This is a genomic window from Kitasatospora sp. NPDC127035, assembly GCF_042726075.1.
GTDB lineage: Bacteria > Actinomycetota > Actinomycetes > Streptomycetales > Streptomycetaceae > Kitasatospora.
The window spans coordinates 57,672-113,502 of the sequence record NZ_JBHXDN010000025.1; the positions used below are offsets into that span (position 1 = coordinate 57,672).

At 71.6% G+C, this 55,831-nt stretch carries 52 protein-coding genes and 8 pseudogenes (2 of these 60 only partly in view); 30 read left to right on the forward strand and 30 right to left on the reverse strand.

Annotation, left to right across the window (positions count from 1 at the left end):
- The 4 genes and pseudogenes from ACFWIC_RS18965 to ACFWIC_RS18980 form a co-directional block, all read left to right on the forward strand.
- Positions 1–608, forward strand: partial view of a hypothetical protein gene (locus ACFWIC_RS18965; RefSeq protein WP_380519491.1) — the end only. Its footprint begins 1,105 nt before the window's first position; 608 of the gene's 1,713 nt are visible here — the last part of the coding sequence; its start codon lies off the left edge, out of view; it ends in the stop codon at positions 606–608.
- A gap of 368 nt (positions 609–976) precedes the next feature.
- Positions 977–1,213, forward strand: a pseudogene (locus tag ACFWIC_RS18970) (DUF6192 family protein); the annotation flags it as partial.
- Between the two features lie 58 nt (positions 1,214–1,271).
- Positions 1,272–1,739: pseudogene (locus ACFWIC_RS18975) on the forward strand (transposase); the annotation flags it as partial.
- A gap of 830 nt (positions 1,740–2,569) precedes the next feature.
- On the forward strand, positions 2,570–2,863 hold the full coding sequence (locus ACFWIC_RS18980; RefSeq protein WP_380519493.1) for a hypothetical protein: 294 nt from the start codon (positions 2,570–2,572) through the stop codon (positions 2,861–2,863).
- A gap of 130 nt (positions 2,864–2,993) precedes the next feature.
- On the opposite strand, the gene ACFWIC_RS18985 is transcribed toward ACFWIC_RS18980, so the two are convergent.
- From ACFWIC_RS18985 to ACFWIC_RS19000, 4 genes and pseudogenes are all read right to left on the reverse strand, one after another.
- A complete protein-coding gene (locus ACFWIC_RS18985) occupies positions 2,994–3,197 on the reverse strand; it encodes a hypothetical protein (RefSeq protein WP_380519495.1) in 204 nt (67 codons plus the stop codon).
- 566 nt (positions 3,198–3,763) lie between these two features.
- A complete protein-coding gene (locus ACFWIC_RS18990; protein WP_380519497.1) occupies positions 3,764–4,819 on the reverse strand; it encodes a TerC family protein in 1,056 nt (351 codons plus the stop codon).
- Positions 4,820–5,050: 231 nt separating this feature from the next.
- Positions 5,051–5,203 (reverse strand): annotated as a pseudogene (locus ACFWIC_RS18995) (NAD(P)-dependent dehydrogenase); the annotation flags it as partial.
- A 79-nt stretch (positions 5,204–5,282) separates the two neighbouring features.
- Positions 5,283–6,314, reverse strand: a complete 1,032-nt coding sequence (locus tag ACFWIC_RS19000) for a helix-turn-helix domain-containing protein (protein WP_380519499.1) — start codon at positions 6,312–6,314, stop codon at positions 5,283–5,285.
- A gap of 710 nt (positions 6,315–7,024) precedes the next feature.
- Here ACFWIC_RS19000 and ACFWIC_RS19005 point away from each other — a divergent pair.
- Positions 7,025–7,777: pseudogene (locus ACFWIC_RS19005) on the forward strand (transposase); the annotation flags it as partial.
- Here the strand turns inward: ACFWIC_RS19005 and ACFWIC_RS19010 are convergent.
- Together ACFWIC_RS19010 and ACFWIC_RS19015 are read right to left on the reverse strand one after the other, a co-directional pair.
- The gene (locus ACFWIC_RS19010) at positions 7,749–8,453 is read right to left on the reverse strand and encodes a response regulator (RefSeq protein ID WP_380519501.1); all 705 of its coding nucleotides are present in this window, start codon (positions 8,451–8,453) and stop codon (positions 7,749–7,751) included. The pseudogene ACFWIC_RS19005 and the gene ACFWIC_RS19010 overlap by 29 nt on opposite strands.
- Entirely contained in the window at positions 8,450–9,589 is a 1,140-nt protein-coding gene (locus tag ACFWIC_RS19015) for a sensor histidine kinase (protein ID WP_380356205.1), read from the reverse strand. The genes ACFWIC_RS19010 and ACFWIC_RS19015 overlap by 4 nt, the downstream gene beginning before the upstream one ends.
- Positions 9,590–9,751: 162 nt before the next feature.
- Here ACFWIC_RS19015 and ACFWIC_RS19020 point away from each other — a divergent pair, with 162 nt between their 5' ends.
- Both ACFWIC_RS19020 and ACFWIC_RS19025 read left to right on the forward strand, forming a co-directional pair.
- A complete protein-coding gene (locus ACFWIC_RS19020; protein ID WP_380356202.1) occupies positions 9,752–10,243 on the forward strand; it encodes a DUF6326 family protein in 492 nt (163 codons plus the stop codon).
- Between the two features lie 139 nt (positions 10,244–10,382).
- Complete coding sequence (locus ACFWIC_RS19025; protein ID WP_380519503.1) at positions 10,383–10,511, forward strand: hypothetical protein; 129 nt, start codon at positions 10,383–10,385, stop codon at positions 10,509–10,511.
- Between the two features lie 306 nt (positions 10,512–10,817).
- Here ACFWIC_RS19025 and ACFWIC_RS19030 read toward each other — a convergent pair whose 3' ends face one another.
- From ACFWIC_RS19030 to ACFWIC_RS19075, 10 genes are all read right to left on the reverse strand, one after another.
- Positions 10,818–11,165: a beta/gamma crystallin domain-containing protein gene (locus ACFWIC_RS19030; protein ID WP_380519505.1), complete on the reverse strand. Its 348-nt coding sequence runs from the start codon at positions 11,163–11,165 to the stop codon at positions 10,818–10,820.
- 711 nt (positions 11,166–11,876) lie between these two features.
- Positions 11,877–13,427 carry an FAD-dependent oxidoreductase gene (locus tag ACFWIC_RS19035; protein WP_380519507.1) on the reverse strand — a complete coding sequence of 517 codons (1,551 nt, stop codon included), beginning with the start codon at positions 13,425–13,427 and terminating at the stop codon, positions 11,877–11,879.
- Complete coding sequence (locus tag ACFWIC_RS19040; RefSeq protein ID WP_380519509.1) at positions 13,424–14,143, reverse strand: class I SAM-dependent methyltransferase; 720 nt, start codon at positions 14,141–14,143, stop codon at positions 13,424–13,426. The genes ACFWIC_RS19035 and ACFWIC_RS19040 overlap by 4 nt, the downstream gene beginning before the upstream one ends.
- A complete protein-coding gene (locus tag ACFWIC_RS19045; RefSeq protein ID WP_380519511.1) occupies positions 14,140–15,357 on the reverse strand; it encodes a lycopene cyclase family protein in 1,218 nt (405 codons plus the stop codon). The genes ACFWIC_RS19040 and ACFWIC_RS19045 overlap by 4 nt, the downstream gene beginning before the upstream one ends.
- Positions 15,354–16,373, reverse strand: coding sequence for a DUF5914 domain-containing protein (locus tag ACFWIC_RS19050; RefSeq protein WP_380519513.1), 1,020 nt, complete (start codon positions 16,371–16,373; stop codon positions 15,354–15,356). The genes ACFWIC_RS19045 and ACFWIC_RS19050 overlap by 4 nt, the downstream gene beginning before the upstream one ends.
- Positions 16,374–16,474: 101 nt before the next feature.
- Positions 16,475–17,434, reverse strand: coding sequence for a phytoene/squalene synthase family protein (locus ACFWIC_RS19055; RefSeq protein ID WP_380519515.1), 960 nt, complete (start codon positions 17,432–17,434; stop codon positions 16,475–16,477).
- Complete coding sequence (gene crtI / locus ACFWIC_RS19060; RefSeq protein WP_380519517.1) at positions 17,431–18,966, reverse strand: phytoene desaturase family protein; 1,536 nt, start codon at positions 18,964–18,966, stop codon at positions 17,431–17,433. Before crtI ends, ACFWIC_RS19055 begins: the two co-directional genes overlap by 4 nt.
- Positions 18,963–19,202 (reverse strand): hypothetical protein, encoded by a 240-nt coding sequence (locus ACFWIC_RS19065; RefSeq protein ID WP_380356181.1) that lies wholly within the window; start codon positions 19,200–19,202, stop codon positions 18,963–18,965. The genes crtI and ACFWIC_RS19065 overlap by 4 nt, the downstream gene beginning before the upstream one ends.
- A gap of 409 nt (positions 19,203–19,611) precedes the next feature.
- Positions 19,612–19,977, reverse strand: coding sequence for a hypothetical protein (locus ACFWIC_RS19070; RefSeq protein ID WP_380519519.1), 366 nt, complete (start codon positions 19,975–19,977; stop codon positions 19,612–19,614).
- A gap of 256 nt (positions 19,978–20,233) precedes the next feature.
- Entirely contained in the window at positions 20,234–21,781 is a 1,548-nt protein-coding gene (locus tag ACFWIC_RS19075) for an FAD-dependent oxidoreductase (protein WP_380519520.1), read from the reverse strand.
- Between the two features lie 214 nt (positions 21,782–21,995).
- Here ACFWIC_RS19075 and ACFWIC_RS19080 point away from each other — a divergent pair, with 214 nt between their 5' ends.
- Positions 21,996–22,442 carry an STAS domain-containing protein gene (locus ACFWIC_RS19080; protein WP_380519521.1) on the forward strand — a complete coding sequence of 149 codons (447 nt, stop codon included), beginning with the start codon at positions 21,996–21,998 and terminating at the stop codon, positions 22,440–22,442.
- 121 nt (positions 22,443–22,563) lie between these two features.
- On the opposite strand, the gene ACFWIC_RS19085 is transcribed toward ACFWIC_RS19080, so the two are convergent.
- Positions 22,564–22,971, reverse strand: coding sequence for a helix-turn-helix transcriptional regulator (locus ACFWIC_RS19085; RefSeq protein ID WP_380519522.1), 408 nt, complete (start codon positions 22,969–22,971; stop codon positions 22,564–22,566).
- Between the two features lie 281 nt (positions 22,972–23,252).
- On the opposite strand from ACFWIC_RS19085, the gene ACFWIC_RS19090 reads away from it, so the two are divergent.
- From ACFWIC_RS19090 to ACFWIC_RS19110, 5 genes are all read left to right on the forward strand, one after another.
- Positions 23,253–23,543: an STAS domain-containing protein gene (locus ACFWIC_RS19090; protein WP_380519541.1), complete on the forward strand. Its 291-nt coding sequence runs from the start codon at positions 23,253–23,255 to the stop codon at positions 23,541–23,543.
- 82 nt (positions 23,544–23,625) lie between these two features.
- Positions 23,626–23,862, forward strand: coding sequence for a DUF6296 family protein (locus ACFWIC_RS19095; RefSeq protein ID WP_380519523.1), 237 nt, complete (start codon positions 23,626–23,628; stop codon positions 23,860–23,862).
- 318 nt (positions 23,863–24,180) lie between these two features.
- Entirely contained in the window at positions 24,181–24,630 is a 450-nt protein-coding gene (locus ACFWIC_RS19100) for an SRPBCC family protein (protein WP_380363664.1), read from the forward strand.
- 72 nt (positions 24,631–24,702) lie between these two features.
- Positions 24,703–25,176 (forward strand): hemerythrin domain-containing protein, encoded by a 474-nt coding sequence (locus ACFWIC_RS19105; RefSeq protein WP_380363662.1) that lies wholly within the window; start codon positions 24,703–24,705, stop codon positions 25,174–25,176.
- A gap of 183 nt (positions 25,177–25,359) precedes the next feature.
- A complete protein-coding gene (locus ACFWIC_RS19110) occupies positions 25,360–25,545 on the forward strand; it encodes a hypothetical protein (protein ID WP_355400157.1) in 186 nt (61 codons plus the stop codon).
- A 90-nt stretch (positions 25,546–25,635) separates the two neighbouring features.
- On the opposite strand, the pseudogene ACFWIC_RS19115 reads toward ACFWIC_RS19110, so the two are convergent.
- Positions 25,636–26,190: pseudogene (locus ACFWIC_RS19115) on the reverse strand (alkaline phosphatase family protein); the annotation flags it as partial.
- Between the two features lie 128 nt (positions 26,191–26,318).
- Here ACFWIC_RS19115 and ACFWIC_RS19120 point away from each other — a divergent pair.
- From ACFWIC_RS19120 to ACFWIC_RS19130, 3 genes are all read left to right on the forward strand, one after another.
- Entirely contained in the window at positions 26,319–27,353 is a 1,035-nt protein-coding gene (locus ACFWIC_RS19120) for an SAM-dependent methyltransferase (RefSeq protein WP_380519524.1), read from the forward strand.
- 217 nt (positions 27,354–27,570) lie between these two features.
- Positions 27,571–28,692 (forward strand): TIGR03364 family FAD-dependent oxidoreductase, encoded by a 1,122-nt coding sequence (locus tag ACFWIC_RS19125; RefSeq protein WP_380519525.1) that lies wholly within the window; start codon positions 27,571–27,573, stop codon positions 28,690–28,692.
- Positions 28,693–29,155: 463 nt separating this feature from the next.
- Positions 29,156–29,455 carry a DUF4193 domain-containing protein gene (locus ACFWIC_RS19130; RefSeq protein WP_380363654.1) on the forward strand — a complete coding sequence of 100 codons (300 nt, stop codon included), beginning with the start codon at positions 29,156–29,158 and terminating at the stop codon, positions 29,453–29,455.
- A gap of 416 nt (positions 29,456–29,871) precedes the next feature.
- Here the strand turns inward: ACFWIC_RS19130 and ACFWIC_RS19135 are convergent, their stop codons facing one another.
- Entirely contained in the window at positions 29,872–30,282 is a 411-nt protein-coding gene (locus ACFWIC_RS19135; RefSeq protein ID WP_380363652.1) for a VOC family protein, read from the reverse strand.
- A 93-nt stretch (positions 30,283–30,375) separates the two neighbouring features.
- On the opposite strand from ACFWIC_RS19135, the pseudogene ACFWIC_RS19140 reads away from it, so the two are divergent.
- Positions 30,376–30,644: pseudogene (locus ACFWIC_RS19140) on the forward strand (SPASM domain-containing protein); the annotation flags it as partial.
- A gap of 303 nt (positions 30,645–30,947) precedes the next feature.
- Here the strand turns inward: ACFWIC_RS19140 and ACFWIC_RS19145 are convergent.
- Positions 30,948–32,015, reverse strand: a pseudogene (locus ACFWIC_RS19145) (PLP-dependent aminotransferase family protein); the annotation flags it as partial.
- Between the two features lie 246 nt (positions 32,016–32,261).
- On the opposite strand from ACFWIC_RS19145, the gene ACFWIC_RS19150 reads away from it, so the two are divergent.
- Entirely contained in the window at positions 32,262–32,501 is a 240-nt protein-coding gene (locus tag ACFWIC_RS19150) for a hypothetical protein (protein WP_380363650.1), read from the forward strand.
- A 63-nt stretch (positions 32,502–32,564) separates the two neighbouring features.
- Here the strand turns inward: ACFWIC_RS19150 and ACFWIC_RS19155 are convergent, their stop codons facing one another.
- Positions 32,565–33,518: a class I SAM-dependent methyltransferase gene (locus ACFWIC_RS19155; protein ID WP_380519526.1), complete on the reverse strand. Its 954-nt coding sequence runs from the start codon at positions 33,516–33,518 to the stop codon at positions 32,565–32,567.
- An 86-nt stretch (positions 33,519–33,604) separates the two neighbouring features.
- Entirely contained in the window at positions 33,605–33,871 is a 267-nt protein-coding gene (locus ACFWIC_RS19160) for an FAD-dependent oxidoreductase (protein ID WP_380519527.1), read from the reverse strand.
- Positions 33,872–34,184: 313 nt separating this feature from the next.
- Here ACFWIC_RS19160 and ACFWIC_RS19165 point away from each other — a divergent pair, with 313 nt between their 5' ends.
- Both ACFWIC_RS19165 and ACFWIC_RS19170 read left to right on the forward strand, forming a co-directional pair.
- A complete protein-coding gene (locus tag ACFWIC_RS19165; RefSeq protein WP_329950838.1) occupies positions 34,185–34,574 on the forward strand; it encodes an ATP-binding protein in 390 nt (129 codons plus the stop codon).
- 1,289 nt (positions 34,575–35,863) lie between these two features.
- Positions 35,864–36,142 carry a MerR family transcriptional regulator gene (locus ACFWIC_RS19170; RefSeq protein ID WP_380361183.1) on the forward strand — a complete coding sequence of 93 codons (279 nt, stop codon included), beginning with the start codon at positions 35,864–35,866 and terminating at the stop codon, positions 36,140–36,142.
- A 544-nt stretch (positions 36,143–36,686) separates the two neighbouring features.
- Here the strand turns inward: ACFWIC_RS19170 and ACFWIC_RS19175 are convergent.
- Complete coding sequence (locus tag ACFWIC_RS19175; protein ID WP_380519528.1) at positions 36,687–37,937, reverse strand: PrsW family intramembrane metalloprotease; 1,251 nt, start codon at positions 37,935–37,937, stop codon at positions 36,687–36,689.
- Positions 37,934–38,530: a hypothetical protein gene (locus ACFWIC_RS19180; RefSeq protein WP_380361167.1), complete on the reverse strand. Its 597-nt coding sequence runs from the start codon at positions 38,528–38,530 to the stop codon at positions 37,934–37,936. The genes ACFWIC_RS19175 and ACFWIC_RS19180 overlap by 4 nt, the downstream gene beginning before the upstream one ends.
- A gap of 381 nt (positions 38,531–38,911) precedes the next feature.
- Between ACFWIC_RS19180 and ACFWIC_RS19185 the strand changes: the two genes are divergently transcribed.
- Positions 38,912–39,364 carry a cupin domain-containing protein gene (locus tag ACFWIC_RS19185; protein WP_380519529.1) on the forward strand — a complete coding sequence of 151 codons (453 nt, stop codon included), beginning with the start codon at positions 38,912–38,914 and terminating at the stop codon, positions 39,362–39,364.
- 251 nt (positions 39,365–39,615) lie between these two features.
- Here ACFWIC_RS19185 and ACFWIC_RS19190 read toward each other — a convergent pair whose 3' ends face one another.
- On the reverse strand, positions 39,616–40,488 hold the full coding sequence (locus tag ACFWIC_RS19190; protein WP_380361169.1) for a DUF1206 domain-containing protein: 873 nt from the start codon (positions 40,486–40,488) through the stop codon (positions 39,616–39,618).
- A 339-nt stretch (positions 40,489–40,827) separates the two neighbouring features.
- Positions 40,828–41,049 (reverse strand): hypothetical protein, encoded by a 222-nt coding sequence (locus ACFWIC_RS19195; protein ID WP_380361170.1) that lies wholly within the window; start codon positions 41,047–41,049, stop codon positions 40,828–40,830.
- 703 nt (positions 41,050–41,752) lie between these two features.
- Between ACFWIC_RS19195 and ACFWIC_RS19200 the strand changes: the two genes are divergently transcribed.
- The 4 genes from ACFWIC_RS19200 (at position 41,753) to ACFWIC_RS19215 (ending at position 46,699) form a co-directional block, all read left to right on the forward strand.
- A complete protein-coding gene (locus tag ACFWIC_RS19200; protein WP_380519530.1) occupies positions 41,753–42,193 on the forward strand; it encodes an SRPBCC family protein in 441 nt (146 codons plus the stop codon).
- Positions 42,194–42,318: 125 nt separating this feature from the next.
- Positions 42,319–42,942 carry an ABC transporter permease gene (locus ACFWIC_RS19205; RefSeq protein ID WP_380519531.1) on the forward strand — a complete coding sequence of 208 codons (624 nt, stop codon included), beginning with the start codon at positions 42,319–42,321 and terminating at the stop codon, positions 42,940–42,942.
- Positions 42,943–43,384: 442 nt separating this feature from the next.
- Positions 43,385–46,249, forward strand: coding sequence for an ATP-binding protein (locus tag ACFWIC_RS19210; RefSeq protein WP_380519532.1), 2,865 nt, complete (start codon positions 43,385–43,387; stop codon positions 46,247–46,249).
- 249 nt (positions 46,250–46,498) lie between these two features.
- Complete coding sequence (locus ACFWIC_RS19215; protein WP_380519533.1) at positions 46,499–46,699, forward strand: hypothetical protein; 201 nt, start codon at positions 46,499–46,501, stop codon at positions 46,697–46,699.
- A gap of 33 nt (positions 46,700–46,732) precedes the next feature.
- Here the strand turns inward: ACFWIC_RS19215 and ACFWIC_RS19220 are convergent.
- A pseudogene (locus ACFWIC_RS19220) lies at positions 46,733–47,168 on the reverse strand (transposase); the annotation flags it as partial.
- 133 nt (positions 47,169–47,301) lie between these two features.
- Here ACFWIC_RS19220 and ACFWIC_RS19225 point away from each other — a divergent pair.
- The gene (locus ACFWIC_RS19225) at positions 47,302–47,808 is read left to right on the forward strand and encodes a hypothetical protein (RefSeq protein ID WP_380519534.1); all 507 of its coding nucleotides are present in this window, start codon (positions 47,302–47,304) and stop codon (positions 47,806–47,808) included.
- Between the two features lie 658 nt (positions 47,809–48,466).
- On the opposite strand, the gene ACFWIC_RS19230 is transcribed toward ACFWIC_RS19225, so the two are convergent.
- The 3 genes from ACFWIC_RS19230 to ispG form a co-directional block, all read right to left on the reverse strand.
- The gene (locus ACFWIC_RS19230; RefSeq protein WP_380519535.1) at positions 48,467–49,564 is read right to left on the reverse strand and encodes a hypothetical protein; all 1,098 of its coding nucleotides are present in this window, start codon (positions 49,562–49,564) and stop codon (positions 48,467–48,469) included.
- A 136-nt stretch (positions 49,565–49,700) separates the two neighbouring features.
- Positions 49,701–50,777, reverse strand: a complete 1,077-nt coding sequence (locus ACFWIC_RS19235) for a polyprenyl synthetase family protein (protein WP_380361177.1) — start codon at positions 50,775–50,777, stop codon at positions 49,701–49,703.
- On the reverse strand, positions 50,774–51,913 hold the full coding sequence (ispG, locus tag ACFWIC_RS19240) for a flavodoxin-dependent (E)-4-hydroxy-3-methylbut-2-enyl-diphosphate synthase (RefSeq protein WP_380519536.1): 1,140 nt from the start codon (positions 51,911–51,913) through the stop codon (positions 50,774–50,776). Before ispG ends, ACFWIC_RS19235 begins: the two co-directional genes overlap by 4 nt.
- 412 nt (positions 51,914–52,325) lie before the next feature.
- Between ispG and ACFWIC_RS19245 the strand changes: the two genes are divergently transcribed.
- The 4 genes from ACFWIC_RS19245 to ACFWIC_RS19260 form a co-directional block, all read left to right on the forward strand.
- Positions 52,326–52,658: a hypothetical protein gene (locus ACFWIC_RS19245; protein ID WP_380519537.1), complete on the forward strand. Its 333-nt coding sequence runs from the start codon at positions 52,326–52,328 to the stop codon at positions 52,656–52,658.
- A gap of 2 nt (positions 52,659–52,660) precedes the next feature.
- A complete protein-coding gene (locus ACFWIC_RS19250; RefSeq protein WP_380361184.1) occupies positions 52,661–52,975 on the forward strand; it encodes a polyhydroxyalkanoate synthesis regulator DNA-binding domain-containing protein in 315 nt (104 codons plus the stop codon).
- Positions 52,976–53,102: 127 nt separating this feature from the next.
- Complete coding sequence (locus tag ACFWIC_RS19255) at positions 53,103–54,605, forward strand: ABC1 kinase family protein (RefSeq protein ID WP_380519538.1); 1,503 nt, start codon at positions 53,103–53,105, stop codon at positions 54,603–54,605.
- A gap of 299 nt (positions 54,606–54,904) precedes the next feature.
- On the forward strand, positions 54,905–55,831 hold the 5' portion of the coding sequence (locus tag ACFWIC_RS19260; protein WP_380519539.1) for an SGNH/GDSL hydrolase family protein. It continues 111 nt past the right edge of the window; the window shows 927 of its 1,038 coding nt (coding positions 1–927); the start codon lies at positions 54,905–54,907; the stop codon falls past the right edge of the window.

Below are 55,831 nucleotides of genomic sequence, written 5' to 3' on the forward strand. Positions count from 1 at the left end.
GTACGATCAGCATCGCGGCCAGCCAGATCAACGGACGCGGGGCCGGCGTGCTCGGCCTCAACGGCAGTGTCACGGTCAACGGTACCCTCGCTGCTACCGGTGACGTCACCGCCGGCGGCAATGTCACGCTCGACCCCGGGGCGACCGGGTATCTCTGGCTCAAGACGGGCCGCTTCGACACCGCGGCGCAGGCCACGGTGAACCTCCACGGCGGCCTCAACGCCAACGGGGGCCTGAACATGGGCGCAGGCAAGAACATCACCGTCCCCCAGGGCGGTGGCTCGCTTGTGGTGGCCGACGCGTTCGTCGCGAAGTCCCATCATCCGGGCTACACGTATCCCAAGGTGGAGGTGGGGCCGACGGGCGTTGCCACCTCCTTCACCCACAAGGGGAGGCGCGTCCTGCGAACCGGTGACCTGGTCTACCTCAAGTCTCACTGGCAGAACAGCTATCTCAAGGCCGACCCCAACGACAAGGAACAGAAGGTCACCCGGACACCGTCCCCCGACATGAGCAACGGTCGCTTCATGTGGTATTTGGACATCTCCGGATATTCGCCTGCCGCCGTGGTCGACGAGGAGGCCGAGGACGCCGAGGCCCTGGAATAGCAGGGGCGTTGCAAAGGTCCGGTGACCACGTGAGCCTGGCGCTGATCGCCCGGCCCTGCTATTCCAAGGCATCGGCCGATCCCGCCTCCGGCGAAACAGTTCCGTCAGGAGCCGACCCAATCTGGTGATCCGTCAGCGAGGTCATCAGCGTCCTCCTTGATCAGGGTGTCCACCGAATTCATGGCACTCCCTCCGAAGGATCGTGTGAGCCAGTGATGTGACAGGCCGGCCGAGGCTCGGACTCGGGTCTCGGCCGGCCGGGCCGCGACTGGCGGGTGGCGGCCGAGGGGGCCGTGCTGCGGAAGCTGGTCGAGGAGGCCAGCCGCGCGCAGTTCACGATCGGCGACTACGCGCTGGAGGTGGAGCCGATGCGCGAGCCGGGCGGGTCGGCGCCGGCGGAGGAGCTGTTCACGGTCAAGGACTCGCTGTTCCGCCTGGCCGAGGACATCGGCCTGAACTACTCCGCGATCAAGGACTCCCGCTGGACGTCCTCGAAGTGGCCGAAGGAGCGCCGGGCGGACGGGGTGTCGTTCACGGTCCACCGGATCCTGGCGTCGATACCGGACGAGGCCGAGCGGTTCGCGGCGGTCCCCACCCCGCCGGAGGGCAAGGCCCGGTGGACGGCGGAGGCGGCCAAGCGGCGGACCGGCCGGCAGGTCGACGCAGTCGGTGAAGGCCGCCGACACTGTCGGCCGCGACTCGCGCGGCTACGACGGCGCGAAGAAGATCAACGGCCGCAAGCGCCACCTGGTGGTCGACACCCACGGCCTGCCGCTGTTCGTCATGGTCACCCCGGCCGACATGACCGACCGTGACGCCGCGAAGGAGGTGCTGTTCCGGCTCCGTCTGATGCGCCCGGAGATCACGATCGTCTGGGCCGACTCCGGTTACGCGGCCCCCAAGCTCGGCGGCTGGGCGAAGAAGTACTTGAACCTGACCCTGAGCACGGTCGGCCGGCCGAAGGGCGCGAAGGGCTTCGTGGTGATCAAGCGGCGTCGGGTGGTGGAGGGGTCGATCGCCTGGATCGTGAACGCCCGCCGTCACGCCCGCGACCACGAACGCCTCGTCCAGCACTCCGAGTCGCTGATCACCTGGGCGGCGATCACTCTCATGAGCAGGCGCACCACCCGACGGCAGTCCCGCCGGGCCGGCCAGGCCGAGCCCCGGCCCCCGATCGGGCACTGATCGTTCTCGCGGCGGTTCGGACCAGGGAGGCCCTGACCAGCGGGAAACTGATCCGGGGTCACCTCCGACTCTCCCACGGTCCCGAGCCGCATGTCAGGCGATTCGCGCCCGCAGCACCATGCGGCTGGCCGAAGATGTTGTTCGCCCGGCGGTGGAGTGGTCCGATCCGGACCGGGGGAAGGGGCCGTTCATGGAGATCATCAGCGGCCCCGGCCTGCACGGCCGGCCCTGGCCCGAGCTGATGCCCGACCACCGCCCGGCCCTGGTCCGCGCCGCCCTTGATCCGGTGCAGGCCGGGGATCACCGCGCGCCCCCGCCGAGCTGGGCCGGGAGGCGGCTGGCGCGTAGTTCTTGCAGGTCGGGGATGTGGTTGTCGAGGGTGCCGGGGCTGACACCGAGGAGCTCGGCGATCGAGGTGATCGAGTGCTCGTGGTTAGGGAGCCCGGTCGGTCGCGGCCGGACCTATCAAGCCAGATGAGGGCGACTTTCACACGACACCCGCCGGGGTGTTCTACATTTTCCGCACCGTCTCTTGAGGCCCTGACTCAGCCTTAAACCTGACGGGCCACCATAGGACGCCCAATTCAAAAGATGAAGATGGAGGATCAGTGAACCTTCGTGCGCGTGTTTCCGCGGTTGCCTTGGCCGTCGCGACAGCCGGCCTGGGTCTGGTTACGGCCGGCCCGGCAGCGGCTGCCACCTGCGGCGGCACAATCTCGGACTGGGAAGCCGTCGGCCTCGTCAGCGCTTTCACCGGCGACGCGAAACTGACGAGCATGGGAATGTACGGCGGGTCCGTGCAGAACGGGCTGGCCACGGTCGTCGTGACCGGTACTACCGTGACCCAGGCCACCCCGGGCCTCAAGGTGTTCACGAACACCACGTTCACACCGGGTTCATTCACGTGGAGCTACAACAACGGGTACGGGAACAGCAGCCTGCGTCTCGACAGCCCCGAGTGCAGGACCGGCTCGTCAAAGGTGTTCCGGGCCCACTACAGGTACGGCGACTTCGTCAACACCGGTACGGCGGGGACCATCGTGGAGGGCACCCTGTCCCGTCTGCTCTAGCCGCACCGGGACCACCTCCCGGCCGGCCGTATCCGCACCCGGCAGCCCGGTGTTCCCGGGCCCCGGATGGGGATGCGGTCGGCCGCTGACGCCGGGATGCTCGCCGCCGCCACCATCAAGCCCCCTCGTCCTACTCCTCGGTGGGCTCCTCGGGGGTGGCGGTTACGGGCTCGAAGCGCCATGGGATGTTCGTCGAGGTTTCGGTCTGCCCGGCCAGGAGATCGCCGTCATCGCTCAGCGGCTGCCCGTCCATGTCGAAGATGAGGACCCCGTCGTCGGTCTTTTCGGTCCTCCAAACGGCGCGGCGATCGTCCTGCCAGGGCAGCACGAACACGTGGCAGCGGGCGGCCCGCGTCGCACGAGGCCGGCACCGACGACGGCAACCTCAAGCGGCTCCTGGACGAGTGCCTTCGCGAAGAGCCGGACCCGCACAACACCGTCGAGGTCGAGGCCCTGAACCCACGCGCACTGCGCGACCGGCCGGACGCTGCGATCGAGCACCAGGCGCGTGACATCCACCGGTCGAACGTCCTCGCCCGCGCCGAGCAGAACGACCGTGGCATGCTCCTCGGCGTCTGCCTGAGGTGACGCGGGGGCAACCTCCACCGGGCCGGGCCGGCCGTCGCCGCGCTGTCGATTTCGCTACCGGGTCGGGGAGTGCTTGCGTCTGGGGTTCAACCGGAAGTCGGGGCAGTCGCGGTTGTGACATGCACCCGGGCCCCACACGGGAACGAATACGCCGCAGGTCACGCGGCGGTGGACTGCGACCGGCACGGATTTCTTGCAGGCCGGACATACGTATGCTTCGGACTCACTCTTTCCTTTGACCATTTCTTTACGATATGCCCGTATGGGGATAGGGGGAAGTGCCCTGCCTCCTTGCCGGGGGCGCGGGCGGGGTCAGGGGTCCCGGTCCGCTGAACCGGTCGGGGGCTCAGGGTCGTCCACCGCAGGTGGTGGGCCGGGCTGCTCGGTGGCCGCGACGGCGGCTCGCTGTTCGTCGGTCTGCTCCACAGCTCCTGTCGGGGCGGGCCTTCTGAGACTGAGCACCACGGAACCCGCCAGGACGACGGCGATGACTGCCAGACTGAGCGGTGAGGGGATTTCCGGGATGTCGGAGCTGATCATCTTGTGGGACGCCTGAAGGACGAGCTTGACGCCGATGAAGGCGAGGATGACCGCCAGGCCCTTGCTCAGGTAGTGGAAGCGGTCCAGGAGGCCGGCGAGCATGAAGTAGAGGGCCCTCAGGCCGAGGATGGCGAACGCGTTGCTGGTGTAGACGATGAAGGCGTCGTCGCTGACCGCGAGGACGGCCGGAACACTGTCGACAGCGAAGATGAGGTCCGCGGCCTCGATGGCCACGACCACCGCGAGCAGCGGAGTCGCCACTCTCTTGCCGGCTTCCCTGACGAAGAACTTCGCCCCGGCGTACTCGTCCCGGACCGGGATGATCTTGCGGAGCATCCGGACGGCGAAGCTGTCGCCCGGGTCGAAACTCTCCTCCTCGTCCTTGAGGAGTTTGTAGGCGCTGTAGAAGAGCACCGCCGCGAAGACGAACAGCACCGCGGTGAAACGGCTGACCACGGCGACGCCGAGGGCGAGGAAGATCCCGCGGAAGACGAGTGCGCCGATGACGCCGAAGAACAGCACGCGGTGTTGGTAGGCGCGGGGCACTTTGAAGTACGCGAAGATCACGGCGAAGACGAACAGGTTGTCGACCGACAGGCTCTTCTCCAGCAGCCAGGCCGTCGTGTACTCGGTGCCGGCGGTGGTGCCGAGGACGAGGAAGACGACCACGCCGAAGATCAGGGCGAGGCCTACCCAGAAGCAGCTCCAGGCGGCTGCCTCCTTGAAGTGGATGACGTGTTCGGTGCGGTGGGACAGCAGGTCCACCGCCAGCGACACGACCACCGTCGCGGCGAACGCCCCCCACAGCCAGAGCGGGACCTCAAGCACGCCGAACACCTCGCTATGGCCCGCGCGAAATACGCCGGCCTCCATACAGGAGTGTCCGGCATCGCGTCCTCGGGAGCACGCGGAGCAGGCTCCCGCTCCGAGGCCGTGATCCACGTCGCGACGATCGACCTCATGACCCGTCGGTGCCCTGAGATACCAACCCGACCTAGCGCGGAACATGAAACCCCGGAGCCAGGGGTGAACGCCCATTAACTCCCGCAGGATGGGGATTCAGGGCAGAGGCGTTCCGCCGGTGGCGTTGACGATCTCACCGGTGATGAAAGACGTCCTGAGGCGTCCACACCGGTCCGGGGGCGTCGGCGTTGACGCGGATGCCTTCGGCGCGAGTTGTGCAGCGAGGCCCTGGGCGAACGCGACGATCGCGGAGACCACTGCCTTCCCGGTCCACAAAGCTCGACCTGCCCGGCCGTCACCCGATCGGGGCCCTTCTGAAGAGGCTCAGTCACTCCCCGGGATGCCCAGCGCGGTCACGGTCGCGAGCGTATGCGGCCGGAGTCTGACCGTACCGGCGCTTGAAGGCCCGGATGAAGTGGCTACTGTCAGCGAACTGCCAGCGAGCGGCGACCTCTGCCACGCTGGGCCGCCCGACCCGGGCGCTCAGGGCGGACCGTGCCTGTTCGAGCCGGCGCCCGCGGATGTACCCGGCGACCGTCTCCGCCCTACCGACAGCGGTCCCGCCCCTGATGCCCGAACGGTCCGCTGCAGCGGTCGCGAATGCCCGATGCAGGGTGCGTACGGAGATGTTGAGAGCACGGGCCAGCGCCGCCGGGGAGAGGTCGGGATCGGTCAATCGGCGATCGATGATGTCCTTCACCGCGCGCACCAGGAGGGACGTCAGCCGCGGCTTGGAGTCGTCGGGTTGCCCGGTCACCACTCCGCCGCCCAACTCGATCAGCGTGCCGCGACCGGCATGCGACCCGGACGGAGCCAGATCGGTGAGCGTCTCGTCGGTCATCCGGACGTGGGTGAGGGGCATCCGCATCTCCGGGGTGTCGGCCGACCCGGTGATCAGCCGATGGCCCCTGAGCCGACCGACCGGCGAGGCCGGCAGGACGAGCACGCTTGCTGCGGTGTCGCGCACGGCCTCGTGGATGGGAGCGCCGCCGCGGTGCACCAGGAACGTCCCCGCTGAGATGTTCAACCGGCTGACGCCGCGCTGGACCAACCACCAGGCGTTGCGCCGCACCACATGCATCATCACCCGGTTCTCCTCGCAAAAGGGCACACCGCGTAAGGTCCCCGGGGGTGACGTCCGGAGCACATCGGCGATGACCGCGCCGAGCACCGTGACGGCGCGAGTGCTGATTTCAAATTCCCCGCTATGGTCCGGAACGAATGCAGGAGCCGGATATGCCGCACCCGTCTGCTCCATGCGGTCGCACCGAAAGATGTCACATCCATCCTCCGGAATCTTCGGGGCGGTGATGTGAATAGCGAACTCCACTGCGTGTTCGAGCTTGTCGGTCGCGGTCATGAATCCTTGCTCTCCTCGGATCTCGTAACAGGATCTTGGGTGCTGCGCTAATCCATGAAATTGTGGAGTTCTTCGCCACGGCCTTGGCCTTCTGATGGGCCTCGGTTTTCGCTTTGCTGACGAACAGTTCGAACCTTACTGGCGGCAGGTGCCCGGCGGAGCTGTTCGTTGTGACGGCGCCGATGTGACCGTGTGTCAGCTCGGGAGTCGCTTCAGAGGCCGCCGCCGGCGTCGGACGGGGCGTTTTGCGTCAGGTGCTCCGGACCGACTCGCGGATGGGGCGAAATTGCCAACTTTATGGTCCTGTCATAGGGGATCACGGATTTCCTGACCATTGAACCTCCTCTGATTGCTGGGCGGTCATGCGCAGCATCTCATTGGCTGCGGAGGCGGACTCCATCATTCGGGGGAGTGGGTGACGGTCGTGTTCCCGACGGGCGCAGTAATCACTGTCGCGAAGGCCTCGTCGGCCGTGCTTCTATGCATCCCATCCTGCAAAGGGTCATAGTGCTGCCGCAATGGCTGCTTCAGCATGGATTCATTGACGGAAACGGAATGATGCCCATGCTCAGTGCCTGTCCGGGAGGTGCCTGGATGCCGAGCAATGCTCAAGACCGGTGGATCGGGCTCGGGAGGCGTACCTTCCGGAGTGATCGATTGATGGTCGTCGAGTAGGCCGACGTTGCACCGTCGGCCGGGAAGGCATGCCCGTGCTCACGGTGGTCAACGCCGACGGCACCACGCCAAACGGCTTCCTGATCGACGAGATCGTCCGGGAAGGCGCGCGGCGGATGCCGGTCGCCGCGCTGGAGGCCGAGGTCAACGCCCACACAGCCGAGTCGGCCGGTCAGCGGGACGAGCAGGGGCGCAGCACGGTGGTCCGCAACGGGCACCACCAGCCGCGGAAGGTCACCACATCCGCGGGCGCGGTCAAGGTCAGGGCCCCACGCGTCAACGACCGCCGCGTCGACGAAGTCACTGGGGGCGCAGGCGGTTCTCCTCGGCGATCCTGCCGCCCTGGTGTCGCAAGTCATCGAAGATCAGCGAGGTGCTGCCGCCGCTCTACCTGCACGGCCTGTCCTCGGGTGGCTTCGTGCCCGTACTGGAGGAGCAGTTCCCCGGAGCAGTTCCCCGCCGGCCTGTCCCCGGCCACCGTCACCCGGCTCACGCAGCTGTGGCAGGCCGACCACGTCGCCTTCAGCGAGCGCGACCTGTCCACCGCCGACTACGTCTACGTGTGGGCCGACGGCATCCACCTGCGCATCCGCCTCGACCAGACCAAGGCGTCCGTCCTGGTGCTGAGGGGCGCGCGGGCCGACGGCACCAAGGAACTGATCGCTTCCTGGGCCTGCCTGCTGCGGGACTGCGCCCGCCGGGGCATGCGCGCCCCCGTCCTCGCCGTCGGTGACGGCGCGCTGGGCTTCTGGAACGCGCTCAGCGAGGTCTTCCCCGAAACCCAGCAGCTGTGATGGCGGTGCGGTTCAGTCCCCCAACCCGGCCGGTGTCGTACGCCCACATCGCGATCTCGACCCTGTTCCGGGCGCCGATTTTGGTCAGCAGGCTGGCGACGTGGGTCTTGGCGGTCGTCAAGCCGATGAATAGCTCGGCGGCGATCTCGGCGTTCGTGCGGCCACGGGCGACCAGCGTCAGCACCTCCTCCTCGCGTTCGGTGAGCGGCTCGATCGGTTGGGACCGTCGGCTCGACGGTTCCCCGGCGGCGAGGGTGGCCAGCAGCCGCCGGGTGATGTTCGGCGCGATCAGGGCATCGCCGGCGGCGGCGGCATGGACGGCCTGGACGAGCAGCGCCGGCCCGGCGTCCTTGAGCAGAAAGCCTCGGGCGCCGGCCCGGAGCGCGCCCTGGACGTACTCGTCGAGGTCGAATGTCGTGATCACCACTACCGCGATCGGGTCCGGGACGCCCCGCCCTGCGAGGAGCCTGGTCACCTCGATGCCGTTGAGCCCGGGCATCTGGATGTCGACCAGGCACACGTCGGGGCGGAGCCGATGCGCCAGCTCGACGGCGGTGTGGCCGTCGGCGGCCTGGCCGACGACCTCGATGTCGGGCTGCGCGTCAAGGATCATCGACAGGCCGGTGCGCACGAGATCCTGGTCGTCGGCCACCAGCACGCGCACCGTCATCGGCGTGCCTTCGTCGGCAGTTCGGCGTCGACCGTCCACCCGCCCTCGGGAGCAGGCCCGGCACGCAGCGTGCCGCCGAGCAGTTGCACGCGCTCGGTCATCCCCAGCAGCCCGAAGCCGTGCTTCACCGACCGTGCCGGGTCGATCTGTCCGTCGTCGGTCACGCGTAGTCGCAGCCTTCCCGCGCCCCCGACGACCCGGATCTCCACACGCGAGGCGTTGCGGGCGTGCCGCAGGGCGTTGGTCAGCGACTCTTGCGCCAGCCGGTAGACCGCCGCGTCGACCTGGGGCGGAAGTTCGTCCAGGTCGTCTGGCAACTCTACGTCGACGACCGGGACCGGGGCGCGTCGGGCGAGGGACACCAGGTCGGCAACGCCGGGCTGGGGGGCGTACTCCGCCGGGGCTCCGTCGCGCAGCACCCGGACCATCGCCCGCATCTCCGCGAGCGTCCGCGACGCTTCCCCTTCGATGACCACCAGCGCCTCGAGCGCCGCTTCAGGTCGCTGCCCGGCCATCGCCCGGCCCGCCTGCGCCTGCACAGCGATCGCCGAGACGTGGTGGGCGACCATGTCGTGCAGCTCGCGCGCGAGGCCGACCCGCTCCTCGCTGCGGCTCTGGTCCAACGCCCGGCGCCAGCTCTCGGCGCGGTAGCGGAACGCCGCTCCGTCCGCCGCCGCCGCCAGGATGGCGAACCCGCCGATGACGTCGGCCGGCCCGGTGTAGTCGGCGACCGTGCCGATTCCCGCGGCGACCGCCACCACCGCCAGGCCGATCACGATCTCGCGCCCCGAGCCCCAGCGGACCAGCGCGTAGACGAGCACCAGGATGTAGATCATCGTGTCGAGGCCCACGCTCGGGGCCCCGCCCAGCAGGCTCGCCAGTCCCAACGCCATCACGGTGCCGAAGGCCACCACGACACAGGCCAACGGGTGGGTGCGCCGCCACAGGAGCACCGGCGCAAGTCCGACCGCCACGACCGTCGCGAACGGCCGCCAGGCGACGTCGTCCCGGAGGACTCCCTCGAGCAGCGCCGTCACCATCAGCACCCCGACCAGCACCCAGTCGCGCGACACCCGTTCGGGAGCGTCCGTGGCGCGGGGCTCGGCCCACAGCGAGCTCAGGGTGTTGGTGGTCACACACCCAGTGTAGGGACCGCCGAGGCGTCGGGGACCGACCGAAAGAACGAGACGCCGCTCCTCCCAACAGCCGAGGCGGGTCCGGCCTCGACACCGATGTGCCCGCCGCCGGGCTCAGCGATCGTGGACCTACCGATCCTCACCACAACAACGGAGCCTGCGATGAGAACTCGTCAACCCGCCACCACCGCACTGGAAGACCCGCGGATCCCGGTGAGGGCCAAGCTCGCCGCAGCGTGGACAAGCTTCGTGTTCCTGTACGTCTACGTGGACATTCTCGCCTTCTTCAAGCCCGGCGTCATCGATGACATCGAGGCCGGCGTCGTCTGGGAGTTCGACGTCAGCCAGACGTTGTTGACCACCTTCCTCGCGGTCATGGCGATCCCGATCCTCATGGTCGTGCTGTCGATGACGCTGCCCGCCCGGGCGAACCGCATCACGAACCTCATCGTGGCCTCGGTACAGGTCCCCTTCGCGGCGTTCAACGCGGTGGGCGAGTCCTGGACGTACTTCTACGGCCTCGGCGTCGCACTGGAAGTGATCGTTCTCGCCCTCATCCTGCGGTACGCCTGGACCTGGCCCCGCACCACACCGTCGGCGACCACGGTGACCAGCCCGGACCGTGAAACCGTTCGCGCCCAGCAGCAAGCGTGAACCCAGGAGCAGTCCCCGTCCGGTTCGGAGCCATCCACCTCGGTGTCGCGGTGTGGGCCTCCCGGCGGTGAAACACCAACCACCACGGGGGCGTCGCGTAGGGGCCTTCCGAGGCCCCTACCGGCAGGTCAGGTCTCGGATGCGCACACAGGCCCACCGCACCGTCGACACCGACCCCAAGCGCGGCAACGTCGTCGTCCGCCGCACTGGCACCTGCGACGACGAGCCGACGTATCAGGTCCGCCGGTCCCCACCGAACACCCCGTAGGTCCCCGGTCATGATCCATGCACACCAGCTCACCGAGCGCCACGGCGACAAGACCGCCGTGCACACCGCCAGCTTCCCCTATGGGTCGTGGATCGGGTCGAGAATGCATGAGGGGACGGCAGGCACGGATCCCCCGGTGATCATGAAGCGCAGAGGACTCCATGATCGGGAGAGCCGTGCCTGCCGTGCTGTCACCACCTACTGGCGGACGCCCTAAGGGACTTGACCTGCGTGCGGAGCTTCCTCCGATCGCCCCTGGCGACTACGACGGGTGTCCTTGCGTCGCGCCCTCAAGTGACGCGCATGCTACAGAATCTCAACCTTCCAGATGTGCAGCGGCCTGTTCGGGTACGAGACGTCATACCACCGGTTCACGCTCACCGTGGCGCCGTTGTAGTCGTACATCTTGATGTCGTTGTTGCCGGTGAAGACCCGGTCGACCCATCCGTCGATCTTGTAGACGCCGGCGTTGGCAAAGCAGTTCACATCGCCGAAGCGGCTACCGTGCGACCAGATCTTCAGAAAGTCATTACCGCTCTGGCAGTCGACGTTGCCGGCGAAGGCAGTGCCGGACGGCCCCATCAGGGTGAACACGCCTGTTGCGGCCAGTGCCGAGGTCAGAAGGCGCACCATTTTCATCTTGCCGGAAGCCATTGCTTCTCCTCTTCGACTCGGCGCCCCGTGCAGCAGTCATGGCGTCCCACGGAGCGGTGTCTGCGGTTCTGGCGTGGCGCCGCGGCGGTTCGGGCGCCGCGGCTTCAGGACCACCGGGCGCTCGCCGAAGGGGATTTCAGCACTCTCCCCTCGGTCCGACGCACGTCGCGCCGCTGCCCGGGCGCCACTCCCATGGTCAGCTCCGACCAGCGTAGGAGGACCACTGCTACCGACGCTTGAACATCGGCGCCACCTCGATGGAACATCAGCGCCGAGAAGTGGCGCGAGGACCCGCACGAAGCCGGTCCGTTGAACGGCCCTGTCCCGTAGTCCGTGGTAGCGCTCTGTGTCTGGTCGCCAAGCGCCGCGCGGCCCGGCACCGGATCGGCATCCTGGCCCCCGAGGTTGTCCCGGCCTACGTCGGCGACCGCCCCGCCGAGGATGTCCTCTCGCCGGGCGCCCACGCCATCACGATCACAACCGCCGAGATGCCGACCTGCCGCCGCCGCTACGCGACCTGCGGCGAAGTCCGGGCGATGGACGACCGGTGGAACCGCAGGCCCGCGGGGGTGGCTTGACCGGTGAGCTCGCATGGCCGCGATGAGTTTGCAGGCGCTCGGCCGGGGTTTCCCGGTGTGGAAGGCCCGCAGTGTCACGAGGCTGTCGGATGCGGTGGCCCTCTCCACCTGGGTCTCCACGGCCTCGCCGCGCTCATGGATGATGCGAACCCGCCGCGAAGGCTCGTAGCAGGGTGTTGCGGCCATGGGGCGGAACCGACCACAGGTCGTGTCCTCGCAGGCCCCAGGCGCGCAGGAGGCTGTTCGCGGCGGCAAAGCCGGTGGTGGCTGCACGTTCCATGAGGGCGGTGGGCAGGGGGCATCGGACCGCGTCGCCGGCGAGGACGAGTCGGGGATACCGGGTTCGGGTCCGTGGACGTTGCGCGTGTGAGCCGACGGCGAAGAGCGGGCAGTCGGAGTGCCATGCGTGGCGGCTGTCGACGACGCGGGCGGTCGCCGTCTCGGGGTAGAGCAGCCGGCTCTGGGCGAGGGCCTGATCCTGTACGGCGGTGCGGTCGGCCGAGGGGTCCACGGCGTAGGCGTGGAGTTCGAGGACCGAACCGCCGGTGCGGGCGGTCCAGCGCGCGGCCTGTCCCTCCCATCGTTCGACGACGCTGACGTTGTCCAGCGGGCCGTAGCCGGAGGTGCCGAGGAATCCGGCCCGGTCGGGGCGGGCAGGCCGGTCGATCCAGTGGCGGCTGACGAGGAAGGGCGGAGCCTGGCGCACGGCGGCGGCGCAGGCCCGCAGCTCGTGGTCGTCGAGCAGGGGGGATCGCTCCACCAGGGTCCGCAGGCCCGCGAGGTCGGTGGCGAGGACGACGGCGTCGAAAGCCTCGGCGCCGTCGTCGAGGTCGAGGTCGAAGCCGCCGTCGGGACGCGGCGCGACGGCGCGGACGGCGGTGGCGGTGTGCACCCGGACGGACAGTGCGGCCAGCCGGTCGGCGAGCGGGTTCCACAGGGCTTGCGGGAAGGGTTCGTTGACGACGTCGAACAGGAGGCCCTCGGAGGAGCCGAGAAAGTAGATGTGGAACATGAGGGCGAGTTCGGCGGCCGAGAGAGTCTCGGGGGCGCTGAAGAAGCTGCGCGAGAAGACCTCGAAGGCGAGGTGGCGGGCCTTGGGCGGGAAGTTGACGGCCGCGAGGAACTCGGCGGCGCTGGCGGTGTCGAGCGCGTGGTAGACGTCGGGGACGCGGACGTCGAACAGCGGGCGGGCCCGGCGGGCGTCGATGCGCGCCAGGTCGGTCAGCCGGAAGGTGGGGCTCCTCAGGGCGAAGAGGAGGGCGTTCCACGGCGGTGTGCGCGGGAGCCCGGCGAAGCGGTCGGTCCCCCCGGTACGGCTGCGCAGCGGGTAGTCGGGTAGGGCGGTGAGGAAGCCGAGTGCGGGGTCGATCCGGCGCAGGAGGGCACGGAGGTTGTAGTACTGACGGAAGAAGGCGTGGAACCCGCGGTTCATCGTGACGGTGGTGCCGTCGGCGAGGGTGGTGTCCCAGCCTGCGAGTCTGCCGCCGAGGTGCGGGCCGCGTTCGTAGAGGTTGACGGCGATGCCGCGCTCGGCGAGTGCGACGGCGGCTGTCAGGCCCGCGATGCCGCCTCCGACGACGGCGGCGCGCGGCGGCGGGGATCCCGCGCGGGCCGCGCCGTGGTGGGCGGGCCACAGGACGGCGCGGGTGTCGCGGGCGCCGGGCGGCAGGGGTCTGCGGGTCACGGGTGCTCCGGCGGCCGGACGGCGGTCAGGGTGTGGACGACGCCGGCCTGCCACCCGGTGGCCGGGTGGACCCGGACGTCGGTGAATCCCGCGCGCTCGATCCGGGCCGCCAGTGCGTGCGCGGTGTCGAACCCGAGCACGCTGCGGCGCAGGTGGCGGTAGAGCCTCGGTCCGCCCGCGCCCACCGTGCCGAGGGGGATGACGATGCCCCAGCACAGAGCGTTCCAGAGGACGCGGTCGACGGTGCGTCCGCGCAGGGTGTAGTCGTGGACGACGAGGGGGCCGCCGGGGCGCAGGACCTGGCGGATGCGGTCCAGCACGTGGTCGGGGTCGGCGGTGTTGCGCAGGAGGTAGGCGGCGAGGACGGCGTCGTAGGGGCCCTGCACCGGTGGCCGCCCGAGGTCCTCGGCCCGGGCCTCGACGAACTCGACCCGCGGGGGCCAGGGTTTCGCGCGGGCGTGCTCCAGCATGCCGGCGGACGCGTCCGCGGCGGTGACGACGGCGCCTGGGTCTGCTGTGGTGACGGCCAGGGTGGAGGCGCCGGTGCCGCAGCCGAGGTCCAGGATGCGTCGGGGGGTTGCGCTGCCCGGTCCCAGGAGTGCTGCGGCCGAGGCGAGTTGGCGGTGGTAGCCGGGGCTGAGGGCGGTGAGGCGGTCGTAGTCGCCGCAGGCGCGGTTGAAGGCGTCGTTCAGCGCGGGGCCGTGCAGGACGGTCATCGGTGCTCCGGGGCGTGGGCGGGGGCGGCGGGCCGTCGGCGGGCGCGGTGGAGCGCGATGTCCAGGCAGGAGCGCAGCATCGGTGCGAGCGGGCTGTGCAGGCCGATGGCGAGTTCCTGGCGGGCGGTCGAGGCGCCGTCGAGGAAGCGCAGCACGGTCTCGGCGGGGTTGGCGCGGAAGAGCGTGGTGAAGAAGTCGGGGCCGATGCGGCCCTGGTCGAGGGCGCGGAGGAGCACGGCGTCCAGGGCCAGGTGGCGGCGCGGGTGGGGGCGCGGTGGTACGGGTGGCTTTCCGTCGAGCAGGTACCGGGCCGCGGCGTCCGCCTGGCGCCGGCTGGCGGCGAAGCTGTATCCGGTCGAGGGCCGGGTGGCGCCGCCGCTGGTGCCGATCCTGATGTGGCGGGGGCTCTCGCGGCGGGGGTAGGTGGCGTCCGTCATCGGGACGACGCCGTGTTCGACGGCGTCGATCCGGTAGCCGGTGGTGCCGATCCGGTCGCGCAGGTAGCCGCGCAGGGCCGGGTCGTAGGCGGGCTCGGGCCAGGTGAGCCGGCTGAAGACCGTGTACTCGACCAGGGCGCGGCACTCGTCCAGCGGCAGGATGTAGCCGAAGGCGAGCCCCGCGGCCGGCTGGGGGACGCGGAAGTCCATCAGCAGGGGGACACGCGGGTCGAAGGCGGGCCGGTCGGTGGTGACGAACCAGCCCCGGAAGTGCTGGAGCAGGGCGGTCCGCGCATTCGGCCGCGGTGGCCTGGGCCGTGAGTCGAGGACCCAGCGGGCGCGCAGGGTGCGGGTGGCGGCGCCGGTGTCGACGGGGACGAGAACGTGGGCGGGCGTGTCGAAGACCTCCCCGGCGACCCCGGTGACGTGCCGGAAGTTGGGGCAGCGGTCCAGGCGTCGGTGGACGGCTCGGCGGAAGGTCTCGGAGTCGAGCATCTTGTAGCGCTGGCGTCCCAGGGCGTGCCGGGTGAGCGTGCCGTCGGTGGAGCAGAGGGCTGCGCTGTCCCAACTGGCGGTCAGCAGGTCGTCGTAGGGGCCGCCCGCCGGTTCCCAGAAGCACCAGGTGCGCGGGGCCGGGCGACGGCGGTCCCCGTCGGAGGGTTCGACGAGTGCGACGGTGGGTGCGGCCGGGCCTGCGGTGGCGAGCCGGTGGGCGAAGGTGAGGCCGGCCGCTCCGGCACCGATGACGACGATGTCGACGTTGTCCGGCCCGCTCACCGGGGGTCCGTCCGGGTGCGCAGCAGGTGGCGTCGTTCGGCGTAGGCGATGTCGTCGCGCCACAGACGGGCCGCGGTGCGGCGGACGGCCGGGCGGACGAGGGGGGCGAGGGCGCGGGCGAGGGCGAATCCGCGTCGGCCGGAGGCGGCCACGACGGCTTCGGTGACGATGCTGCGGGCCGGTCGGTCCGGGCCGCGCAGGGGAGTGGCGTGCGTCTCCACGACGCTGCCGGTTCCTTCGCCGCTGATGATCTCCATGACGACGGTGCGCGGTCCCGGGGCGGTGAATGCGGCGGTGACGGGGACGGCGAGGCGCCGGCCCAGACGGAATTCCACCTCGACGAGGAAGCGGTCCGTGTCGGCGGGGGTGTCGCGGGGCAGGTCGGCGGGCGGGCTCTCGCTGACCCGCAGGGCGCCGAACGCGTAGGGGTGGAACCAGGCGCCGTGCCAGGGGTCGAGTCGGTTGGCGAGGATGTCGCGGGGTTCGCACCTGCCGGCGACGCAGGTGACGGCGGTGAGCGCCGTCCGCGGGTCGGGGCGGCGGGTGCGTGGCGGAAGGGGTGTGGGGTCCTCCCCGCCGATGCCGTCCAGGCGCACCCACAGGAGCGCGCCGTCGTCGTGGCAGGGATGGGTGCGCCAGGCCGGTGTGCCGGCCGGTCCGAGCCGCATCCCGTGCCAGTGGCAGACGAGGTCGGCGCCGTCCACGGGGCCGCCGCACAGGGGTGCTCCGAGGTGGGGGCAGGCGCCGGGCCCGGCGTGGACGTCACCGCCGGTTGCGCGCCATACGACGAGTTCGCGGCCGGCCACGTACCGGGCCGCCGACCGGCCCGGCCGAAGGGTGCTGCTCGCCCCGAGGACGTACCAGTTGCCGGTGGGGCGGGCGCTCGCGCGGACGACGGCCGCCTGGATGACCGCAGGGCGGGCCTGCTCCCAGGTGGGACTCTGGTCGAGCCAGCGTTCGCGTCGGCGCCTGCGCACGGGGAGGAGGCCGGTCGGGGGCGGTTCGTGCTCGGTCACGGGGTCGTCTTTCCTCCGGGGGAGTGGTGCGGTGTTCGGCGCCGTGCCGGGGCTCGGGCCGCGGCCGCGTACCAGGGGGCCGTTCCCGCGGTCCCCGCCCATCAGCGGTCCCCGCGCCGTGCGGCCGCTGCGCCGAACCGTGCGACCGCGGCCCCGGCCGCACCGCGGGCCGCCACGGCCGCGCGGCGGCCGTGCGACACGCAGACCCGCCGGTGGAGGACCACCTCGACCCCGTGGCGTTCGACCTCATCGAGGATCCGGCGGTAGAGCACCAGGGCCGCCGCCACACACGGGCGGGAGGCGGGGGCCAGTATCGGCACGCCCAGGGAGGCGTACCGGTAGAGGCCCCGGGTGTGCGCGATGCGCTCGCGCAGGGCGGCGGCCACCCGTGTGCTGCCGCGCCCGGTCCGTCGGCACCACATCAGCAGGTCGCGGTCGACCCCGTGCGACGCCAGTTGGTCGGCGGGCAGGTAGATCCGGCCGCGGTCGAGGTCCTCGCCGACGTCGCGGATGAAGTTGGTGATCTGGAAGGCCGTCCCCAGCCCGGCGGCGTGCGGCGCCGCCCGCTCCTGGGGGCCGACCGTGCGGAGGACCGGCAGGCACTGCAGGCCGATCACGGCCGCCGATCCGTGGACGTACGTCATCAGTTCCTGGAAGGTCGGGTACTCCTCGACGTGGAGGTCCATCCGCATGGAGGCGAGGAAGTCCGTGAAGTGCCGCCGCCCGATGCCGTAGCGGCGGGCCGTGTCGACCACGGCGTCGACCACGGGGTGCCCCCCTCGGCCGTCCTGCCACGCCGTGCCGAATCGGCGCTCCAGTTCGTCGAGCGCGGCGGCGCGCGCCGTGAGGCCCCCGGGGACTCCCGGATCGTCGACGATGTCGTCGGCCCAGCGGGCGAACCCGTACAGGGCGTGCACGGCGGGCCGCTGCGCGGGTGACAGCAGCCGGGTCGCCAGGAAGTAGGTCCTGCCGTGACGGGCGTTCAACCGCCGGCACTCCTCGTAGGCCAGCCGCAGGTCCCGGTCCGACACCCCCGCCCTGTCCAGTTCCCGGGCGCTCACCGGCCGCCGCCCGTCGCCGCGGCGTGCGCGGACAGGCCGGCGCGCCCGCGCGGAACACCCGTGACCCGGGCGGCGGCCAGCTTCCCGGACAGCAGCACCGTCGGTACCCCCACGCCCGGTGTGGTCCCGCAGCCGGCCAGCACCACGTTCTCCTCCCCCGCGACGAGGTTGCGCGGCCGGAACGGCCCGGTCTGACGGAGGGTGTGCGCGGCTGAGAAGGGCGTCCCGGCGGCGAGGCCCGACCGCTGCCAGTCCGCAGGCGTCACCAGTCGTTCGTACTCGATGGCGTCCCCGAAGCCGTCCATGCCACGCCTCTCCAGCTCCGCGACCACCTGGTCCCGGTAGCGCGGTGCGATCCGGTGCCAGTCCATCGGGCCCTGCTCCAGGTTCGGGCAGGGCGCCAGCACGTAGTGCAGGTGGCGCCCGGGCGGAGCCAGCGACGGATCCGTCACCGTCGGGTTGGTGATCAGCAGCGAGGGGTCGCTCATCAGCCGTCCCGTCCGGGTCAGTTCCGTGAACGTCGAGCGCCAGGCCCGGCCGAACGACAGGGTGTGGTGCGCCGACTGCTCCCACCGCCGGTCGGTCCCCGCGTGCAGCACGAACGCCGACGGCGCCCACCGCAGGCGGGCCACCCGCCGCGGGGCGCGGCCCAGCAGGCGGTAGGCGGCGGGCAGGTCGAGCGTGAGCACCAGCGCGTCGCAGCCGATCCGCTCGCCCGCGTCGGTCCTGACCGCCGTCACCCGCCCCGACGGGCCGCGTTCCAGCAGGCCGACCCCGGCCCCGTAGCGCAGTCGCGCGCCGGCCGCCGCCGCGGTGTCCGCCATGGCCCGCGCGACGGTGTGCATGCCGCCGCGCGGGAAGTGGACCCCGGCCACCGTGTCCATGTACGCGATGACGGCGTACGCCGCGAGAGCGCGGCCCGGTCCCACCCCCGCGTACAGCGACTGGAAGGAGAACACCCGCTGTAGCCGCTCGTCGTGCAGGAACGACGCGACCTTCGGCCCGAGTCGGCCGAAGCCGCCCAGTGCCGCCAGGCGCGCCAGGTCCGCGCCGAGCAGGTCCAGCGGGGAGTCGAAGTTGGCGTCGATGAAGCTGCGCATCTGCACCCGGTAGAGGTCCTCCATCCACCGGCGCAGCCGGCGGTACCCCAGGACCTCCCGCTCGCCGGCGAACCTCCGTACCTGCTCCTCCATCAACTCCGGTTCGCTGTGGACGTCGAGGGTGGAGCCGTCCGCGAACGCCGCCCGGTAGGCGGGGCTGAGCGGCACCAGCTCGACCTGTTCCGCCAACGAGCCGCCCGCCGCCGACAACGCCTCGTCGAGGATCGAGGGCATGGTCAGCACGGTGGGGCCGGTGTCGATGCGGTAGCCGCCCGCGTCGAGCCGGCCGGCCCTCCCGCCCGGCCCGCCGTCGCGTTCGACGACGGTCACCCGCCGCCCGGCGCCGAGCAGGTGCAGCGCCGCGGACAGTCCCGACAGTCCCGCGCCCACGACGACGACATGGTCGGTGCGGCCCGTCACGGTGCCCGTCACGCCCCTTCCTCCACCACGGCCGGCGCATCCGCCGCGGAATCCGGTCCCTGCGCCTGTCGACGCGGTTCCGGTTGCCGGCCCGCCGCCGTCTCCGTACGCATCTCCCGCCACGGGCCGCGCAGCCGCCGGCCGGCCGCCGGGTCCTGGCAGCAGATCCCCAGCGCCAGGTCGTCCGCCGCGGCCGGGGCCAGGCCCCCGGCCAGGATCGCCTGGGCGACTCCGTACGTCTCTCGCACCCGGTCGCTCTCCGTCGTCGTCGTGAGAGGGGCCGGACGTCAGAGCCCAGCCTTCGACTGCCAGTCTCCGGAGCTCGGCGGCCACACCCCGGCGCCACACGCACCGCGCGCACCGGTCCACCCGTCCGGCCCCTGCCGGGCGGGTGGACCGACCCGTGTATCCGGCCGGCCCGCCGGGCCGCACGATCCTCACCGACGCGGCATGCGGCAGCGGCCGCGACCGGGCGTCTGGATCGTCCGCCTCGCGGCGCGTCGGGCAGCCCGTCATCCGGACCGGACGGTGTGGCGGGCGGGGGAGATCCGGGCCGGGTGGCGAGGTGAGCGTGCGGGTGGGGCCGTCCTTGAGGTCGGCCCGGGAAGGGGTGAGGGAGCACGTGTCGCACGTGGCCGTGGCGACAGCGGGGCGTTTCTACCGTTCCCCGTTCTCGTGCCGCACGGTGCGGCGGGCCCGGCGCATCCTCGCCTCGGCGAGGTGGCGGCGGCCGGCGGCGAGGTCGCCGCGGACCTGCGCCTCGACGGCGACGAACGCCTCGTAGTAGGTGCGGTCGTACGCCTCGACGACCTGGTACGTCCACATGTCCGGCAGGACGTCCCGGCCGACGAGTTCACGCTCCACCAGGTCTGCGTGCCCGCCGTGCCCGGCCTCGCGCAGCATCCGGACCGCTTCGGCGAGCATCCGGTCGGCCTCCCCGGTCGTCTGGTGGAATCCGTAGAGGTGGCCCCGGGCCCGCTCCGTGCCTTCCAGCGCCTTCGACAGAACCCCCAGCGCCTCCACCGTCGCTGCGCCTACCTCGGGCGGAGGGTCCTGCTCCGTGCCGGGCCCGGCGGCTCCGTCCCGCCCGGGCCGCCCCGTTCCGAATCCCCCGTGTTCCGTGCCGCGGTCCCGCTCGCTGCTGTCCATGCCGAGCGGGTGCCCGACCCGCGGCACGGCAACCGGACGACGGGGACCCGCCTGCGGTGGTCTGTGCGGCGCCCCGGCGGCGAAGACACGACGGCTCCCGCCGGGGCGTGCCCCTGACGGTCGTCGTGGATCAGAGCCGGGTCGTGTCCCGTTGTTCCAGCGGATGGAGGGCGGGCCCCTGGAGCACCTCGCCGTCGACGGCGAAGCGGGAGCCGTGGCAGGGGCACTCCCAGGTCCGCTCCGCGTTGTTGAAGGCGACGAGGCAGCCGAGGTGGGTGCAGACGGCGGAGACCGCGTGCAGTGCGCCCTGGTCGTCGCGGTGGACGGCGCAGGGCCTGCCGTCGGCGCGCACCACGGTGCCCTCGCCGGGGCGCAGCGCGGCCACCGGCCCGTTCGTGCCGTCCCCGAGGGTCTCCAGGCGGTCCTTCACGAAGTGCTTGCCGGCGTCCCACTGGGCCTTGAGGATCTCGGGGGCGGTGCGGAGGGTCGCTCCCGGGCGGTGGGGGTCGTAGAGCTGCGCCCATGCCGGGTGCGGGGTTGCGGTGATGAGGCCGGCCAGGAGCTGTCCGGCCACGACGCCGCCGGTCATGCCCCATCCCGCGAAGCCGGTGGCGGTGTAGACGTGCTCGGCTCCTGGGCGCAGGCGTCCGATCAGCGGGAGGGTGTCGGTGGAGCTGTTGTCCTGTGCGGCCCAGCGGTGGGTGGTCCTGAAGCCGGGGAACCGTTCCTCGGTCCAGGACCGGAGCCGCGCGTACCTGGCCTCGGTGTCCTCGCCGTCGCCGGGGGTGAACGCCTCGCCGGTGACGATCAGCAGCCGCGTTCCGTCCGGGCCGGGAGCGGTGCGGACGGACCGTTTGCCGCTCTCGCTGGTGATGTACATGCCCTGCGGGTCCTGGTCTGCGGGGACGGGACCGGCGATGACGAGGTCGCGGTGCTGGGTGAGGCGTGCGGACAGCAGGGCGTGGTCGAAGACGGGGTGGTGGGTGGCCACGACCACGTGCCGGGCCGTGGCGGTTGCCCCCGAGGCGGTCGTGAGCCGGCGGGGCCCGCCCCCGTCGAGTGCGGTGACGCGCGTGTTCTCGTAGATCCGGCCGCCGTGGGCGGTGAGATCGTCGGCGAGTGCGCGCAGGTACTTCAGAGGGTGGAACTGCGCCTGCTCCTCGACCCTGACGGCGCCCGCCACCGGGAAGGGCAGGCCGGTGTCCGTGACGAAGACCGCGTCCAGGCCCGCGTCCCGGGCGGCCGTCACCTCGGCGTGCAGTGCCTCGACCGAGGCGGGGTCCTCGCCGTAGGTGAAGGCGGGGCGCCGTTCGATTTCGCAGTCGACGGCGAGTTCTTCGGCCACGTCCACGATCCGCTCCAGCGCGGCGCTCTGCGAGGCGGCGTAGAGGCGGGCGGCGCCCTCCCCGTGCCGGGAGCGCAGCCGGCTGTACACGCTCGCGTGCAGGGCCGTGACCTTGCCCGTCGTGTGGCCGGTGACGCCTGCCGCGATCCGTCCTGCCTCCAGCACCACGACGTTCAGGCCGGCACGGGAGAGTTCCCATGCGGTGCTGAGACCGGCGATGCCCGCACCGACCACGACGACATCGGCCTCCGTCGGCGCGGTGAGGGACGGGTAGGCGGGCATGTCGACCGACTGCATCCAGTAGGAACCGTACGCATCAGGAAGTCGATTCATACCCAGCGACTGCCCAGGCAGCTCCCGCACAACCCGCACCGCAGCCTTTCGTGTCCTCCGCGAGGAACGGGGCGTGCGGCGCGGTCACCCACGGCGGCCGCGACCCGTTTTCTCAGTGCGTCTGAGGTGGATCGGCCCGGCTCGGTGAGCGGTGGAACGGCCCCTGGCACCGCGGGCTCGGACCGGACGGGGAGGCTGAGGGGTGGGAGGGGGAGTGGCTGCGCACCGCGACACCGTACGGTGGGCATGTCCACCACACGGGGAATCCCGGAGGAGCCGCCCGATCACCACACCCGAGTACGAGCCGACGTTCACCGCCACCGTCTGCCCCGCGTTCGAGGGTCCCGTCCTGGAATGCGCAGGCGACCTGGACCTCGGCACGGTCCCCCTCCTGGACGCCGCGCTCCACCGCGCCCTGGCGTCCTGCCCTGCCCCGCCGCTCCTGGTCGTCGACCTCGCCGCCGTCACCTTCATGGACTCCTCCGGCCTCAACGCCCTGCTGCGCGCCCGGCTCCTGGCCGCCGGCGCCGGCGCTGAGGTGCGCCTGGTCCGGCCGCCCCGCCAGGTCGCACGGCTCCTGGAGATGACCGGCGCGGACCGGGTCTTCGCGGTCGACCCGGATGTGCCCACCGAGGCGGCGCCGGGCCCTGCGGGCCGGTAGCCACCGCCGTCAGCGTCCCTGTGTCGAGGGTCCGCCGATGGCGTCGAGGCCCGCCAGGGGAGCCGTCGCGGGCCTGGGAGCTGTGGGGCTCGTTGACCCGGAGACCGCTCTGCTGGCGCGGTCAGGGTTGGGTGCGTCGGTCGGGGTGTCGCGGTGTGGGCCGGGTTCGCCCCTGGCCGCGTTCGGGCCCGGTGCCGCCGGCTGCGGGGCCCTGGCCGTCGGGGGCGCCGTCGTAGGAGGGGGCCAGAAGCCCGAGGAGCGCTTCCACGCTGAGCCCGGCCTCCGCGGGGTGGCGCAGCCAGGTGCCCGTGGTGATGCGGTAGTGGTTGCGGCGTCCGACGCGGGTGCGGGTGAGGTATCCGGACTGTTCGAGATCGGTCACGATCCCCTGGACGGCTCGCTCGGTGAGGCGGGATTCCAGTGCGACGTCCCGCAGCCGGACTCCCGGGTTGCGGGCTATCGCGGCCAGCACGCGGGCGTGGTTCGTCACGAACGTCCAGCCGGTCCTGGTGGGTTCCTCGAAGGCCATACCTCCATCGTAGGAGCATCGATTCACCTGTCACCACACACGAATCCTCGTTCACGTATCTGTTGACGTGAACGGTGATGCGGGTCACGCTGGAAGTGTCTTCGCCCTAGCCCCCGAGGAACGACCATGTCCGAGGACCTGCCCGCCCCGGCCCGCGCCCCGCGCCCCGCACGAGTGACGCCACCGGTGCCGGCGCCGGAGCGGGGCACCTCGCACCTCGCCTGCTGGCCGGACGCCTCGCGGTCGGCTTCACCGCCACGCTGAAACGGCCCCGGGCGCACCTGAAGGGCGAGATCGACATGGACCTCGCCGGGAGCCTGTACCACGTCCTCAGCCAGGCACTCGCCCACAGCGGTACCGGTCTGGACATCGACATGTCCGGTGTCGAGTTCTGCGACAGCTCCGGCCTCAACACCCTGATCCGGCTGCGGCTGGAGGCGCGGGCCGACGACCGCACCGTGACGATCACCGCCGCCAGCCCCCAGGTCCGACGCCTCCTGACCATCACCGAGACCGCCGCCCTGTTCACCCCGCCCCCGGCAGCGCACCACGACGAGACACCTGAACCATGACCGTCACCAGCACACCCGCGACCTCTGCCGCCCTGGCCGTCACCGGTCCCGCCCACCCCGCCCGCCACCGGGGCGGTGCGCCATGAACACCTGCCCCCGCTACGCCGTCGCCCTGCCCGGCACCCCGGGCGGCCACGCCGCACCCCGCACGGTGATCGTGCACCGCACCGGCCGGCTCGGCCCGGCGCACGAACCCGTGTACGAGGACGCCACCGGCCGCTACCGCTTCCAGATCACCGGGACCGTCGCGGAAGTCCTCACGTTGCCGGCCGAGTACGGTCCGACACACCCGTGCCTCGAAGCCGTGCCGATGCCCTGACTCGGCCACGGTCGCGGCCCGGCTACGACGGAGCCCCCGCCCGCGGCGGAAAGGGAGGCGCCCTTGTCCCCGTCCACCCCGCCGGCCCTGCCACGTTCTCGGTGCGCGTTCTGATCGTCGGCCCGGGGCGCCTCACCGGTGTGCGCAGCACGCGGTGGCAGTGAAGCCGTCCGTCTCCGATCCGGGCCGCTCGAATGGATGGTGCCTGTTGCCGGTCCGTCCGGTACGGGGCCGAATTGGTAGGGACTGGCATACCTGCAAGTGGTCGGGGCAGGCGCTGGTTCGACCATGAAGCGATTCGAAGGCGGGTGTGCAGCGATGAGCAAGGTGCAGGAGCAGATCGACGTGGACGTGCCGGTCAGCACCGCGTACAACCAGTGGACGCAGTTCGAGCAGTTCCCGCAGTTCATGGAGGGCGTCGAGGAGATCACCCAGATCGACGACCGCCACAACCACTGGAAGACCAAGATCGCCGGGGTGTCCCGCGAGTTCGACACCGAGATCGTCGACCAGGTCGCCGACGATCACGTCGCCTGGCGCACCACCAGCGGCGACATCAGGCAGACCGGCATGGTTCGCTTCGAGCCGATCGACGCGACGCACACCAGGGTCCTGATGGAGATGGACTTCCAGCCCGGTGGCATGGCCGAGAAGGCCGCCGACATGACCGGCATGCTCGACCGGCAGGTGAAGGGCGACCTCAAGCGGTTCAAGCACTTCATCGAGAAGCGCGGTACCGCCTCCGGCGGCTACCGCGACACCCTCTGACCCATTCACCACAAGCGCCCCCGCCGCCCCGCGGCGAGGGCGCCTGTGCCGCTGCGAGCGAAGGAGTTCCGGATGGACGGGATCGTGCTGCTGAAGGACGACCACAAGACGGTGGAGAAGCTGTTCAAGGAGTTCGAGAAGGCGGGCGCAGACGCGCACAAACACAAGCGGGAGATCGCCGACAAGGTGATCGAGGAGCTGACGGTCCACACCTGGATCGAGGAGAAGATCTTCTACCCGGCCGCTCGGGAGGCCGCCCCGGACACCAAGGACCACGTGCTGGAGAGCGTGGAGGAGCACCACGTGGTGCTGTGGATGCTCTCCGAGCTCGCCGGCCTCGATCCGGCGGACGAGCGGTTCGACGCCAAGATGAGCGTGCTGATGGAGAACGTGCGCCATCACGTCGAGGAGGAGGAGAAGGAATGGTTCCCCGAGGTCCGCAAGGCCATGGGCCGCAACCGCCTCACCGAACTCGGGGAGCGGATGGAAGCCGCAAAGCCCGACGCACCTCGTGACCCCCTGAAGGTCCCCAGCGCCCGCGAGTAGCGCCGACTCGCGCTCGGCAGCCGGCCGGCGGCGGGCCGCCGCCGTAGCATCGCAGCGTGCCCGTCTCACGGCGCGCAGGACCTCACCACCGCGCCGCCCGGCGGCCCCGTCTGCCACCACCCGGGACGGGTGGACACTCACCGGAACAGGCCCCCGACCAGCCCGGCGGAACAGGAGAAGACGATGAGCGCCAGCCCTGAACTCGAACCCGTGCTGCGCGGTATCGCCGAAGCCGTCCACGACCGCGACGACCACGTCCTGCGCCGTCTCCTGGCCCGCCTCGCCGAACAGGCCACGATCGACGACCTCTACGCCCTGCGCGACGCCCTGCCCCGGCTGCGCCACTCCACGGCCGACACCGCCCACTGATCCCACCCCCCGGCGCCGCAGCAGCCGAGACGGCTCAGAGGACGAAACAGGACGGCACTCGGGACCGGGGGCCCTCATCGCGGCGAGTGTGGCGAGCAGCCGCGCCGTGAGGTTCTCGCCATTGGCGGGACGGTGGTTCGCGTGCTCGGGCAGGGGCTCCGGCGCGACGATCCAGCTGACCTGTGGCAGCGTGCCCCGCGCGACCTCGTCGCCGAAGGCCGACACGAGGTCCGCGGCGGTGGCGATCCCCTTGTCGTGGAGGGGCCGGCCGGGGGCGGACTGCTTGAAGGTGGCGAACGAGGCGAGCGCGTTGTCGTTGACGTCGTCGGCCTCCTGGTAGACCTTCCAGCTGACGCCGGCCGACTCCAGGCGTTCGGTACAGGTAGTCCGGCCGAACCCGCAACAGCGCCGGGGTTTCGAGGTACGCCGCCGGTGCGCACAGTGTGCGGGCTGTCCGGTGCGCCCGGCAACGGTCGAATTCGGGTCCGTGCTGCGCCCTGCCCGAGCGGTCGGCCAGGGGGTTGTGGGGACGTGGAGGCTGGTTGCGTCGGCGGCCCGGGTGCACGACGTCGGCGGAGATCCGCGCGGTGACGACGCGTTGTCGGCAGATGCGGGGACTGGGGCAGCCCATAACGATCGTGTCACGAGGCGGGGGCTCGATGCCGGTTTCCCACTCCTTCGACCGAACAGTTCAGCGGTTCGCGAGAGTGCAGGAACCGAGCCCCGTCGGCGCGGTGTCCGCTCCGTCGACCACCAGATCTCCGAGGACTCTCATGACGACGTCCGTCACGGCCGCTCCCCTGGCCGACTCCGTGGCCGACGACTTCCCCGTCCGGGACGTCACCCTTCGGGACGTCACCCTTCGGGACGTCACCCTTCGGGACCTCACCCTTCGGGATGCGGCCCGACTCACGGGGAGCGCAGGCCGGTTCGAACCTCCGGGAGTGACCACGGGCATGGTCGACGTCGAAGACTCCACCTCCTACGGCCGCGCCGCCGGCACACCACGGCCGTCGGCGGATCCTCGGGGAGACCTACGGCCGAACCGGCCCACGTCCGCCCGGGTGGCGAGCCTGATGCTCGCGGGCAAGGACCACCTCGCCGCAGACCGGACGCTGCTGGACCGTCTGCGGGCCGAGGACGCGACCTGCGTGGACGCGGTCCGGCGCGGCAGGGAGTTCCTCCACCACGCCGTCGGGCTCCTGGCCGAACGCGGCCTGGAGCAGTTCCTGGACCTGGGGTGCGGACTGACGACCGGTGCGACCGGCACCGCGCTCGCCCCGATCCACACCTCCGTCCTGACCGCCCGGCCGGGCGCACGGGTCGCGTACGTGGACCGCGACCCGGTCGTGCTGGCCCACGCCAGGGCGTTGCTCGACGTGCCGGCACCCGCCCGGGTCCGACACGTGCACGCCGACATCGCCGCGTCCTCGCTCATCGCGACGCTGCGCGAGCAAGCGGGCCTGGAATGGCATCGCCCGGTGGCAGCCGTCCTCGGTGACGTCCTGCACGAGCTGAGCGATCCGCAGGCCCGGTCCCTGCTCGCGGCGCTGCGCCGGGAACTGCCCGCCGGCAGCGTGCTCGTACTCAGCCACCGGGCGGCGGACGCCGGCGTACCGGCCCGCGCCGCGCGGGTGGCCGCCTGCTGGGCGCAGGCCGGTCTGCCGTGGCATCCGCGTACCCCGGACGCCGTCGATGCTCTTCTGGACGGCTGGGAGCGGCAGGACTTCGGGGCCGGGCCTGCGGCGGGCGGGGTCGTGGCGGGGGTGTACGTGACGGTGGAGGTCGGCTGCGGCGGCGGGTGGTGACCGCGCAGGCGAGCGCCACGCCACCGATCCGCCCGAGACCACGTCCTGAGCGGCCGTGCCGCCGTACCGCGAGCACGGTTCGGCGGTACGGCCGTTCTGAGCGCCCACGGGGCCGGGGTTGACGAAACGACAACTGGTCCGGGCCCTCCACGTGATGTCACCTTCCGTTCACGGAACAGAACTGAGCGTGTAACGGGTCCGGGACACCGTTCCGGGTATGCGAGTCATAGTCGTCGGCGCAGGCGTTCTGGGAACCATGCACGCCTGGCACGCGATCAAGCGCGGTCATCGGGTGGTCCACATCGAGCGCGAGGCCGAGGCCCGGGGCGCCTCGGTCCGCAGCTTCGGCCTGGTCCGGGTCGGCGGCAGGGCCGAGGGCGAGGAGCTGGCGGTCGCCCAGCGGGCGAGACAGCTCTGGGCGGAGATCGGCGCAAGGGTCCCGGAACTGGGTTTCCGGGCGAACGGTTCACTCACCCTGGTGCGGACCGAGGCGGAGCTGGCGGTCGCCGAGGACGCGGCCTGGGGCGCCGGGGCCGCGGCCCGCGGGTTCACCCTGCTGGATCCCGCCGGGGCGCGGGCTTTGAACCCGGCCCTGCGCGGGGAGTTCCTCGCGGCCCTGCACTGCGCGCGGGACGGCGCGGTGGAACCGCGCACCACCCAGCTCGCGCTTCGCGCGGTCCTGCGGGCCAGCGGCCGGTACAGCTTCCTGCCGGGACGGGAGGTGCGCGAGCTGGTCGGCGCGAGAGCGGTGCGCGACGATCACAGCGAGGTGCACTACGGCGACGCGGTCGTCCTGTGCACCGGAGCCCACCTCGGCGGCCTGGTGCGCGAACTCGTCCCCGACCTGCCGGTCCGCCGGGTCAGGCTGCAGATGATGCAGACGGACCCGCTGGGGGAGCAGCTCACCACCTCGGTCGCGGACGGGGACAGCTTCCGCCACTGCCCGGGCTACGGCGGCCCGGCGCTGGACGCCCTCGACCTCGGGCAGCCCCAGCACCCGACCGCCGCCCGGCACCGGATGCAACTGCTGATGGTCCAGCGACGCGACGGCGGGCTGACCATCGGTGACACGCACGCCTACGAGCAGCCGTTCGACTTCGACGTCGTCGAGGACTCCTACGCCTACCTCACCGGCCTCGTCGAGTCCGTCCTGGGCCGCGCACTGCCCCTGATCCGGCGGCGCTGGGCAGGCGTGTACGCGCAGTGCGCGGACGCCGCCCGGGTCGTCCACCGCCAGCAGGTGCGCGACGGCGTCTGGCTGGTCACCGGACCCGGTGGCCGCGGCATGACCTGCTCACCGGCCATCGCCGAGACCACCGCCGACCTGCTCGGTCTCTGACGCCGGCCGGACCGCCCCGCTCACCGGTCCCGCCCGTCGCTTCCGCCCGTCGTTCCAGCTTATCGCTCCCGCCCGTCGTTCCGGCTTATCGCTCCCGCCCATCGCTCTGGCAAGGCGGACCCGAGGGTGGGCAGAGCTGTCATGCCCCGCTCACCCCGGCCCCTGTGTTCGGTCGTCCTGGACACGGCCGGGGGCGTCAAGGTTGGCGGCGCGCTGGCGAGTCGGCCTCGGTGAGACGGGAGAGCTGGTCGCCGCCGGCGCTCCCGTGGCCCCCGGCCGTCGCTCTCGCCCGCCTCGGCCTGCCTCCCTGGTGATGAGGGACACGAAGCGATACGGGTCCTGGCTCGACAGCCTCAGTTACACTCCGCACACCATCCAGACCTGGCATCGGCACGGGGCCGCGGGACAGTCCCGCAAGCCTGCCTGTGCCGGTACCCCACCCCCAGACGACAAGGACCCATTTGTGGCAACCGACTACGACGCTCCGCGCAAGAGCGACGACGACGGCTCGACCGACAGCATCGAGGAGCTGAAGGCCCACCGTAGCGACAAGTCGGCCTCCACCATCGACGCCGTCGACGTGCTCGAGTCTGCCGAAGGCTTGGAACTCCCCGGCGCCGACCTGTCGGGCGAGGAACTCACCGTCGCCGTGCAACCGGTCCTGAACGACGAATTCACCTGCATCAACTGCTTCCTCGTCCACCACCGCAGCAGACTCGCACGCCTCAAGAACGGCAAGCCGATCTGCCGCGACTGCGACTGACAGATAGGCCGGTGAGGGCCCAGCGGCGTCCGGTTGGGGCACGCCGCGGTGCACTGGCCGGGGCCGCGGCGTCGCGCCATTCACCACACTCCTGCCGGTCATCGTGCGCGACGGCGGCTTCGGAGATCCGGTCAAGCCCCACCTGACGATCGCCGTCGACCAGGATCAGCGCTCCCGGCGCGCCGCCGACGCCGAGTTCGACGGCCGGGCCAGGAACGGAGAGGTGAACGGTCGCGGCCCGGCCGGGGCGATCCGAGCAGTGCAGGCGGCGGCGCCAGGTGACTGGCACGGGGTCCAGCAGATCGTCAGTCCGGTCGGGGCTGGAGCCGCATTCGCTCTCCAGGCCGGCCGTGCGGGTGTCGGTCAGGCTGCGGTGCTCCGGCGGCTCGGCAACGCCGCACTGGCCAGGGGGCGCGTTATCGGCCGGGGCCGTCGCCGGCCTGCCGGGCGACTTCCGGGAGCGCGAAGTGCGGGTTCTCGATGATCCCGATGACTGATCCGCTCGGATCGGTCACCGATGCGGCGCGGATGGATCCGCCGACGTCGCGCACCCCTTCCTTGACGGTTGCTCCTGCGGTGACGAGTTGCTGCAGGGCCGCGTCGGCGTCGGCGACGCCCCAGTAGGTCACGGGGCCGTCGGCGAGGTCGGCACGCGGGCTCAGAGCCAGCTCGTAGCCGCCGACGTTGTAGCCGACGTAGAACGGCTCGTCGAAGTAGGGCTCCATACCGAGGACCGAGGTCCACCACGCCTTGCCGGCGGCGAGGTCGGGCGCCGGATACACCACCACTCGTAGACCCAGGAACATGGGCAACCAGCCTCTCAACATGCGAACAATGGTTTGATCAGGGTAGTCGTCGTCCTCTTCCCGTCGGGTCGGCGCCGTCCTGCTGCCACGCGGCCCCGGCCGCGAATGGGTCGCATGGGCGGGTGGGGAGCCATCTCGCTCACCGTGGCGCCGGACGGCACGGCTCTGCCCTGTTCGGCCGCCCACACCCTGCCGGGACTCGACCCGCCGAACACCGGGGACCACTCCCTGGAGTGGATCTGGGAGCACTCGAAGGCCTTCAACGCCTACCGGGGGCACCGCCTGGATGAAAGAGCCGTGCCGCAGTTGCCCGCAGCGAGACTTCGGCGGCTGCCGCTGTCAGGCGTTCGCCCTTACCGGCGACGCCCGGCGGGACGACCCACTCGGCCCCTACTCCTCCACGAGGCGGTCCTCAAGGCGATGTCGAGGTCGGTGTTGTTGGCTGCACCGGCAGCCCCGAACGGCACCGGCAGCGCCACGGTTCCCCCCGCAGACGCGGGTACCGGCACGGCATCGCCGGTCTGGTTTTGCGAACAGGACGTCGGTCCGGCGTCTGGCCAGGCAGAGGAGTGCCCGGATGTGCCGTTTGCCCTGGCCGATCTTCTTGTCGTGGTAGGCGCGCGAGGGTCTCTGTCCTCCGGGGGACTCCCTCGGGTCGGGCTGTCAGGGCAGATGTCGCAGTACGTCGGCGAGTGTCTCCACTCCTTCGCTGATGCCGGGGCGAGGAGCTTCGAGGCGCTGCCGGCGTAGAAGACGTTTTCGGTGAGTACGGATCGCAGCGCGGGTACCGGGGTCCGGTCGTAGCGGTGCTCGGCGTCGTAGTCGTCCTCGATGATCAGTCCGCCCTCTTCTCGGGCCCAGTGCATCAGTTCGCTGCGTCGGTTGCCGCGCAGGACCACGCCGGTGGGGAACTGGTGCGCGGGCGTCAGGAGGACGGCCGCTTCGCCCGTGGCACGCAGTTCATCGACGCGCACGCCTTCGGAGTCGACTGCGACGGGCGGGGTGTCCAACTGGCAGTGGTGCAGGTGCTGGCGGGCCCCGAGGGAGCCGGGGTCCTCCACGGCCACGGCGGAGATGCCGTCGTCGTGCAGCACCTGCCCGACCAGGGTGAGCGTCTGGGCGGTCCCGGCGACGATGAGGACGTCGCCGGGGTCCGCCCGGATGCCGCGGGTGCGGGCGATCCAGTTCGCGACGGCCAGGCGGAGAGCCGGTGTGCCGCGTGGGTCTCCGTATCCGAGGCCGGAGGTCGCGAGGTGATCGAGGGCGCGGCGTTCGGCGCGCAGCCATGCCGCTCGTGGGAACGCGGCGAGGTCGGGGAGCCCTGGGGAGAGGTCGATCCGGGCCCGGGCCGTGCGCATCGTGTCGAAGATGTCCGCGCCGGGCGTGGTGGCGAACACGGAACGTGGTGGCGGTGGGCCGGCAGGTGCGGGGGGCTTGGCTGCTGTCGGCGGGGCGGTGGGGGCGCCGACGACGATGGTTCCGTTGCGCCCCCGTCCGGCGAGGTGCCCGTCCTCGATCAGGCGTTGGTAGGCCTCGGTGACCACGCCGCGTGAGACGCCCAGTTCGTCGGCCAGGACCCGAGTGGCCGGCAGTCTGCTTCCCACCGGCAGGCGCTTGTCCGCCAGCGCGAGCCGGATCTGCCGGGCCAGCCAGTCGGCCTTCCTGCGCCGGGGCGCCTCGTCGACCGTCAGATGCAGGAAGTCGGCCCCAGCAGCTTTGGACCGGCTGGGGGTGACCTCATTGGATCTGTTCATCGGGCCATAGCGGCAGCAGGGTGGGCCATGAACACGGCGACGACACCTTCCGCCCCTGCCCCTGTTGGTCACCTCCCTCACCACTGCGGCGGGACCAAGGGATCACAGACCTGCGTCGGGCCGCCCGCGGCGGACCCTTCCACCGCACGTTCTTCAAAACCATTGCCGTGAACTCACCTGTCCGCTGCTGCGTCCCCTCGGGGCACCTGAAGCATCCCGCCGAACCAAACCCAACGAGGAGCCGTCATGGCCGGACTCGCCGCTCTCGCCCTGTGGATCGTCCTCGTAGCCTGGGCACTGGAGCGCAACCACCGGCGCCGAGCCGGCCCACGCCCCTCCCTGCACGGCAGGGCGGACATCCACGACCGGGACACCGAGCGTGTCCGGGCCGAACTCGGCGCCGCAGCCGACCGGGGCAACGGGGCCGGCCGCTCCCCGTGTCCGCGCGGCAGCGTCCCTGACCCGGCGGGGGAGGCGGAGGCGTGATGAGCGAGCCGGAGCGGGACCTACTGGTCGGTGCCGGTCCGGTCGGCGGGGCCGGTGTCACGGCTACCGGGGGCCGGTCGCGCGGGCGGTGTGGACGGTGACGGCGGTGAGGTAGAAGGCGTCCGGGCGGGTCAGGATGCCGGTGGGGGCCTCGGGGTCGAGCAGGGCGTCGAGGACCGCGCGGTCGTCGGCGTCCAGCTGCTCGGCCAGCTGGTCCCGGCGTTGGGCGAGACTGACGTGCAGGTACTCGCGGGCCGGGCCGTCCAGCGGGGCCGGACGGTCGGCCAGGAACGTCCGCGTCCCGCTCGGGACGAGGCCCGCCGCGGCCAGCATGGCCGGCCAGTCCTCCACGACGGCGACCGAGCCGGGCAGTTCGGCCCGCATGCCGCTGAAGGTGTCCTCGTTGGCGGCGTCCAGCCGGGCCTGGAGGCCCGGGCGGCCGAGCCCGAGGTCGCGGGGGAGGAAGCGCGCGGGCAGACCGCGTTCGACCACGGCCAGCAGACCGCCCGGGCGCAGTGCCCCGGCCAGGGCGGTCAATGCGGCCTGCTGGTCGCCCAGGTGGTGGATCGCGTTGGCGGACCAGATCAGGTCGGCGGCGTCCAGGGCGGTGAAGTCGTCGGGCAGGTCGGCCTGTTGGGTGGTGATCCGACCGTCCGAGCGGGCCCGGGCGCGGTCCAGCAGGGCGGCGGACTGGTCGACGGCGACCACCTGGGCGGACGGGAAGGCGTCCGCGAGCAGGCCGGCGATCACCCCGGGGCCGCTGCCGACGTCGAGTACCCGGTCGACCGCGACCCCGTCCAGCAGCCCGCGGAGCCAGTGCGCGGCCTCGGTGACGGCGGGGGCCTGGAGTTCGGCCTCGCGTTCCAGGTGGGCGGCGAGGGCGTCCCAGTCGAAGTCCGTTCCGGGGCCCTGGTGGTGGCCGTGGCCGTGGGTGGGAGTGGGGGTGTCGGCGGGACCGTGGACCCGGCCGTTCCCTTCCCGGTGCCCGGGGTCCTGGTGGGAGTGGTCGTGCGGCATGGCGTACTCCGTTCCGTCGGTGGTCGGCTTCACTGCGGTACAGCGGCGATGGCGGTGGTCGGGGCCGGGACGGCGGCGAGTGCCCGCTAGACGTCCTCGTCCACCAGGTCGTGGTTGATCGCGAACGCGGCTGCCGCCCCCGCCCCGGCGGCGGTGACCACCTGGGCCCGCGGGTCGGCGACGTTGCCCACCGCCCAGACGCCCGGCACGCCGGTGCGGCCCGCGGCGTCGGTGGTCACCCAGCCCTGGGTGTCCCGCTCGCAGCCGAGGTCCGACAGCAGCGCGTCCCGGGGCACCATCTCTCCGGAGCCTCTGACGCACTGTCCGGCCCGCCGGTTCGATGCAGTCTCCACGGCATGCTTTACCTTGACATGTCGGGTGTTGCCCGCAAGCTACCGCATAGCGCTCCGATTGTCCGATGATCGGCCGAGGTCACCCACCGAGAGCTGGAGAACACCGGCCACTGGGGCCGGGCCGCCCGCAGCCGCTACGACCCGGACCAGGACCGCTGGACGCCCTGGGAGGCCCGTCGCCCGTCGCCCGTTGCCCGGAGAACGGCGGGTGCCGGTTGCGGGACGGTTGTGGTGGGGTTGGTGCTCGGGCTGTCGGGGAATGAGGGTCGGGCAGGCCGGAGAGGGGTTGGTGCCCCGGGGAGCAGGTGACCTGATGGACACGGTGAGCGTCGCTGTCGAAGCCCCCGGTTGGGTCCTCTCGGTCGCGGGTGCGCGCGAGAGCGCACGCGGATTCCTCGCGGGCCTCGTGCCGACCCTCGCACCCGAGGCCGCTGCCGCGGTGGTCCTCGTGGTCTCGGAACTCGTGACCAACGCCCTGCGCCACGGCGGCGGCACGTTCGCGCTGGACCTGACCGCGTACACGGACGGCGTCGAGGTGGCCGTCCACGACCGCAGCCCGCGACCGCCGCGCATGCGCACCCCCGACCTCGCCGCCGGCACCGGCGGATTCGGCTGGCCCATGGTCAACCGCCTCGCCCACACCACCACCGTCACCCCCCGGCAGACCGGCGGCAAGACTGTCACCGCCCTCCTCGCCCGGTAGCGCCACCGCTCCCGTCCCCGACACCCTTCGGTCACAGCTGCGCAGGGGCGGTGCGTTCGGGCCCTGTGTGGGCCCGCCCTGCCGGTGGACACCGTCGTACTGCGGGCCGGTCGTGGTGCCGGTGCCGATGCCGGCACCTATGCCGGCAACGATGCGGGTGCTGGTGGGGTTGAGGGCTGGGAGGCCGGTAACGGCGGCCTGTTCGGCGAAGCGGGCCAGGGGGCGGCGCAGGACGTGTTCTCCGCGATCGCGGACGGCTTCGGCGAGGGCCGCCGGCAGGGACTTCCTCGTGCGCGGGGGTGTGAGGCGTGGTCCCGGGGAGGGGCACCGCCGGTGGTGCCCCTCCCGTCATCGGAGTCTCCCCATCGATTCCTGGATCCCCTGCGGCGCCGGGGCGGGGCAACTGTCCGTCTCTGTTGGGGCCGAAGACTACCTTCCCCTCGGGCGCGGAAAAATCTGTTCTGGCGGGAGTAGACATTGATGTCGGCTGTGGTTAGTGTTTCTCTCGTAGTCGGCAGTCGAGAGGTGCTCGCCAGACACGAACTGGCGGGAAGTGTGACAGAAGTTCGCAGGTCGGCACGGTTGCGGGGCCCTGAAGCCAAGGAAGTGCAGTGCGGCGACAGGACCGGTGGCCGGGCCGGGCGGCCCGCGGTGATCAGGGGCCGCCACGAGGCGGTATCGCACTTCAGTGAGTGAAGTCGATTCGCAGTCAACGCAGTTCAGCAGGACGCAGTACCCCTGCAAAGGCGCCGGACTGCGGGCGCGCGTGCCGGGGAGGTCCGGACAGCGGGGTTCCACGCCGGGCTCGTGAGCAGGACGGGCGATGGAGCCGGCAGCCGGGCCGGGTGGCAGTCAAGGGCTGCCGAAGCAGTGCGCCGTACCAGCAGTATCCGTGTGAAACCGTAGTTCGCAGGAATGTCAGTGACGCAGAGGAAGAACGGAGGGCGCAAGCGCCATCAGGATCGCCCGGCCCGTGAGACGGCTTTTCAGTCCGGGCGGACACCGCAGACCCCCCAGCTACGAAGGACGGTGGTTTCCGGTCACGCATACGCGATCCCCGCACGCCCCATCCCCCGGGGCAGTGCGGAAACAGAGGACCGGCCCAGGCCGGTAGATGGTGTTGTTCCCCTTCGGGGCCCCGGAGCCGCAATGGCGCCGGGGCCCCTCGACGCGTTCCCGTACCAGGAATAGGAAGAGGTGCAGTGACCACGGCCACCAACCCGCCCCGCACACCGAACACCCCCGACATCGTCAGCTCGTTCGACGACGACGACTACCCCGCCTACACCATGGGCCGCGCCGCCGCGATGACCGGAACCACGGCCGGCTTCCTGCGCACCCTCGGAGACCAGGGCCTCATCACCCCGCTACGCTCCGACGGCGGCCACCGCCGCTACTCCCGCTACCAGCTACGCATCGCCATGCGCGCCCGCGACCTCGTCGACCAGGGCACCGCCATCGACGCCGCCTGCCGCATCATCATCCTCGAAGACCAACTCGAAGAAGCCCTGCGCATCAACGAACAGCTTCGCCACGACGCCGGACAGCCGCCCGCCGCCGACACCTGACCCCGGCGTCACCGCCTGGTCCGGACGGGCCGCCTGCGGCTCGGCGACTTCCACCCCTGGGCGGTGCGACAGGACGTGGGAAAGCCGTCACCCACAGGGTGACGGCTTCCAGTGCTTCCAGGCCTTCGCGGACTTCTCCGGCCATCCCATCACCGACGACGTCCCGGCGCCTGCGTCGACGAGACGACATGGTGTCCCGTTCCTGTCGCCGAGACACCGGCCCTGTGCCGGACCGGCGGAGATGCACCCCGCTCTTCGGAAGGCACCGGCTTCCGGGTGCGTGCCCGCCGAAGTGCGCTTGGCAAGCTCACTGCAATCCCTTGACCCTTATTTCGTATATCGAATACATTTCGGATACTCCGAAGCCGCGGCGTCGGCGAGACGGCCGTGGCCGATTGCCTCGCCGACGCCGCTCGGCCGTCTCGGTGCTGCTGTGTCCTCAACAGCCGCACGGTTCTGTGGCCTGAGGATGCGCAGTGACGGCGTGACTGTCGGTCGCCCCGTTGCCGCCCCTGGCCGGGGCGGCGGGGCCGGCGCTGGGGGACTACCCGGCGATCGGGGCCGCGGCTGCCCCTGTCGTGGCGGGTGTGTGGGTGGTGGCGGCGAGGTCGGCGCGCAGGGCGGTGACGTCCTGGGCGGCGCGGGCGGCGGGGAGGCCGGTGCCGTTCTCCTCGCAGACGCGGATCAGGTGCAGCTGGGCGCGCTGGAGCCGGTGGAGGGTGCGGGCGGCCTTGCGGCCGTGGGTCCTCTTCATGTGCGTGCGCAGGTGGCGGCGTGCGTGCAGGGATCCGAGGGCGTCGCGTTCCTCGGGGGTCATGAGGTCGTCGTCGAGGTAGTGGTCGGCGACGGCGCGGATCTGGGTGCCCTCCTCCCGTCCGGCGAGCTTCCACAGCAGGTAGCCGACGGCGAGGATCGGCAGGCCCTTGACCAGCGAGAGGACGACCATGCCGCCCACGCCCCCGCCCCCGATGTCCTGCAGCCAGGGGGAATTCCAGAAGAAGTGCATGGACCAGGCCAGGGCGAACGCGCCGACGGCGACGGCGGTGCGCCGGATCAGGGGTTCGTGGCGGCGGGTGACGAAGTATCCGATGCCGAAGGCGGCGACCGAGGTGTAGAGGGCGTGGCTCCAGATGCCGGTGATCACACCGCGTACCAGGAACATCAGTCCGACCGGGGCGATCTGGTTGGCGTAGGGGAACTGGATCGCGGTGTTGACCGAGTAGAGGAGGTCCTCCACGATCTGGAAGCCTAGGCCGATCATCGCGCCGACGACCACGACGGACAGGATCGTGCGGAACTGGGTCCGGGCGATCATGATCAGTACGACGACGCCGAGCAGCTTGAGGAGTTCCTCGTTGATCGGCCCGGCCAGCGCTGGGCCCCACTCGGCGGTGAACTGCGGGCCGAAGAGCTTGGCGGACAGCGACTGGACGGCCGAGTTGACCGGGAGTGCCAGGTAGCAGGCCGCGAAGCCGCCCCAGCCGAAGGCCATGGCGAAGCCCAGCGGAGGGTGCTGCTCGAAGAGGTCGAGCGAGCGGAAGAAGAGCAGGAACGGGACCGCGTACAGCGTCCAGAGCAGGGTGGCGAACACCACGGCCGCCGGCACGATGCGGAATCCGAGGGTGAAGTTGGACACCATCGAGAAGACGCCGTTGGCGAGGAAGAACACGTAGAGCCAGAAGGCGGCGCGGCGGGGCTGGAAGAACCCGTCCACGCCGATCGGGGCGCGTTCGTCGACCAGGGCCGCGGCGCTCAGTCGGCGGTGCGGGGTGAACGGCTGGTGCAGTGTGCTCATGCCCGGTCCCCTGTCGTGACGCTGTCGACCATCTGCTGGAACTCGCCCGCCGCGGCGGGCAGTGTGCCGGATGCGCTCTGCCCGTTGAGGGTGACCACGGTCTTCGCTCCGGGGTCGTAGGCGATCCACATGGTGCCCTCGATGCCGGAGGTGAAGTAGGAGAACTTCACACCGGTCAGGCCGTTGCCGGTGTGGAAGGACTGGTCGTTGCCGTACAGGTGGACCTTTCCGTCGGCTCGGAGGATCTTCTTCTCCCTGGCGGTCTGTTCCTCCAGGGTGCCCATCCACTCCGCCGTCGAGACGACGAACGCACTGGACTTGCCGGTCACCACCGCACGCTGCCCCGGGGTGGTCTCCGCGCGCTCCAGCGACCAGCCGCTCGCCGGAACGAAGGAGACGTGATCGGACACGGTGACCACCGTGCCGGGCCGCACCTCCTCCTTGCCGGAGGTGTGCTCGTCCCAGATCGTCCAGAACCCCACGTAGGCGAACACGAGGGCCAGCACCAAGAGGGAACCGCCCAGCGTCCTGTACCGCTCCCGCCGGGGTATCGCCGGCAACACCGCCGGCACCGGCGGTTGACCGATGTCCATGAAGATTCCTCCTGTAAAACCTCAAATGAGCGCAAAGACTGAAAAGAATACTCGAAATGACCAAAGCGGTCATACCGCTTCGATCTCGCGCCCGCAGGTGTGGATCCCGACGGAGCGCGGCGTACCGGGCATCGACGGCGCAATCGGCGCCGTCGAGGATCGGGCCGGTCCGGGCCGAACCGGTTCTCGGAGCGGCGTCAACCTCGCGCCGGTTGATCGGCCACTGACGGACCGGCTCGGTGTGCGGCGGCCCCGCTCTCGGGAGTGGATCTCGGCGGCGGCCCGTTCGGCGCTCGGCCGCTCCCTCGTTTCCTGCCCGGGGCGACTTCGGCCGGTACGGCCGGACCCCGAAGTGCAGCAGCTACCTGCAGGGAGACCACCGTGACCACGGCGACCGTCCGGACCATCGAGTCCGAGTGCCACGCCCGCCGAGTGCAGGACCTGAAGGGCGACGTGCTGCGCCTGGTCGGGGAGGTCATCGACGACGTCGGACACTGGCACCTGAACAAGTCCGACATCCTGCACTTCCACCATCACGGCGAACCGGTCACCTACCACCTGCTCCATCCGGACGGCCGCCACACCACCGCCGTCCTAGGCCAGGACCCCGGCCAGGGGCAACTCCTCACCCTCGCCGTGCCGGGAGGCGTGTGGAAGGCCTCCCACCTCACCGCCGGGGACCATGCCCTGATCAGCGAGGCGGTCGTGCCCGGGTTCGACTACGCCGACATGACCCTCGGCCGGGCCCACGACCTCATGACCCGCTTCCCCGGCCATGCCGAACTCGTCCACCGCTACTGCCGACCGGACCGAACCAGCCCTCCTCCCCGCTGACCTGGTGTCCGCGATTCCGGCGAACACGGCCGGGTACCGGCTTCGGCCTCGGCCGTCCGTCCGGCCGGACGGCTCGCGGAACCCCTCCTACGACATGATCGCGGGACCCGTAGCAGGGGAAGTGCCTTGTCTCCTGCGTCCGACGGTCCCCGACACCGTGACCGGGGGCTCCTTCGAGTCGGTACTGCTCACGGCTCCGGGTGTGGACCGGGCGCCTGGGGCCGGTCGGCTGCTTGGCCGGGTGCCTGCGGTCAAGACGCGGGCGGGTCTGGGTGTTCGGAGGTCTTGCGCCAGCGGGCTTCGCAGAACGAGTAGAGGCCGAACAGTACGAGGCCGACCGCTGCGGCGATGAGGAGCACGGGTCCGGCGGGTGTGTCGGCGAACGAGCGCAGTGTCTCGTCGAGGCCTTTGGCACGGTTGGGGTCGAACTTCACCGCGGCGAGCAGGATGAACAGGCCGGCGACCGCTGCGACGGCGCCACAGGCGACGCCGCCGATGATGCCCAGTGTTGCGACGATCCGGCGTGTTCGTTCGCTCATCCTGTTCGTCTGGAGGTTCTTCTCGAATGCGCGCATCGCGGCGCGCACGGCCATCACTGTGCCGACGATGATCAGGACGGCTCCGACCGCGCCGACGAGTAGCCGGCCGCCGGGCCAGCCCAGCACCTTGGAGGTGTATTCCTTGGAGGTCTGGTTGCTGGAGCGGCTTCCGGAGGACCCGCCCACCAGGACGGTCTGCACCACGGCGATGGAGATCACGGCGTAGAACACCGCCAACCCCAGGAAGCCCAGGCGCACCGTCCACTTGCCCCTGTCCGATCCTGCCGGTCCGAACGCGGCCTCGGACAGCCGCCACAGCGCCATCGCCGCCAGCCCCACCACCAGCGCCCACAGCAGGACGCGACCGAACGGCTGCTCGCCGATGGTCCCCACCGCGCCGGACCGTTCGGCCTGCTGGCCGCTGTTGTCGCCGAAGCCGATCTGTATGGCCAGGGCCCCCACCAGCACGTAGATCACGCCTCGGGCGCAGAGTCCGATCCTGGCCGTGATGTCCATGGCGTGGCTGTCGGCGAGGCGCTGTCCTTGGGATTTGGCCCGTGCGGCAGAACCGTTTCCTGTGGCCATGGATGTGCGCCTTTCCCGTGTCGGGCCGAACGATGCACCCCGTACGGCCGGGACGGCCCGGCGCCCTCGGGCCGATTCGAGTCTGCGGTGGGGCGCAGTGATCAGTGTGTGAAGGCGTCCTTGATCTTCGCTCCCGCCTGCTTGGTGTTGCCCTTGATCTGGTCGCTGCGGCCCTCGGCCTGCCGACGCCGACTGCCGGTGACGCGGCCCACGGTCTTCTGGCGCCACCGTTGACCGCTTCTGTCTTCTGCGCGATCTTCTTGCTGATACTTATGGCTCGCCGCGCTTCGGGAGCCAACTGCCGGGGCGCGCTCGCGAGGGCATGGGCGCGGTGGCCGGTCAGCGGTCCGCGCGTGGTGGTGTCTCCGGGCCTCCGGGGTCGGAGCGGTGCCCGAAGGGGTGCGACCGGTTTCGGTGGGCGACGGTGGAGCCGGTGACGTGGTAGCCGAACACCTCGAACCCGCCGGTGAGCGCGTGTCCGCTGCCGGTGTTGGTGAGGACACCGGCCACGCCGACGACGACCGCGGCGACCAGGATGACGAGCCCAATGATGACGATCATGGCGGCTCCGGAGATATGCACTGGTACCCCCACGGTAGAACCGCACCGTGCGGGAGGCCAGCCTGACCGGGACGGCTCCTGGTCCGCCCGGCCTGTGCCCGGCTGAAATGGGCCATGAGCACTGTGTGGGTCTCCTGGGCGCAACAGCCGGGCGGCGAAGGTCGAGGAGCACGGCGCCCAGTCTGGCGGTAGCCCACAGCACAAGGTAGGACTTTGCGATACCTGAGGAGGCGGGTCTTCGCGCTTGCGTAGACCCGAGCCGCTTCTCAGATGGTGGCCCGCCCGGCCCACGCTCCGTCTGACGCCGGCGTCCTGGCCGGGTGGACAGGAGCGGACAGAATCGGACAGCCATCTCCGCTGCCGGGCATGGAAAGTGGACACCGCCCGACGCGAGGCTGTGCGCCATGAACCTTCGACGCACGCAGGACCGGAACTCCCGCTCGGGGACCGCACGCGAGGCCCTGGCTGCGGCGCAGTTCACCGCGATGCTCGCCACTTCGCTCGTGAACGTCGCTCTGCCGCAGATCCATACCGGTGCCGGACTGTCGGACCGAGGACCAGGTGGGAGGTCAACGCCCATGGTCCGGCAGCCGGGCGGCCGGCCCGCTTGACCGCCGCGGAGGCGCCCCACCACCGCTCACCGGCCACCTGATCCGGAACCCCGGCCCACCCGAACCGCCCCGAGAACCGACAAGGACACCCCATGCAAGCCGTCGACACCACCGCCCCTGTCGTCGTCAGCCTGACGAGGACGATCGAAGCCTCCCTCGACACCGTCTGGTCTCTGCACACCGACATCGACAACTGGCCGGACTGGAACGCCGACATCGACCGAGCCCGGCTCGGCGGCCCGCCCTCGGTCGGCGACAGCTTCACCTGGCTCACCCACGGGATGAACATCACCTCCACCATCCGCGAACTCGTCCCCGGCCGGCGGATCGTCTGGGACGGAATCGTCGAGGGCATCGCCGGCATCCATGTGTGGACCTTCGAACAGACCGACGCCGGTGTCGTCGTCCGTACCGAGGAGTCCTGGAGCGGTGACCCCGTCGACAGCGCGGTCGAGGAACTCGCCACAGCCCTGAGGACCTCGCTGGAGACCTGGCTCGACCACCTCAAGGCACGCGCCGAACAGCCCGCCTGACACCGCACCACGCCGCACCACGCCACGCCACTCCACGCCGGGCACGGTGACGACCGGCGAAACCCGGCCCACCGTCCCTCCTCGACCCACGCACGCATCCGCCAAGCACTCCGGAGGCCTCCACGATGTCCAGCTACACCACCCTCTCGCCGCCCACGGCCCAGGCCCGTCCGACCTCTGGCCCGCGCGACGTCGACAACCGTGCGTCCTACGTCAGCTTCGGCCTCGCCTACCTGCTCGGCCACGGCACCGCCGCAGCTTCCGAGGGGGAGGGCCCCTGGCTGGACCTGCCCGGCTGGTTGCCCGTGATGCTTCTCGGAAGCGGGCTTGCGGTCGGCGTCGTCTTCGCCACCGCCGCGGCCGTACGGGCCCAGCGCGGAGCCCCGGCGCCGGACGTCCTCGCCGGCAGACTGCTCGGCGCTGCCTGGATCGCGGCCTTCACCGCCCTGGCCCTCGCCGTCACCGGCCTCACATCCGTGCTCGACGTGCCGGAGCTCCCGGCCGTCCTCTGGCCCACCGGCTCCGGATTCGTCGTCGGCCTGCTCTACCTCGCCGAGGGCGCGGTACGCCGCAACGTGCTGCACTACGCCCTCGGCGTCTGGCTCGCTCTGGTCTCCACTGCGGCGCTCTTGCTCCACACCCCCGGGCTCTACTGGGTCCTCACCCTTGCGGGAGGTGGCGCCTACGCCTTCGCCGCGGTCCTCGAACACCGCCGGCTCGCCTCTCTCGAGGGCTCCGCCCTCGGCTGAGCGGAGCGGGCAGGGGCCCGACCCGCCCCCGCCCCTCGCTCGTGCACGGCCCCGCCGTGGACAACCGGAGCCCCGGTTGCGCATCCCGGTCCCGGTCCCGGTCGTCGGCGGTCCGGGGAACGGCAGCGGCCGGTGTCGCCCGCGGCCGGTCCGCCCCGATCCGGCAGCCGTTCCAAGCGTGGCGCACGCCAGCCGTGCCCGGTGCGGCGGATGCCCGGCATGCGCGGGTGCGTTGCCACCGTCACCCCCGGCGAGGGTGGGAATGTCGCGGCTGTCGGCGGTCGTCGTGGTCCCCGCCACGGGCTGTCGAACCCATACGTTCGGGCCGGCCTGCCCGTCGAGGCCCGCCCGGCCGCCACCGCATAGGCTGGTCGTACGGCAGACGGTTGCATCGCCCGGCTCCGGCCCCTTCGGCACGGGCAGCGGCGGATCGGAGCGTGTGGTGGCTTCACGGGGCGCGGAACCGGAACCCGTACAGAGCGGAGCCCGGGCGGGTGATCTGCCCTTCGTCGGACGGGACCGCGAGTTCCGGGCGCTGCTCGGAGCACTGTCGGCGCCGCCGACGGTCGTCCTCGTCGAGGGCGAGGCCGGGATCGGCAAGTCGCGGTTGGTCACCGAGGCGTCCGCGGCCCTCCGGGCGGACGGTGTCACCGTCGTCACCGGCGCGTGCCACCCGCTGCGCGAGCCCCTGCCCTACGGGCCGGTCGTGGATGCCCTGGGCGCGCTCGGCCCGCAGCTCCCCGCGAACGCTGCCATCGACCCTGCGGTGGGCGTGCTCGGACCGCTGCTGCCGGGCCTGGCCGGGCGGCTCCCGCCGACGCCGGTGGAGGTCCCCGGACCGTCGGGGCAGCGCCACCTGGTGGCCGGAGCGGTGCGGGCCCTGCTGGCGGCGGTCGCTCCGGTGGTGCTGGTGGTCGAGGACGTGCACTGGGCGGACGAGGCCACGCAGGAACTGCTGGTCCTGCTGGCGGGCGGGCTGCCGGCGGACACGGCACTGGTGCTCACCTACCGTGGTGAGGACCTTCCGTCGGGCGCGCCGGTCCTGGGGTCGGCGCTGCGGCGTCAACCGGGCACCGCCGGCGCCGAGCTCAGCCTGTTGCCCCTGGGGCGGGAAGCCATGGGGACGCTCGCCCGCTCCGTCCTCGGCCAGGGCGCCACCGCGTCCGTCGTGCACCTCCTGGCCGAACGCAGCGAGGGACTGCCGCTCGTCCTGGAGGAGGACCTGATCACTCTCGCCGGCCGTGATCCGGCCGCGGGCGCCGACGGAGAGACGGAGCTGCGGGTGCCCCGGAGCCTGCGCGAGCTGCTCGCCGCGCGGATCGGCCTGCTCGGGCCGGACGCGACGGCCCTGGTCCGGGGGGCCGCGGTGCTCGCCGTCCCGGGGGGAGCAGGCGTCCTCGGAGCCATCGCGGGTCTGGACGAGGAACGGGCGCACGAGGCACTGCTGGCGGCGCTGGACGCCGCTGTCCTGCGTGAACGAGGGCCGGACGCCTACGGGTTCGGGCACGCGCTGGCCCGGCAGGCGGTGTACGACATGCTCCCGGGGCCGGTGCGCATCCGTGCCCACCGGCGGGTCCTGGCGGTGCTGCGCGAGCAGGACCCGCCGCCGCTCGTCCAGATCGCGCACCACACCCGCGCGCTCGGGGACGACACCTGGATCACCGAGGCCCGCGCGGCGGCGGACCAGGCGGCCGAGGTCGGCGACATCGGCACCGCGGTGACGCTGCTGCGGCAGGTCCTCGACCAGCCGGGGCTCGCCACCGAGCGGCTCGGGGAGACCGCACTGGCGCTCGCGGGCACCGTGCAGTTCAGCATCGACGCACCGGGGTCGGTGAGCACCCTGCGCCGGATCCTCGCCACCCCGGGCCTGCCGTCGGCCGTGGGCGGCGAGATCAGGTCGCACCTTGCCAATGTGCTGCTCAACCAGGCCGGTGACCCGGTCGGCCGGGACGAGATGGAGAAGGCGGCGCTCGAACTGGAGGAGGTCAATCCCGCGCTCGCGGCCAGGAACATGTCCGTGCTGGCCGTCTCCGACACCGGCGCGGCCTCGGCGGAGGAGCGCACGGCCTGGATGGCGCGCGCTCTGCGCCTGCTGGAGCGGACGCCGGACCGGCTGGCCCACGCGGTCGTCCGCGCCAACCAGATCACCCTGCTGCTCGGCTCGGCGGACCCGCGCATCCCCTCCCTCCTCGCCGCGCTGCCGCGGGTCGACGACGACTCGCGGGTGCTGCGGGCCACCGCGATCGCCCTGTCGGGTGCCGCCGAGGCCGCCGTCTTCGTCGGGCTCGACCAGCGGGCGCCGACCTGGAACGAGGAGTCGCTCGCCATCAGCGAGCGCATCCACTTCACCGCGCTGGCGGCCTACGGCGAGTCGTACCGGCTCCTGCTCACCTGGACCGGCGGGCACTGGGAGCGTTGGGACGCGGAGCTGGCGGCCTACCGCGTCAGGTTCCGCGACAGCCCGCTGACCGACACCGGACTGCTGGGAACCGCCCAGGGCGTGATAGCAGCGGCCCGCGGACAGGCGTCACGGGCCGCTGCGCTCTTCGAACGTGTGGTGGCCCACGATCCGACGAGCAGCCTGGCCCTCGGCGCGGCCGCCGGGACGGCCCGGCTCCACCTCGCCCGGGGGGACGCCGGCGCGGCCCGGGCCTCGCTGGCCGGTGCCTTGGACAGCGTGCGTGCCAGGAGGTTGTGGCCCTTCGCCTTCGGAGTTCTGCCGGCGGCCGTCGAGGCCGCCCTGGCGCTCGGCGACCGGACCGGTGCCCGGACGCTGCTGGAGGAACACGCCGACGGCATCCGCGACGGGGAGTGCCCAGGAGCGGAGGCCGAGCAGGACCTGTGCCGCGGCCTGGTGCTCGCCGAGCACGATCCCGGCGCCGCGTTCGAGGCCTTCGACCGGGCCGGCGGTCGCTGGGAGGCCGTCGGCCGGCCGTACGAGGCGGCGCTCGTCGCGGAACGGGCGGCACTGGCCCTGGCCGCCGTGGACCCCTGGGACGGCCGGGCCCGGTTCGGCCGCGTGCTGGCTGCGTTCGACGCGCTCGGCGCGACCAGCGACGGCTCGCGCTGCCGCCGACGGCTGCGGACGCTCGGCCCCGTCCCCACCAACCCGCGGGGGCGCACGGGGTACGGGGACGAGCTGTCACCGCGCGAGCGCGAGGTGGCGGCGCTGCTCGCCGCAGGTGTGGGGAACCGCGACATCGCCGCCGCGCTGTTCGTCTCTCCGCGCACCGCCGAGCACCATGTCGCGGCAGTGTTGCGCAAGTTGAGGACGACCCGGGCCGCGCTGCGTGGCAAGGACACCTGAGGCCGCGCGTGTGGCGAGGGACGGGGTGGGCCGCGTTGTCGTCCGCGTCCGGTCCGGACGTACGGAGGCGGTGCGGCGGGGTGGGACGGACGTCGGCGATCCACTCGGTGGGTTTTGCACGGTTGTCGGACTGGTGGCGGGCCGGCTGCCTTCGGCGCGGCCCTGGGTGACGTAGCGGGAGAAGTGGCCGTCGATACTGCAACCGCAGCCTCCGGCGAAGGCGGGCAACGCAACAGGATCCTGCAGCTGATGCGCACTGCCCCCAGCCGGATTTGGCACGCCCGTGACCTGGCGAACGAGCGCGGTATCACCAGCTACGACAGCCCCTACGTGCAGCTTGGCCGCTGGACCCGCGAAGGCATCCTCGACGAGATGGCGAACGCCACCTGCGCGTTCGCCGCCGACTGGCATCCGACCGGCCCCGGACGCCCCGTCAAGGACACCTCTTGACCAACCGCACCCACCTCTAACTTCGTGGCGTTTCCGGTTGAAGAGGTCGCGCTGGCCGGCGGTGTGCCAGTCGCCGTGGTCGTGACGGCGGCACCTGTAGTGGGCCTTCGCGCCGGCGAGGCGGTGATGGCGGAGAAGGCCCAGAGGCAGCCGGCGTGGTTGACGCGGTCGTTCTTCACCCAGCGGCGGGTGGTGCTGGACTTCCTGCCGGTGGCCCGGGTGACGGGGGATGCGCCGGCGTAGGCATGGAGGCCGCGGGCGTTGGCGAAGCGTTCTCGGTCGTCGCATATCTCGGCCGGGATCCGGGCGCCGAGCCGGGTGCCGAGGCCGGGGAAGCCGCAGATGATCTCGGCGTCCCGGTGCTGGGGGAACACCTCCTCGACGGCCTGGGCGAGGTCGTCCGCGGCGGTGCAGGCGGCCGTGAGTTAGCCCAGGAGGCGAGCGTCTGCCGGCCGCGCGCGTCCTCGACCAGGGCGGGCTGGTGGCCCAGTCCAGCCCCTGCGCTGCGGCACCGGCACGGTCTGCGGGCCTACTGCCCCAGTGTCACCCGGCAGGGTGCCCCGGGCTCGCCGCGAAGGCCAAGGCCGGACAGGCTCTGCGTCATGGCAGGAACACAGAACACCGGCCCCGCCCCGGCCGGGGCCGCGCAGCCTCCGAAGCAGTCCGGCGCGTCGGTGTGTGTCGACACCGCACTGATCGTGCTGGCCTCCCGCGTCCTCGACCACGGCAGACCGGCGGCGCTCAGCATCGTCGGGACCCGGGGCTGCGGAGACCTCCCGAACCGGCTGCGCGAAGCGGCCGGCGCCGACGGTCACCGCACCCACCCCCCGGCCACCCACCCCCCGGCCACCCGGCCCGGGCACGCCGCAGGGCGTCCGGAGCGCGACGAACTCGCCACCACGATCGAACGGCTCCTGAGACCGGAGCACCGCGGACTGCTGCGGCAGCTGGACGCGGCTCTCGTACACGAGACCGTCCAGAACCTGCGCCGCGAGAACATGCGCTGGACGGGCGAACCACTCGGGACCGCGACCCGGCGTCTGTGGGAGCACCTCTACCTGTCCATCCCGCTGACCGCCATCGTCGCCACCGACAGCGCCCGGCCGTAGCCGGCTCGCTCTGCTCCTGCGTTCTCGTCCTCGGCGGTCGGCCCGGCCGGCGAGTCGTCCCGCCCGAACCCCCCACGGCGCGGAAGGCCGGCTGCCCGGCGTGGCGGGGCAAGCGCGGCCCGACCGGGGCGCGTCGTGCTGCACTCCGCGTCAGTGACACCTTCGTGCAGCACCGCAGCGGCACCTCCGTGCAGCACGACGACACGGTGCGGCAGTTTCGCGGGACAACGTGCCGTATCCCGGGGCAACATGGTGCAGCAGCGGGACGATACGGGGTGTGGCGCCACGTTGTCCCCGCCAGACCGGCATGTTGTCCGCAGCCGGGAGCGGGCCGTCCGTCATGTTGTCCCCGGGGTACAGCACGTGGTCCCGCCCGGCCGTGCTGCACCCGTGCGGTCGGGGTGGACGATCCGCTCACCTGCGCGACCTCCCGAAGGACGGCGAGCGGATTGTCCACCTGCGGGTGCGGGGCCAACCGACGCAATCGCATGGCCTGTGTTGTTGTCCGTCCTCGTGGGATGCCGTTCCCGGCGACTGGAAGATCAATTCCCCGCGTCGGCCGGACCTGGTCACGGGCCTCCGCTGCGATCTCGAAGTCCTGCCGGGCAACTGGCATGGCTTTGGGCGGAGTTCGTCGTTCGGTGGTTCGGTTGGGTGGTCAGGTGTGCAGTTGCTGCCACCACCAGGCGATCGTGGGGCAGGGCAGGGGTTCGGTGCTGGGGTCGCTGGGGTGGTCGGTGAGGGTCAGGGGGATGGGGGTGGGGTTGAGCGGGGGGAGCTGGGTGCGGGAGGTCACGGCGGTGTAGCGGGGGGAGTGCGATCCCCAGTCGAGGTTGGAGCGGATCGCGTGGGCGAGGTCCGCGACATAGGCCCTTGCGGGGGCGCTCAGTTTGGGATGTTCCTGCTCGCGAAGCTTCAGGAACAGTGTGGTCAGGCGGTCTCGCAGGGCCACGGCCTGGTGGACGGCCTGCTCGGGCGGGCAGTCGTTGAGCCGGGCGAGCAGCATCACGACGTTGAGGTGGGTCTTGTCGATGAGCAGCTCGCGGTTGTAGGAGAGGAGGTCGTTGTCGAGGGCCATCATCAGGAAGGACGACTCCTGCAGCGCGCGCATGGCGGGGGAGTGCAGTTCGGCGTTGGGGATCTCCTCCCCGTTGGTGATCTCCGACCAGCACATGCTGGCGGCGCCGCCGGCGTTCAGCATCCGCTGGTGTACGAATTCGTCCAGGCTGGAGAGGGCGGGGTCGGCCATCCCCCACAGGATGGCGTGGAACCACTTGCGGTGGGCGTCGACGAACCGGGAGAGCTGGGTCTGGGTGGCGACGGCCTGGACCGAGTGCATGAGCGACTGCAGGGCGGCGACGGGGCCGGTCTGATCTGCCGCCGGTTCGGTGGTCGGGGACTCCATCACGCGGAGCAGGTGGCTGGTGAGGCCGATCGCCGAAGCGAGCTTGTCGGGGGTGACGGCGGTTTCCATGCGGACGTCGTCGACGTAGTAGATCCAGTGCAGCCATCGGGCGGTGAGCCCGACGCGGTCGGTGATCCCGTCGGGGTAGATGCGGGCCATCGCTTCTGCGTACTTCCGCGCGATGACCCAGGCTCGGTCGATGTCGCTGGTGTAGAGGCGGTAGCGGTCGAGCCAGGTCCGGGCGTCGCGGTCGATGCTGTCGTGCTCGGGGTGGAGGGCCGTGTCGATGGGGCAGTACAGCGGCGGCAGGTCGAGCATCCGGGGGGTGGTGGCGTCCGTGATGGTGTCCATGGCGTGCTCCGTCGTGGTGGGGGTGGTGTGGGGTGGGCTCGGGTGGGGCTCCGAGGGGGTGATGCCCCGAGGGTGTGTGCGGCGCGGTGGCGGTCTGGGTCGAGGGCGGGCCGGGCCGTGCACGGGCGCTCCTTCGTCAGGACGTGCGGGTGGCCACCGAGGTGGCGAGGCGGTGCAGCGCGGCGGTGGCGGCGGGCCGCAGGGCGGCGCCGTGCAGTGCCTGTCGGGCGGTGCGCAGCCGGGCGTCGATCATCTGTTCGACGGCGCCCGCGGCCCCGGTGGCGGTGAGTACCGCCCGCAGCGCGTCCGCCGCTGCCTGGTCGAGGGAGGGGTCACCCAGGAGACTGGTCAGCGTGCGCAGCTGGGCGGGAGTCGCCCGGTTGAGGGCGGTGGAGACCAGGACGGTGTGCTTGCCCTCGCGCAGGTCGTCCAGGGTGGACTTGCCGGTCCGCTCCGGGTCGCCGTAGACGCCGAGGAGGTCGTCGCGCAGCTGGAACGCCTCACCGAGCGGGATCGCGTAGGCGGACAGGGAACGCAGCTGGGCGGGGTCGGCGTCGGCCGGGGCGGCGCCCAGCTGCAGGGGCCGCTCGATGGTGTACTTGGCGGTCTTGTAGCGGATGATGCGCCACGCCGTGGCGGCGTCCGCGGTGGGGTCCCCTGCCGCGGTCAGGTCCAGGTACTGGCCGACCAGGGTCTCGGTGCGCAGCGCGTTCAGCAGCCTCCAGACGCTGCGGAGGCGGGTGGAGGGGATGTCGTCGGCGTGGAGGAGCTCGTAGGACCAGCCGAGGGCGAGATCACCCAGCAGGATCGCGGTGTTCACCCCCAGGGCGTCCGCGCCGGGGCGGTGCCGGTGGTGGGCGGCGAGGGCGCGGTGGGCGGTGGGCCGGCCGCGGCGGGTGTCGGAGTTGTCCATGATGTCGTCGTGGATGAGGGCGAAGGCGTGGAACAGCTCCAGGGAGGCGGCCACGCGCAGGAGCGCGGGAGGCGGTGCCTGTTCGGTGATGGCGGTCCAGCCGGTGACGCACAGCAGGGGGCGGATGCGCTTGCCGCCGGCGGCGAGCATGGTCCGGAGCCGGCCGGTGAACAGGGCGATCTCCGGCAGCTCGGGGGCGCTGTGTTCTTGCTCGTCGAGAAAGGTCTCGAGCACGGCGTCGACGGCCGCCCGGATGCCGTCCGGGTCAAGCGGGGCGCAGGGCGCGGTCAGCGTGGTCACGGGGTGCCGCCCTGGGCGTTGGCGGGGCCGGTGAGGCTGAGGGCCTCTTCGAGGAGTGCGTCGACGATCTGCGCTTCGGGCACGGTCTTGACGACTTCGCCGCGGATGAAGATCTGGCCTTTGCCGTTGCCGCAGGAGACGCCGAGGTCGGCTTCGCGGGCCTCGCCGGGGCCGTTGACGACGCAACCCATGACGGCGACGCGCAGGGGGTGGGGGAAGCCGTCGAACGCGGCCTGGACCCTGGCGGTGAGCCGGTAGACGTCGACCTGGGCGCGCCCGCAGGAGGGGCAGGAGACGATCTCCAGTTGGCGGGGCCGCAGGCCGAGGGACTGCAGGATCTGGATGCCGGCTTTGACCTCCTCGACGGGCGGTGCGGTCAGGGAGACGCGGATGGTGTCGCCGATGCCCTCGTCCAACAGGATCGCGAAGGCGGTGGCGGACTTGATGGTGCCCTGCGGTGGCGGTCCGGCCTCCGTCACGCCCAGGTGGAGGGGGTAGTCGCACCGGGCGGCGAGCAGGCGGTAGGCGGCGATCATCGTCAGGGGGTCATGGTGCTTCACGCTGATCTTGAGGTCGGTGAAGCCGTGCTCCTCGAACAGCGCGCACTCCCACAGCGCGGACTGCGTCAGGGCCTCGGGGGTGGCTGCGCCGTGCCGGGCCAGTAGCCGCTGGTCGAGGGAGCCGGCGTTGACGCCGATGCGGATCGGTATCCCGGCGGCCGCGGCGGCGGCGGCGATTTCACGGACCTTGTCGTCGAACCTCATGATGTTGCCCGGGTTGACGCGCACCGCCGCGCAGCCGGCGTCGATCGCCTGAAACACGTACTTGGGCTGGAAGTGGATGTCGGCGATCACCGGGATCCGTGACTTCGCGGCGATCTGCGCGAGGGCGTCGGCATCGTCCTGGGAGGGTACGGCGACCCGGACGATGTCACAGCCGGCGGCGGTGAGCTCGGCGATCTGCCGCAGGGTGGCGTCGATGTCCGCGGTGGGGGTGGTGGTCATGGACTGGACGGTGACCGGCGCGCCACCGCCGACGAGGAGGTCACCGACCCGCACCTGACGGGTGGGACGCCGGCGCGCCGGGTCGGGTGCGGGCGGGGCGGCGGTGGGCTGGGGCAGGTGGACGGCGGTCATACCGTACTCCCGTCGAAGAGGTGGTCGTGTCGATCGGCTCCGTCGGCGTGCGGACGCGCGGCGGCGGGCCTCACACATGGCACCGGCCCCGCAGCAATTCGGGCCGATCCCGGCAAAGTCGCATGTATACTAAGGATTACTTCGGCCACGAACCTGCGGAAGGGGGTGCGCGGCTACGGTGGAGGTGAATGTTCGTCGACGATGTACGCCTCCGGCGCATGACTGGTTCGTGCACCTACAAAACGGTTACGCTCCGGCGCTCGGCCACCCGCGAGCGATTCTTGTGTGCTTCCGCGCGCCCCGCCCACCGGGCAATCGCAGACCCCTGAGCGGTGTGTGCCGGGAGAGCAGGGGAATCCCTTCGGCCAGAGCCGTCGTTCACGGCGGGACCGAGCCGAAGGAGCAACTTTCCATGGGTAGTCGCTGGCCGCGCCGCGGCATCATCAAATTCGCCGGTGCCGTCATGGACGGTCTCAGGGACGGCGCCTACGATCTCCTCGACTGCGCGGCACGCGTGGACGGCAAGTTCCGCGAGGCGGTCATCGATTTCCTGGACGACGAGGACGACGGGAAGGGCAGGGGCGTCGCCGGGGCCCGTGAGGCCACCGGGGACCAGGGGGCCCGGGCGGAGGAACTGCGCCGGGTGGGGGCGGAGCTGTCCGCGCTTCAGGAGAAGATCGGTCACCTGGTCGAGACGTCAGCATCTGCGCCGGCGCCGGACCGGTCCCCGACGGGACGTGCGTGACCATGCCTCCCGAGGAGGGTGCGGAGGCCGAGCGCCTCCTCGTCCGGATGGAGGGCGGGCGACTGCTTGACGCGCGCACGCGTCGCCCGGTCACTCTGGAGGCTCTGGCCGACGATGTGCGGCGCGGACGGTGCTTCCGGGTCAGGGACGGCGAGAGCGGAGTCGAGTACACCTACCAGGTCCTCGCCCAGGTGCTCCTCACCGCTCTTGCCCCGGTGCTGCCCGGGCATGACCGGCGATCCGGCCGACCGCCGGGACCGGCGAGGCCCCTGCTGGATGTGACCGGTGACGGCTTCCCTCCCGACCGGGACCTGTAGACGGAACCTCACGGCGCGGCACCTCGCCGCGCCGGCGGCGCCGGTGACATTGCGGTGCCGGTGACATCGGCCCGTCCACCACGTGCGGGAATCCACCGGCGCCGGTGTGACTGTCCTTGGAGGCTGTGTGTCCGCTCGCGGTCGGTACGTGGCCGGTGTGCTGGGCCGCCTGCTCGTGGAGGAGGTACGCCGCTCCGGGCGCGCGGGCGGTGGTGCCGACGGGGGAGACGGGCTTGAGAGCGCGCGGGCGGTGCGGGAGGCGTTGCAGTCCCTCGGGCCGTTCTACATCAAGGTCGGGCAGATGCTCTCCACCCGCCCCGACTTCGTGCCCCCGGCGATGCTCGCGGAGTTCGAACAGCTCCACGACCAGGTCACCCCGGCGCCGTTCCACCTCTTCGAACCCGTCCTGGCCGAGGACTTCGGGCCGCGCTGGCCGCGCCTGTTCCGCGATATCGACACCGACGCACCGCTCGGCGCGGCGTCGCTGGCCCAGGTCTACCGAGCCGTCCTGGCCGACGGCACTTCGGCCGCGGTGAAGATTCAGCGCCCCGGCGTGGAGACGGTCATGGCCCAGGACATGGCCGTCCTACGCAAGATGGCCCGCGTGATCGCCCGCGCCGCCCCTCGGTTCACCACCGTCATCGACCTGCCGGCCATGCTCGGGGTGCTCTTCGACGCCATGGCGGGCGAGAGCGACTTCCGCAAGGAGGCCGCCAACATGCGCATCGCCCTGCGCCTGACCGAGGACATCGAACACCTGACCGTCCCTCTCGTCCTCCTCGATCCCACCCGGCGGGTCCTCGTGCAGTCCCTCGCCCCCGGCACCTCGGTCCGCGACGCCGACCCCGCCGCGTTCACCACCGACGAGCGCACCGGTATCGGACGGGACCTGATGGCGTTCATGTTCCAGGGGTTCTTCCTCGACCGCTACTTCCACGCCGACCCCCACCCCGGGAACGTCTTCGTCTCTCCCGGCCACCCCGCCCACCTGATCGACTGGGGCATGGTCGGCCGCGTCGAGGCGAACGCCAGCCGGAGCCTCGTCCTGGCCCTGCTCAACGTGGCCGCCAACGACGGCACCGGTCTGGCGAAGACCTGGACCGAGATGGGGCACCCCACCCCCTGGGCCGACCTCGCGGGCTTCCGCACCGACATCGCGGCCCTCGTACCGAAGGTCACCTCCGCCTCGCTGGAACACCTCAACTTCGGCGTCACCCTCACCGCCGTCCTCACCCACGCCACACGCCGCGGCATCCAGTCCAGCCCCGTCATCGCACTCCTCGGGAAGTCCTTCGCCAACCTCGAAGGATCCATCCGTCACCTCTGCCCCGAACTGTCCATCACCGACGTCTTCGCCGAGAACCTGCGCACCATCATGTTCGGCCTCGCCCGGGAGACCCTCTCCGAACAGCAGGCCGCCCGAACCGCACTCGAACTCATGATCGCCGCCCCCGGCGGCCTGCAACAGGGACGCGAAATCCTTCGCAACCTCGCGGGCAACGACCTCACCCTGCGCATCGCGACCAACGGGGCGAAACCCGGCCGCAACCAGACCTCGACCACCTCCCAGCACACCCGCGCGGCCCTGATCCTGGCCGCCGCCATCCTCTGGAACAACCGCAGACGATGACCCCGGGCGGTCCACTGTGAGTTCTGATCGTCATATCTGTCCCCGGAAGTGGCTGGTGGGCCGTCGACGGTGGCGACGGCCCACCGATGCCTACCCGCCCCGTCCCCGACACGGGCCGGACCGGCATGCGAACCATCCCCACAGGAGCACAGCGAGGAATCCGATTGGTCGGCCCGGCCGGTGGAAACGGCCAGGCCGTGCGGGAATGGGTGCTACGCATGCGGAACACTTCTCGTGCGCACCGCGTGCCGTCCGGAGCCGTGCCCCGGCCCGGCTTCGTCCCATGCCGCGGAGGAACCGTGCGACACCCCTCAAGCCGTCTGCGCGCCCGAGCACCGATGGTGGGACTGTCCGTGCTGGCGGTGACCCTGCTGCTGCCCTCGGCCGCGGCCGAGGGCAGCAGCAGGGATCGCTACGAGTGGGCCGCCCTGGGCGACTCCTACACCGCCGGCCTCTTCATCGGGGACCCGCGGCCCGCACTGGGCAGCGCGTCACGGGACGGGTGTGATCGGACCGCCCGCTCCTACCCCGACCTCGTAGGGCGGGCGCTCGCCGCCCGCCCGCCGGACAGGCCCGTGAACCTGACCGACGTCAGCTGCGACAACGCCGCCATCGGCAACATCACCCGCGAGAGGCAGCAGCCGACCAGTCCGGTGCAGCCGCCCGCCGGGTGGCCCGCGGTGGATCCGCAGATCCGGCGGGCCCGACTCGGAGACCGCACCGATGTCGTCACCGTCGGCATCGGCGCGATCAGCCTCCCGTTCGGCGAATGCCTGGACCTCGCTCTCGCCCACGTCTCCTGCGCGGCGTACTACACGAATCCACCGGAGGGCGTGGAGGGCCTCGACGCGAAACTCGCCAGGATCCGCGACGAGTACGGCCGGATGCTCGGCGCGATCCACCGCGCCGCCCCGCACGCCAGGGTCATCACGGTCGGCTACCCGGCCGTCCTGCCGGAGCGGGGCAGCGCCTGCGGCGGCGGACCCACGCAGCTCGGTCCGATCAGCCCCGCCGACATCGACTGGCTGCGCGAGGACGCGCTGAAGGTCATGAATACGATCATTCGAACGGAAGCGGCGAAACGCGGCGACAGGTACGTCGACCTCTACACCTCCAGCGTGGGCCATGACGTGTGCGCCCCCGAGGACACCCAGTGGATCGAGGGCATCTGCGGCGACGCCGAGCCCTTCTGGCCGACCGCGGTGCCCGGCGGCCTGCCGTTCGAC

Coding starts and splice junctions, on each gene's coding strand:
- ACFWIC_RS19230 (WP_380519535.1), bottom strand. CDS start 49,564: ATGGACACCATCACGGACGCCACCACCCCCCGGATGCTCGACCTGCCG.
- ACFWIC_RS19085 (WP_380519522.1), bottom strand. CDS start 22,971: ATGGCCTTCGAGGAACCCACCAGGACCGGCTGGACGTTCGTGACGAAC.
- ACFWIC_RS19010 (WP_380519501.1), bottom strand. CDS start 8,453: ATGACGGTGCGCGTGCTGGTGGCCGACGACCAGGATCTCGTGCGCACC.
- ACFWIC_RS19075 (WP_380519520.1), bottom strand. CDS start 21,781: ATGAATCGACTTCCTGATGCGTACGGTTCCTACTGGATGCAGTCGGTC.
- ispG (WP_380519536.1), bottom strand. CDS start 51,913: ATGACCGCCGTCCACCTGCCCCAGCCCACCGCCGCCCCGCCCGCACCC.
- ACFWIC_RS19125 (WP_380519525.1), top strand. CDS start 27,571: ATGCGAGTCATAGTCGTCGGCGCAGGCGTTCTGGGAACCATGCACGCC.
- ACFWIC_RS19000 (WP_380519499.1), bottom strand. CDS start 6,314: ATGACCGCGACCGACAAGCTCGAACACGCAGTGGAGTTCGCTATTCAC.
- ACFWIC_RS19195 (WP_380361170.1), bottom strand. CDS start 41,049: ATGATCGTCATCATTGGGCTCGTCATCCTGGTCGCCGCGGTCGTCGTC.
- ACFWIC_RS19205 (WP_380519531.1), top strand. CDS start 42,319: ATGTCCAGCTACACCACCCTCTCGCCGCCCACGGCCCAGGCCCGTCCG.
- ACFWIC_RS19180 (WP_380361167.1), bottom strand. CDS start 38,530: ATGGACATCGGTCAACCGCCGGTGCCGGCGGTGTTGCCGGCGATACCC.
- ACFWIC_RS19110 (WP_355400157.1), top strand. CDS start 25,360: ATGAGCGCCAGCCCTGAACTCGAACCCGTGCTGCGCGGTATCGCCGAA.
- ACFWIC_RS19200 (WP_380519530.1), top strand. CDS start 41,753: ATGCAAGCCGTCGACACCACCGCCCCTGTCGTCGTCAGCCTGACGAGG.
- ACFWIC_RS19215 (WP_380519533.1), top strand. CDS start 46,499: ATGCGCACTGCCCCCAGCCGGATTTGGCACGCCCGTGACCTGGCGAAC.
- ACFWIC_RS19150 (WP_380363650.1), top strand. CDS start 32,262: ATGGCCGGACTCGCCGCTCTCGCCCTGTGGATCGTCCTCGTAGCCTGG.
- ACFWIC_RS19120 (WP_380519524.1), top strand. CDS start 26,319: ATGACGACGTCCGTCACGGCCGCTCCCCTGGCCGACTCCGTGGCCGAC.
- ACFWIC_RS19155 (WP_380519526.1), bottom strand. CDS start 33,518: ATGCCGCACGACCACTCCCACCAGGACCCCGGGCACCGGGAAGGGAAC.
- ACFWIC_RS19030 (WP_380519505.1), bottom strand. CDS start 11,165: ATGGCTTCCGGCAAGATGAAAATGGTGCGCCTTCTGACCTCGGCACTG.
- ACFWIC_RS19100 (WP_380363664.1), top strand. CDS start 24,181: ATGAGCAAGGTGCAGGAGCAGATCGACGTGGACGTGCCGGTCAGCACC.
- ACFWIC_RS19040 (WP_380519509.1), bottom strand. CDS start 14,143: ATGACCGTCCTGCACGGCCCCGCGCTGAACGACGCCTTCAACCGCGCC.
- ACFWIC_RS19165 (WP_329950838.1), top strand. CDS start 34,185: ATGGACACGGTGAGCGTCGCTGTCGAAGCCCCCGGTTGGGTCCTCTCG.
- ACFWIC_RS19095 (WP_380519523.1), top strand. CDS start 23,626: ATGAACACCTGCCCCCGCTACGCCGTCGCCCTGCCCGGCACCCCGGGC.
- ACFWIC_RS19105 (WP_380363662.1), top strand. CDS start 24,703: ATGGACGGGATCGTGCTGCTGAAGGACGACCACAAGACGGTGGAGAAG.
- ACFWIC_RS18980 (WP_380519493.1), top strand. CDS start 2,570: ATGGGAATGTACGGCGGGTCCGTGCAGAACGGGCTGGCCACGGTCGTC.
- ACFWIC_RS19135 (WP_380363652.1), bottom strand. CDS start 30,282: ATGTTGAGAGGCTGGTTGCCCATGTTCCTGGGTCTACGAGTGGTGGTG.
- ACFWIC_RS19250 (WP_380361184.1), top strand. CDS start 52,661: ATGCCTCCCGAGGAGGGTGCGGAGGCCGAGCGCCTCCTCGTCCGGATG.
- ACFWIC_RS19190 (WP_380361169.1), bottom strand. CDS start 40,488: ATGGCCACAGGAAACGGTTCTGCCGCACGGGCCAAATCCCAAGGACAG.
- ACFWIC_RS19175 (WP_380519528.1), bottom strand. CDS start 37,937: ATGAGCACACTGCACCAGCCGTTCACCCCGCACCGCCGACTGAGCGCC.
- ACFWIC_RS19225 (WP_380519534.1), top strand. CDS start 47,302: ATGGCAGGAACACAGAACACCGGCCCCGCCCCGGCCGGGGCCGCGCAG.
- ACFWIC_RS19170 (WP_380361183.1), top strand. CDS start 35,864: ATGGGCCGCGCCGCCGCGATGACCGGAACCACGGCCGGCTTCCTGCGC.
- ACFWIC_RS19025 (WP_380519503.1), top strand. CDS start 10,383: ATGCGCACACAGGCCCACCGCACCGTCGACACCGACCCCAAGCGCGGC.
- ACFWIC_RS19020 (WP_380356202.1), top strand. CDS start 9,752: ATGAGAACTCGTCAACCCGCCACCACCGCACTGGAAGACCCGCGGATC.
- ACFWIC_RS19245 (WP_380519537.1), top strand. CDS start 52,326: ATGGGTAGTCGCTGGCCGCGCCGCGGCATCATCAAATTCGCCGGTGCC.